This is a genomic window from Muribacter muris, from assembly GCF_004569585.1.
GTDB lineage: Bacteria > Pseudomonadota > Gammaproteobacteria > Enterobacterales > Pasteurellaceae > Muribacter > Muribacter muris.
In genome coordinates, this window is record NZ_SPPA01000005.1 from 54754 (window position 1) to 112424 (window position 57671).

The 57671-nt window shown below is 46.4% G+C and carries 49 protein-coding genes and 1 other RNA gene (2 of these 50 only partly in view); 30 read left to right on the forward strand and 20 right to left on the reverse strand.

Going from position 1 to position 57671, the window contains the following annotated elements:
- Positions 1–348, reverse strand: the 5' portion of a protein-coding gene (locus tag E4T80_RS03395) for a peptidylprolyl isomerase (protein WP_135054955.1). The gene continues 162 nt to the left of window position 1, outside the view; 348 of the gene's 510 nt are visible here — the first part of the coding sequence; it begins with the start codon at positions 346–348; its stop codon lies beyond the left edge, outside the window.
- Between the two features lie 179 nt (positions 349–527).
- Here E4T80_RS03395 and cysS point away from each other — a divergent pair, with 179 nt between their 5' ends.
- Positions 528–1907 carry a cysteine--tRNA ligase gene (gene cysS, locus E4T80_RS03400; RefSeq protein WP_135055068.1) on the forward strand — a complete coding sequence of 460 codons (1380 nt, stop codon included), beginning with the start codon at positions 528–530 and terminating at the stop codon, positions 1905–1907.
- A gap of 351 nt (positions 1908–2258) precedes the next feature.
- Positions 2259–2747 carry a hypothetical protein gene (locus tag E4T80_RS03405; protein ID WP_135054957.1) on the forward strand — a complete coding sequence of 163 codons (489 nt, stop codon included), beginning with the start codon at positions 2259–2261 and terminating at the stop codon, positions 2745–2747.
- A gap of 8 nt (positions 2748–2755) precedes the next feature.
- Here the strand turns inward: E4T80_RS03405 and E4T80_RS03410 are convergent, their stop codons facing one another.
- Complete coding sequence (locus E4T80_RS03410; RefSeq protein WP_135054959.1) at positions 2756–3370, reverse strand: YigZ family protein; 615 nt, start codon at positions 3368–3370, stop codon at positions 2756–2758.
- A 203-nt stretch (positions 3371–3573) separates the two neighbouring features.
- On the opposite strand from E4T80_RS03410, the gene E4T80_RS03415 reads away from it, so the two are divergent.
- The 3 genes from E4T80_RS03415 to E4T80_RS03425 all read left to right on the forward strand — a co-directional run bounded on the left by E4T80_RS03415 (position 3574) and on the right by E4T80_RS03425 (position 7801).
- A complete protein-coding gene (locus tag E4T80_RS03415) occupies positions 3574–4536 on the forward strand; it encodes a TAXI family TRAP transporter solute-binding subunit (RefSeq protein WP_135054961.1) in 963 nt (320 codons plus the stop codon).
- A 108-nt stretch (positions 4537–4644) separates the two neighbouring features.
- A complete protein-coding gene (locus tag E4T80_RS03420; protein WP_135054963.1) occupies positions 4645–7284 on the forward strand; it encodes a TRAP transporter permease in 2640 nt (879 codons plus the stop codon).
- 91 nt (positions 7285–7375) lie between these two features.
- Positions 7376–7801, forward strand: coding sequence for a universal stress protein (locus E4T80_RS03425; RefSeq protein ID WP_047976386.1), 426 nt, complete (start codon positions 7376–7378; stop codon positions 7799–7801).
- Here the strand turns inward: E4T80_RS03425 and E4T80_RS03430 are convergent, their stop codons facing one another.
- Positions 7802–8692 (reverse strand): LysR family transcriptional regulator, encoded by an 891-nt coding sequence (locus E4T80_RS03430; RefSeq protein ID WP_135054965.1) that lies wholly within the window; start codon positions 8690–8692, stop codon positions 7802–7804.
- A 117-nt stretch (positions 8693–8809) separates the two neighbouring features.
- Between E4T80_RS03430 and E4T80_RS03435 the strand changes: the two genes are divergently transcribed.
- On the forward strand, positions 8810–9235 hold the full coding sequence (locus E4T80_RS03435) for a DoxX family protein (RefSeq protein ID WP_135054967.1): 426 nt from the start codon (positions 8810–8812) through the stop codon (positions 9233–9235).
- A 33-nt stretch (positions 9236–9268) separates the two neighbouring features.
- Here E4T80_RS03435 and E4T80_RS03440 read toward each other — a convergent pair whose 3' ends face one another.
- Both E4T80_RS03440 and E4T80_RS03445 read right to left on the reverse strand, forming a co-directional pair.
- Positions 9269–10501, reverse strand: coding sequence for an aromatic amino acid transporter (locus tag E4T80_RS03440; RefSeq protein ID WP_135054969.1), 1233 nt, complete (start codon positions 10499–10501; stop codon positions 9269–9271).
- Between the two features lie 92 nt (positions 10502–10593).
- Positions 10594–12636 (reverse strand): OPT family oligopeptide transporter, encoded by a 2043-nt coding sequence (locus tag E4T80_RS03445; RefSeq protein WP_135054971.1) that lies wholly within the window; start codon positions 12634–12636, stop codon positions 10594–10596.
- Positions 12637–12989: 353 nt separating this feature from the next.
- On the opposite strand from E4T80_RS03445, the gene E4T80_RS12760 reads away from it, so the two are divergent.
- From E4T80_RS12760 to E4T80_RS03485, 10 genes are all read left to right on the forward strand, one after another.
- Complete coding sequence (locus E4T80_RS12760) at positions 12990–13148, forward strand: hypothetical protein (protein ID WP_167740687.1); 159 nt, start codon at positions 12990–12992, stop codon at positions 13146–13148.
- Positions 13149–13386: 238 nt separating this feature from the next.
- Complete coding sequence (rlmKL, locus tag E4T80_RS03450) at positions 13387–15528, forward strand: bifunctional 23S rRNA (guanine(2069)-N(7))-methyltransferase RlmK/23S rRNA (guanine(2445)-N(2))-methyltransferase RlmL (protein ID WP_135054973.1); 2142 nt, start codon at positions 13387–13389, stop codon at positions 15526–15528.
- Positions 15529–15874: 346 nt separating this feature from the next.
- The gene (locus tag E4T80_RS03455) at positions 15875–17509 is read left to right on the forward strand and encodes an ABC transporter substrate-binding protein (RefSeq protein ID WP_135054975.1); all 1635 of its coding nucleotides are present in this window, start codon (positions 15875–15877) and stop codon (positions 17507–17509) included.
- Positions 17510–17772: 263 nt separating this feature from the next.
- Positions 17773–18696: an oligopeptide ABC transporter permease OppB gene (gene oppB, locus E4T80_RS03460; RefSeq protein ID WP_135054977.1), complete on the forward strand. Its 924-nt coding sequence runs from the start codon at positions 17773–17775 to the stop codon at positions 18694–18696.
- Between the two features lie 10 nt (positions 18697–18706).
- Positions 18707–19618 carry an oligopeptide ABC transporter permease OppC gene (oppC, locus tag E4T80_RS03465; protein ID WP_047976408.1) on the forward strand — a complete coding sequence of 304 codons (912 nt, stop codon included), beginning with the start codon at positions 18707–18709 and terminating at the stop codon, positions 19616–19618.
- A 9-nt stretch (positions 19619–19627) separates the two neighbouring features.
- Positions 19628–21220, forward strand: coding sequence for an ABC transporter ATP-binding protein (locus E4T80_RS03470; RefSeq protein WP_135054979.1), 1593 nt, complete (start codon positions 19628–19630; stop codon positions 21218–21220).
- Positions 21221–21386: 166 nt separating this feature from the next.
- Positions 21387–22070, forward strand: coding sequence for a 2,3-diphosphoglycerate-dependent phosphoglycerate mutase (locus E4T80_RS03475; RefSeq protein ID WP_135054981.1), 684 nt, complete (start codon positions 21387–21389; stop codon positions 22068–22070).
- A 94-nt stretch (positions 22071–22164) separates the two neighbouring features.
- Positions 22165–22541: RNase P RNA component class A (rnpB, locus tag E4T80_RS03480), an RNA gene on the forward strand.
- 151 nt (positions 22542–22692) lie between these two features.
- Positions 22693–22824, forward strand: a complete 132-nt coding sequence (locus E4T80_RS13245) for a hypothetical protein (RefSeq protein WP_265588409.1) — start codon at positions 22693–22695, stop codon at positions 22822–22824.
- Positions 22825–23120: 296 nt separating this feature from the next.
- A complete protein-coding gene (locus tag E4T80_RS03485; protein ID WP_135054983.1) occupies positions 23121–24569 on the forward strand; it encodes an alanine/glycine:cation symporter family protein in 1449 nt (482 codons plus the stop codon).
- A 67-nt stretch (positions 24570–24636) separates the two neighbouring features.
- Here the strand turns inward: E4T80_RS03485 and ispA are convergent, their stop codons facing one another.
- From ispA to E4T80_RS03500, 3 genes are all read right to left on the reverse strand, one after another.
- Positions 24637–25530 carry a (2E,6E)-farnesyl diphosphate synthase gene (ispA, locus tag E4T80_RS03490; protein WP_135054985.1) on the reverse strand — a complete coding sequence of 298 codons (894 nt, stop codon included), beginning with the start codon at positions 25528–25530 and terminating at the stop codon, positions 24637–24639.
- On the reverse strand, positions 25530–25754 hold the full coding sequence (gene xseB / locus E4T80_RS03495) for an exodeoxyribonuclease VII small subunit (RefSeq protein WP_135054987.1): 225 nt from the start codon (positions 25752–25754) through the stop codon (positions 25530–25532). The genes ispA and xseB overlap by 1 nt, the downstream gene beginning before the upstream one ends.
- Before the next feature lie 138 nt (positions 25755–25892).
- The gene (locus tag E4T80_RS03500) at positions 25893–26732 is read right to left on the reverse strand and encodes a 23S rRNA (adenine(2030)-N(6))-methyltransferase RlmJ (protein WP_135054989.1); all 840 of its coding nucleotides are present in this window, start codon (positions 26730–26732) and stop codon (positions 25893–25895) included.
- Between the two features lie 72 nt (positions 26733–26804).
- On the opposite strand from E4T80_RS03500, the gene ampD reads away from it, so the two are divergent.
- Positions 26805–27359: a 1,6-anhydro-N-acetylmuramyl-L-alanine amidase AmpD gene (ampD, locus tag E4T80_RS03505; protein ID WP_135054991.1), complete on the forward strand. Its 555-nt coding sequence runs from the start codon at positions 26805–26807 to the stop codon at positions 27357–27359.
- Here the strand turns inward: ampD and E4T80_RS03510 are convergent.
- On the reverse strand, positions 27352–28224 hold the full coding sequence (locus E4T80_RS03510; protein WP_135054993.1) for a TIGR01777 family oxidoreductase: 873 nt from the start codon (positions 28222–28224) through the stop codon (positions 27352–27354). The two genes, ampD and E4T80_RS03510, sit on opposite strands and share 8 nt — an antisense overlap.
- Positions 28224–28685: a transcriptional regulator ArgR gene (argR, locus tag E4T80_RS03515; protein WP_135054995.1), complete on the reverse strand. Its 462-nt coding sequence runs from the start codon at positions 28683–28685 to the stop codon at positions 28224–28226. Before argR ends, E4T80_RS03510 begins: the two co-directional genes overlap by 1 nt.
- Before the next feature lie 183 nt (positions 28686–28868).
- Between argR and mdh the strand changes: the two genes are divergently transcribed.
- The 4 genes from mdh to trxB all read left to right on the forward strand — a co-directional run bounded on the left by mdh (position 28869) and on the right by trxB (position 32066).
- The gene (gene mdh, locus E4T80_RS03520; RefSeq protein ID WP_135054997.1) at positions 28869–29813 is read left to right on the forward strand and encodes a malate dehydrogenase; all 945 of its coding nucleotides are present in this window, start codon (positions 28869–28871) and stop codon (positions 29811–29813) included.
- Between the two features lie 98 nt (positions 29814–29911).
- Positions 29912–30187, forward strand: a complete 276-nt coding sequence (locus E4T80_RS03525; protein ID WP_135054999.1) for a DUF3761 domain-containing protein — start codon at positions 29912–29914, stop codon at positions 30185–30187.
- Between the two features lie 37 nt (positions 30188–30224).
- Positions 30225–31073 carry a co-chaperone YbbN gene (locus tag E4T80_RS03530; RefSeq protein ID WP_135055001.1) on the forward strand — a complete coding sequence of 283 codons (849 nt, stop codon included), beginning with the start codon at positions 30225–30227 and terminating at the stop codon, positions 31071–31073.
- A 48-nt stretch (positions 31074–31121) separates the two neighbouring features.
- Positions 31122–32066 (forward strand): thioredoxin-disulfide reductase, encoded by a 945-nt coding sequence (trxB, locus tag E4T80_RS03535; protein ID WP_135055003.1) that lies wholly within the window; start codon positions 31122–31124, stop codon positions 32064–32066.
- 109 nt (positions 32067–32175) lie between these two features.
- Here the strand turns inward: trxB and E4T80_RS03540 are convergent, their stop codons facing one another.
- Positions 32176–33561 (reverse strand): DegQ family serine endoprotease, encoded by a 1386-nt coding sequence (locus E4T80_RS03540; protein WP_135055005.1) that lies wholly within the window; start codon positions 33559–33561, stop codon positions 32176–32178.
- A 377-nt stretch (positions 33562–33938) separates the two neighbouring features.
- Here E4T80_RS03540 and E4T80_RS03545 point away from each other — a divergent pair, with 377 nt between their 5' ends.
- From E4T80_RS03545 to recB, 3 genes are all read left to right on the forward strand, one after another.
- On the forward strand, positions 33939–35543 hold the full coding sequence (locus E4T80_RS03545; protein ID WP_135055007.1) for a carbon starvation CstA family protein: 1605 nt from the start codon (positions 33939–33941) through the stop codon (positions 35541–35543).
- Between the two features lie 50 nt (positions 35544–35593).
- Positions 35594–36388 (forward strand): TatD family hydrolase, encoded by a 795-nt coding sequence (locus E4T80_RS03550; protein ID WP_135055009.1) that lies wholly within the window; start codon positions 35594–35596, stop codon positions 36386–36388.
- An 83-nt stretch (positions 36389–36471) separates the two neighbouring features.
- Positions 36472–40047, forward strand: a complete 3576-nt coding sequence (gene recB, locus E4T80_RS03555) for an exodeoxyribonuclease V subunit beta (protein WP_135055011.1) — start codon at positions 36472–36474, stop codon at positions 40045–40047.
- Between the two features lie 178 nt (positions 40048–40225).
- On the opposite strand, the gene treC is transcribed toward recB, so the two are convergent.
- The 3 genes from treC to E4T80_RS03570 all read right to left on the reverse strand — a co-directional run bounded on the left by treC (position 40226) and on the right by E4T80_RS03570 (position 43538).
- Positions 40226–41848: an alpha,alpha-phosphotrehalase gene (treC, locus tag E4T80_RS03560; RefSeq protein ID WP_135055013.1), complete on the reverse strand. Its 1623-nt coding sequence runs from the start codon at positions 41846–41848 to the stop codon at positions 40226–40228.
- Positions 41849–42122: 274 nt separating this feature from the next.
- Entirely contained in the window at positions 42123–42569 is a 447-nt protein-coding gene (locus E4T80_RS03565) for an NfeD family protein (RefSeq protein ID WP_135055015.1), read from the reverse strand.
- Between the two features lie 45 nt (positions 42570–42614).
- Positions 42615–43538 carry an SPFH domain-containing protein gene (locus E4T80_RS03570; protein WP_135055017.1) on the reverse strand — a complete coding sequence of 308 codons (924 nt, stop codon included), beginning with the start codon at positions 43536–43538 and terminating at the stop codon, positions 42615–42617.
- Between the two features lie 121 nt (positions 43539–43659).
- Here E4T80_RS03570 and alr point away from each other — a divergent pair, with 121 nt between their 5' ends.
- Positions 43660–44784, forward strand: coding sequence for an alanine racemase (gene alr, locus E4T80_RS03575; RefSeq protein ID WP_135055018.1), 1125 nt, complete (start codon positions 43660–43662; stop codon positions 44782–44784).
- Between the two features lie 298 nt (positions 44785–45082).
- Here alr and rmuC read toward each other — a convergent pair whose 3' ends face one another.
- Positions 45083–46687 carry a DNA recombination protein RmuC gene (gene rmuC / locus E4T80_RS03580; RefSeq protein WP_135055020.1) on the reverse strand — a complete coding sequence of 535 codons (1605 nt, stop codon included), beginning with the start codon at positions 46685–46687 and terminating at the stop codon, positions 45083–45085.
- Between the two features lie 155 nt (positions 46688–46842).
- On the opposite strand from rmuC, the gene E4T80_RS03585 reads away from it, so the two are divergent.
- From E4T80_RS03585 to E4T80_RS03595, 3 genes are read left to right on the forward strand one after another with little or no spacing between them, the layout of a single operon-like run.
- The gene (locus tag E4T80_RS03585; protein ID WP_047976447.1) at positions 46843–47364 is read left to right on the forward strand and encodes a porin family protein; all 522 of its coding nucleotides are present in this window, start codon (positions 46843–46845) and stop codon (positions 47362–47364) included.
- An 18-nt stretch (positions 47365–47382) separates the two neighbouring features.
- The gene (locus E4T80_RS03590; protein WP_233437159.1) at positions 47383–48261 is read left to right on the forward strand and encodes a hypothetical protein; all 879 of its coding nucleotides are present in this window, start codon (positions 47383–47385) and stop codon (positions 48259–48261) included.
- Between the two features lie 50 nt (positions 48262–48311).
- Positions 48312–49850, forward strand: a complete 1539-nt coding sequence (locus E4T80_RS03595) for a glycosyltransferase family protein (RefSeq protein WP_135055022.1) — start codon at positions 48312–48314, stop codon at positions 49848–49850.
- A 52-nt stretch (positions 49851–49902) separates the two neighbouring features.
- Here E4T80_RS03595 and E4T80_RS03600 read toward each other — a convergent pair whose 3' ends face one another.
- The 4 genes from E4T80_RS03600 to E4T80_RS03615 form a co-directional block, all read right to left on the reverse strand.
- Positions 49903–50910, reverse strand: a complete 1008-nt coding sequence (locus tag E4T80_RS03600) for a galactose-1-epimerase (protein ID WP_267899459.1) — start codon at positions 50908–50910, stop codon at positions 49903–49905.
- Positions 50911–50929: 19 nt separating this feature from the next.
- Positions 50930–52096, reverse strand: coding sequence for a galactokinase (galK, locus tag E4T80_RS03605; protein WP_135055026.1), 1167 nt, complete (start codon positions 52094–52096; stop codon positions 50930–50932).
- 10 nt (positions 52097–52106) lie between these two features.
- Positions 52107–53165 carry a galactose-1-phosphate uridylyltransferase gene (gene galT, locus E4T80_RS03610; RefSeq protein ID WP_135055028.1) on the reverse strand — a complete coding sequence of 353 codons (1059 nt, stop codon included), beginning with the start codon at positions 53163–53165 and terminating at the stop codon, positions 52107–52109.
- A gap of 328 nt (positions 53166–53493) precedes the next feature.
- Positions 53494–55437, reverse strand: coding sequence for an ABC transporter ATP-binding protein (locus tag E4T80_RS03615; protein WP_135055030.1), 1944 nt, complete (start codon positions 55435–55437; stop codon positions 53494–53496).
- A 154-nt stretch (positions 55438–55591) separates the two neighbouring features.
- Between E4T80_RS03615 and E4T80_RS03620 the strand changes: the two genes are divergently transcribed.
- Entirely contained in the window at positions 55592–56476 is an 885-nt protein-coding gene (locus tag E4T80_RS03620; protein WP_047976451.1) for an NAD(+) kinase, read from the forward strand.
- Here the strand turns inward: E4T80_RS03620 and E4T80_RS03625 are convergent.
- Positions 56468–57007, reverse strand: a complete 540-nt coding sequence (locus E4T80_RS03625; RefSeq protein WP_135055034.1) for a GNAT family N-acetyltransferase — start codon at positions 57005–57007, stop codon at positions 56468–56470. The genes E4T80_RS03620 and E4T80_RS03625 overlap by 9 nt on opposite strands.
- A 197-nt stretch (positions 57008–57204) precedes the next feature.
- Between E4T80_RS03625 and ilvG the strand changes: the two genes are divergently transcribed.
- A protein-coding gene (ilvG, locus tag E4T80_RS03630) for an acetolactate synthase 2 catalytic subunit (RefSeq protein WP_135055036.1) crosses the window boundary here: on the forward strand, positions 57205–57671 show its beginning. The gene runs 1183 nt beyond the window's last position; only the first 467 of its 1650 coding nucleotides appear in the window; the start codon lies at positions 57205–57207; its stop codon lies off the right edge, out of view.

Genomic DNA, 57671 nt, shown 5'->3' on the forward strand with positions numbered 1-57671 from the left:
GTGCATCTCTTTAGAGCGGTAATCTAAGAAGGTGTTATCGGCAACATTGATAAAAAATTGCGATGACGCAGAGTGCGGATCGGCGGTACGAGCCATTGCGATCGTACCACGTTTGTTGCTCAAACGGTTGTTGGCTTCATTTTGAATCGGTGCTTTGGTCGCTTTTTCAGTGAAGCTGACCGTCATTCCGCCGCCTTGAATCATAAAGCCGTCAATCACACGGTGGAAGATCGTGCCGTTGTAAAAGCCTTCTTTGCAGTAATCTTCAAAGTTTTTAGCAGTGATGGGCGCTTTGTCAAAATCTAATTGGATTTTAATCTCGCCAAAATTGGTATGTAATGTAATCATTTCGGGTTCCTTATAACAGGGAAAGGGAGTTTAGAGCGATATTATTAAAAAGTTTGGCAAAAATTGCAAAAAATTCTCAAAATTCGTTATACTCTTATCATTTTAAAGGCATTGCAAGCGGTCGGATTTAGCCGATTGTTTGCAAAATGGCGGATTTTTTAGACACAAATGAGGACGTTATGCTCAAAATTTACAATACGTTAAAGCGTGAAAAAGAAGAGTTTAAACCGATTAACCCGAACCAAGTGGGAATGTATGTATGTGGTGTAACGGTTTATGATCTTTGCCATTTTGGGCACGGGCGCACCTTTGTGTCCTTCGATGTTATTGCCCGTTATTTGCGTTATTCGGGCTACAATCTTCGTTATGTGCGAAATATCACCGATGTGGACGATAAAATCATCAAACGTGCCCTCAAAAACAATGAAAGTTGCGATCAGTTGGTGGACCGTATGATCGCCGAAATGCACAAGGATTTTGATTCGCTTAACATTTTACGCCCCGATGTCGAGCCGAGAGCGACACAACATATTTCGGAGATTATTGCGATGGTGCAAACCTTGCTTGATAAAGGACATGCCTATGTCGCAGAGGACGGCGATGTGATGTTTAATGTGGAATCTTTCAAGCAATACGGGGCATTGTCCCGCCAAAATTTAGAGCAACTGCAAGCAGGAGCGAGAGTCGAGATTAAATCGGTGAAACGTAATCCGATGGATTTCGTGCTGTGGAAGATGTCGAAAGAAAACGAACCGAGCTGGGATTCCCCTTGGGGTAAAGGTCGCCCCGGCTGGCATATTGAATGTTCGGCTATGAACAGTAAAGAGCTGGGGACGCATTTTGATATTCACGGCGGCGGCTCGGATTTGATGTTCCCACACCACGAAAACGAGATTGCGCAATCTTGCTGTGCCCACGGGGATCAATATGTCAATTATTGGCTACACACGGGAATGCTGACGATCAACGAAGAAAAAATGTCAAAATCCCTGAATAATTTCTTCACCATTCGGGATATTTTGGATAAATACGATTGTGAAAGTGTGCGTTATTTCTTCTTAACCGCACAATACCGTAGCTTGCTTGATTACAGCGAAGAGAATATCGGCTTGGCACGTAAAGCGTTAGAGCGTTTATATACGGCTTTACGTGGCTGTGATACAGCCATTGAACCGACAGGGAATGATGCCTATGTGGACGCCTTTAAAGCCGCAATGGACGATGATTTCAATACACCGGGGGCATTGGCGGTACTGTTTGAGCTGGCTCGTGAAATCAATAAAGTGAAGAATGACGATACAGCTCAAGCTAATATATTAGCGGCTCGTTTAAAACAACTTGGCGGAGTGCTAGGCTTATTGGAACAAGCACCGGAAACTTTCTTACAGGGCAGTGCGGATAATGATGATGTGGCGGAGATTGAAGCATTAATTCGGCAACGCAATGAAGCCAGAGCCGCTAAAAACTGGGCGGCAGCCGATGAAGCCCGCAACAAGCTCACCGCAATGGGCATTGTGTTAGAAGACGGTGCAAACGGCACAACTTGGCGCAAAGCCTAGCTTAGCAAGCGGTTGGTTTTGAAAGAGAAAATGTAAAGTTGAGCTTTGATAATCCTATCAGCTCAATTTTTTTATATATTCTTCATCTTGTGGCATACAATAGGGAAGAAATGTCAGTTATAAAGGAATATTTGTTAAGAAGGGTTATCCGTCTAAGGATAATTTTATACGTATATTATCGAAGCAGAAATATATAAGTTATCCAATGGATTTGGATAGAGATTGAATTAAAACCTCGGTTAAAAAATACTATATCCGGATTGATATTGCTAATCAGAATATAGACAAAGACGGTTGTATTGATTTTATCAAAAGTTCGCTATATCAAGTAAATTTAAGAGGAGCAACTCATTGAAAAATCAGTTTGTGGAATTGAATAGCGATGGCGATTTTTTTGTGATGTTGCCTTATCATCAAGCAGAGGTATGGCAAGGGTATGAATCTGAATTATATCCTATGGCTGACGCTAAAAATGCGTTCTTATCTGTTTTAAATGTAGAGCATACACCAATTATTCTACTTGGTGATGAACCTCTTCCTACTTACCCTGTGATTATAAATCAAACATTATTTATAATAAGATGTTATTGGGCTAATGATCATAATGCACTTAAAGATCTGATTAAAAAACTGCGTAATGAGGATATATCAGCAACTATTTTAGAAACAGTTTGCTTATATTCGGAGAATAGAGAGTGGATTATTTTTGATGGTGCTTATACCGCCCGACAATCCGCACACTGCCGATTGGCTGTTTCTTTGCTGAGATCTGTTTATAAAATTGAGACATTTATCTCTGAAAATCATCAAGCAGCTTTTCTCATACATCGTTTTATCTAACCTAATTTTTAATTATCCCCTATATGAGTTAATACTAACTTCCCTGAAAAACGCTCGGTGAGTTGTTGTTGAATGGTCGCCAGTTGGCTGGGGTTAATGCCGAGTATTAAATCAATTTTATCGCTAAATTGTTGCTCAACAAGGCTGATATCCCATTCGTTAAAGAGGTGTTGGAGGCTGTTAAATTGGTCGTACTCACACTGCAAGCGGTAGTTTTGGCGTAATACTTTGCGAACGGTTTCCAGCCGGCTGAGTGCCTGTTGTACCCCGTTTCCGTAGGCTTTCACCAAGCCGCCCGTGCCGAGTAAAATGCCGCCGTAATAACGCACCACTACCGCACTAATTTCCCCTAAACCGCTGCCGAGTAAATAGTTGAGCATTGGTTTGCCTGCCGTGCCGGCGGGCTCGCCATCGTCGGAAAAACCGTACTGCTGCGAGTTATGCGGACTGGCCGCTACCGTAGCCCAGCAGTGATGGCGGGCGTGAGGGTGTAAGGCTCTGATCTCCGCCCAAAACTGTTTGGCTTGCTCAAGCCCTTCTGTGTGGCGTAGATAAGTGATAAATCGGCTTTTTTTGATCTCTTCTTCAAAAATCACTTCTGCTTTTGGGATAAAAAATTCCATTTTTGTTCTGTATTGTCTGCAAACAACGGTATTTTAGCATAGCCGCCTTGTGCCTTTGCGGGCATTAGTGTTAAAAAAATGTGAAATGGTTCATATTTTTAAAAGAAAACGATTGCGTCATTGGAGATAGGCGTATATCTTATCTCCATTTTCAGGTGAAAATAACACAACATTCGCGTCCATTTTAATCAGAGGGCTTTTAAATGAAAAAATATCTAACCTTTTCCGTTGCGGCAACATTAGCGATGAGTGCGTTGTCGGTTCAAGCCGAAGAAAAATTCATTACGATCGGCACAGGTGGTCAAACCGGTGTATATTATGTGGTCGGGCAATCCGTATGCCAATTGGTAAACCGTGATACGGCAAAAACACAGATTAAATGTAATGCACCCTCAACGGGAGCATCGGTAGCAAATCTGAATGCGATTGCCGATAAACAAATGGATATGGGGATTGCACAATCCGACTGGCAATACCACGCTTATAACGGCTCAAGTTCATTTGAAGGCAAGAAAAACGAGAAATTGCGTGCAGTCTTCTCTATTCACCCCGAACCGTTCACTGTGATGGCACGAGATGATTCAGGCATTAAACATTTTGACGATTTGAAAGGCAAACGGGTGAATGTGGGCGATCCGGGTTCAGGCACACGGGCGACAATGAACGTGATTTTAGCGGCAAAAGGTTGGACGGATAAAGCGTTTAAAGTCGCTTCCGAATTGAAACCGTCTGAAATGGCATCGGTAATGTGCGACAATAATTTAGATGCGATTACCTATAATGTCGGTCATCCGAACGGGGCATTAAAAGAGGCGGCGGCTTCGTGCGATGCACATTTAGTACCGGTATCCGGCGAGGCAATTGATAAACTGGTTGCCGAACACTCTTACTACGCTAAAGCGGTCATTCCGGGCGGCTTGTATAAAGGCAGCGATAATCCGGTAGATACTTTCGGGGTTTATGCGACCTTAGTTACCTCCGCCGATGTGGAAGATGACAAAGTGTATGCGGTAGTAAAAGCGGTATTTGATAATTTTGATCGTTTCAAACGTTTACATCCGGCGTTTGCTAATTTGAAAGAAGAAGAGATGATTAAAAATGCACTATCTGCGCCATTGCACGACGGTGCCGTGCGTTATTATAAAGAACGTGGTTGGATCAAATAATCGTTTCTCATTTTATATTTGATAGGCAAGCGGTAAGATTGGCGGCAGAATTTGTAAAAAAATGCCCCAATCCGACCGCTTGCAATGTCGTTTTCTCTCGGAGGCACTATGTCTAATTCTCGCCCTAACACTTTAGATTATGACGATCTGCAAGATATGGTTGCATCAAATGATGCCGGTGGTCGTAATCCGACAGGGTTTGCCAAAAAACTCATTATTATCACGGCGATTTTATGGTCTGTTTTTCAACTCTATTACACCTCGCCTTTTCCGTTTTGGCTGCAAGAGTTGGTAAGGGAGTGGGGACTTCATCTTAATGTGGTGGTGGACGACACCAAAGCTCGTTCCATTCACTTGGCGTTTGCACTCTTCCTTGCCTATCTCTCTTTTCCGGCTTTTGCCAATTCCCCTAAACACCGAATACCCTATCAAGACTGGTTATTTGCCCTTCTCGGCGCATTTTTAGGGGCTTATTATATTTTCTTCTATGAAGGTTTGGTTACCAGATTCGGTGCACCGAATACACAAGATATTATTGCCGGCTGCTTAGGTATTCTGATTTTGCTGGAAGCCTGCCGCCGCAGCTTAGGTCTGCCGTTGGTAATTATTGCGGGTGTATTTTTAATCTACAACTATGTCGGACAATTTCTGCCGACAGACTGGATCATCAGCCACCGCTCCGGTTCTCTCTCACAAATTGTCAATCAACAATGGATCACAACCGAAGGGGTATTTGGTGTGGCATTGGGGGTATCGACCAAATATGTATTCCTCTTTGTCTTATTTGGGGCATTACTCGACAAAGCCGGGGCAGGCAACTACTTTATTAAAACCGCCTTTGCGTATTTGGGGCATTTGAGCGGCGGGCCGGCGAAAGCTGCGGTGGTCTCATCGGCACTCACGGGGCTAGTGTCCGGCTCATCAATTGCTAATGTGGTAACAACCGGCACATTTACCATTCCAATGATGAAGCGGGTCGGATTTAGCCCGGAAAAAGCGGGTGCGGTCGAAGTGGCGTCCTCGGTAAACGGGCAAATTATGCCGCCGGTAATGGGGGCTGCGGCGTTTTTGATGATTGAATACGTTAATATGCCTTATAGCCAGTTGATCACTCACGCTTTTTTGCCGGCATTGATTTCCTATATTGCCTTGGTCTATATTGTGCATCTTGAAGCACAAAAAATGGGGCTGAAAGGGCTGGAAAGAACTGATCCGCCAAGCCCAATGTTGGTCAGTCTAATTAGAGTATTAGCGAATTTCTTGGTGATTTGTGTCGCTTATTTCGCATTGGATTTCGGATTAGGCTGGCTAAAATCTGCAACCCCTGATTTTGCCTTTATCATTGTATTGGCACTGCTGGCGGTAGTATATTTGATCTTAATTCGCCGTGTTGCGACCTTTCCGGATCTCGAACCTGACGATCCGAACGCTAAAATCGTTAAACTGCCTTCCGCCAAGCCGACCGTCAATGCGGGATTGCACTACTTATTGCCGGTTGTGGTACTGATGTGGTGTTTGATGATCGAGCGAATGTCGCCAGGGCTATCTGCATTTTGGGGAACAATGACTCTCACGGTGATCCTGCTCACGCAACGTCCGTTATTAAGCCTGTTCCGCCGAGAATCGCATTGTAAGGTCAGACTGTTTAAACAAGGCGTGCAAGAATTGGTAGACGGCTTGGAGGCCGGTGCGAGAAATATGATCGGCATCGGCATTGCTACTGCAACAGCAGGGATTATTGTCGGCGTTGTATCATTGACCGGCTTTGGCGTGCAACTGTCCGGCATTATCGAAATGTTATCAATGGGCAATATTCTACTGATGCTGATTTTAGTGGCGATTTTCAGCTTAATCTTAGGAATGGGGCTGCCGACTACGGCGAATTATATCGTGGTCTCTTCGCTGATGGCGTTAGTGATTGTTGAAGTCGGCAAACAGAACGGCTTAATTGTGCCGCTCATTGCAGTACATTTATTCGTCTTCTATTTCGGCATAATGGCGGACGTAACCCCGCCGGTAGGGCTTGCCTCGTTTGCGGCAGCGGCGATTTCCGGCGGTAGCCCGATTAAAACGGGGCTTGTTGCGTTCTTTTACAGCCTTAGAACCGCTATTTTACCGTTCCTGTTTATCTTTAATACCGATTTGTTGCTGATTGATGTCGGTTGGGCAAAAGGCATATTGGTGTTTGTAACGGCAACCATCGGGATCTTACTGTTCACCGCGGCGACAATGGACTATTTCCTCACTAAAAACAAAGTGTGGGAAACCGCCGTGTTAGTTTTAGCCGCATTTATGCTATTCCGACCGGGCTTTTTTATGGAACGGATTTCTCCGAGTGAGCGGGATATTCTTCCTACTCAATTTGTACAAGCCCTTGAGCAATCGACTGTGGGCGAGACTTTCAAACTTAAAGTATCAGGTTTAAACCCTTATGGTAAAGCGATCGAGTTCTACTCTGAATTAAGCGTGCCGGAGGGCAATTCTGGGGAAGAACGGCTGAAAGCCCTCGGCTTAACGCTACTTGAGACAGGCGAAACCATTGAGATTGACGGACAACCGTCTGCAAAAATCATTATTGATAATGTAGAAATTGATTCTCCGGCAGCTAAAGTCGGTTTGAATTGGGAGCAAACCATTCTAGCGGTTTCCGTACCACAAAATGCGTTACCTAAAGAATTGATGATGATACCGGCACTGTTACTGGCAGCCTTAGTCGGCTGGAATCAACGCCGCCGCATTAAAAAATAGATGGTAAGCGGTCGGTTTTGAAGCAAATTTTGCAACTTGTTGTGCAAACAATCGGCTTAAACTGACCGCTTGAGTATAGGAAGGATACCCAATGTATAATGAATTATTGCTTGCGATTGATTTGAATAATCCGCAAGGGTCACAATTAGTGGTGGAGACGGCGTTGCATTTAACCGCCCAAAATCCGAATGCGCGTTTTCGGGCAGTTACGGTGATTGAGCCGCTTGATGACAGTTTTATTTCGGCATTTTTGCCGAAAAACTTTGATAAGTCTTTGATTACCGAGGTGAATAAAGCCTTACACCAGTTCACGCAAACCCATTTTCCACCGAGTGCCAAAGTGCAACATATTGTGGCACACGGAACAATTTATGAAGAAATCAATCGAATTGCCGCAGAGAAACAGGTGGATTTAGTCATAATGTTAGCCAGCAGTAAGCCGAAGGCTAAAGGGTTGAGCAATAATACCCGCCGTGTTGCGAAATATGGCACAACACCTGTGTTGATCGTCAAGTAGTTATTTTTTCAGTTGCTCAAAATAGTGCGTGATGAGCTCGCAGGCGATGCGGACTTTTTCCGATTGAATGCGTTGCAAAGTAACCAAATACAATGGCACAGGCGGTAGTTGCCAATCGCAAAAAATGCGGATTAACTCACCGCTTGCCAAGGCTTTTTCAACATCAACCGCCGGTTGAATTGACACGCCCAGCCCGCTCATCGTGAGTCGGCGGCTGGCATAAAGGCTGTTACAGTGAATGCGGTAGTCGGGAAAAATCTCTTGTTGCCGTTCGCCCTGTTTGAATGGGAGCGATGTAAACCGTGCATTAGAAAAACTGATCCAGTCTAATTTGGCAAGCTCATCTAAAGTAGCGGGTATCTCTTTTTCCGCAAAATAATCCCGGTGCCCGACCACAACCCACTCAAAATCATAAATATGGCGAGCGATCATATTATCGGTCAGCACCCCAATGCCGGAACGCAGCGAAATATCAATCCTCTGTTCGAGTAAATCCGTCATCTTATCTTCAAAATGCAAATTCAGGTGAAATTCGGGGTGGCTGTCTAGTACGGACTTAAACATATTGATCAGCAAACTGTCCATTAACCCCGTTACACAGGCGATATTTAGTTGCCCGAAAGGTTGGGAGCGGAGCAGTTCAACACTTTTGATCGCATTTTCGGCACTTTGTTGCATTTGATGAACGTGTTGATAAAAGACTTCGCCAGCCTCCGTTAAAGAGAGCTTGCGGGTGGTGCGATTAAGCAATTTAATCTGTAACTGATGTTCTAATTTTTGAATAGATTGCGTAACGGCGGAGGGGGTCATTGACAGTTTATCCGCAGCTCCTTGCATTGATCCCTGCGCAACCACACAGGCAAACACAGACATTGCTTTATAATCGTACATCGTAAGTTCCGTTCATTAAGTCAGGCTTAACAGTGTATTAAGTAAATCATAGATTATCAAGAGGAGGGTTATGCGTATAATGCACGCCTTTCGAACTATCTGATGAGGAAAGCACAAATGAACACATTTTCTGAAAAACTTACCCCAATGGTTTTCTTACTTGTCCGCCTTGTTGTCGGCTATATGTTTTTACTGCACGGTACGGCGAAATTTTTTGAATTTCCCGTGTCGATGACCGGCGGTAACGGCAGTGTCGAGCTGATGTCCCAATACGGTGTAGCGGGGACGTTGGAAATTATCGGCGGCAGCCTGTTTATTCTCGGCTTATTGACTCGTCCGGTCGCATTTTTACTCTCCGGTATGATGGCATTTGCCTATTTTGGTGTACACGCCAGTGCCGAAACCCTATTCCAGCCGATGTTGAACCACGGTGAATTAGCCGCTCTTTATTCTGTGGTCTTTTTACTGTTTGTGTTTATCGGCGCAGGGAAATGGTCTTTGGATCATAAACTGTTTGCGAAAAACGAGACATCAAAAGCATAAAGAAAATAGCCCCTGATCTTAGGGGCTATTTTTTTATTGACTAAATATTGGTAAGTAACCGTACATTGCCAACAAATGCGCGGCGGCGGTGAAAATACCAAAGATAATCACGAGAGCAATCAGCGGTGTGCCGCCCCAAACACGAAACGGATTTTGAGTATTTTGCCGGCGGACTTTATAAGCCAATAATGCCGGAATAATACAAGCCCACACCGTTGCAATCGCACCGGCATAGCCAATCGCTTTCAAAAAGCCGAGCGGGAAAAGCAAAGAAAGCAACAACGGCGGGAGAAACGTAACCGCCCACGATTTCGTTCTACCAGCTTTGCTGTTATCGAATTGGAAGAAATCTGCCAAGAAATCAAACATTCCTAACCCGACCCCAATGAACGAAGATAAAATCGCAGCCATTGAGAAGGCGTTCAGCGCATTTTTGACCGACTCCGATTGCACCACATTGCCGAGTGCGTTGAGAAGTACATCTAAATCGCCGTTACTGGCAATAATCGGTGCAAATTGATCACGCGCCAGATTGCCGAAAATGCTGAATACCCAAAGCAGATAGAGTGCAAGGGCAATCAACGTGCCACCCAAAATCGCATACTGGGCTTTGCGTTCTTCGCCGTAGTAGGCACGCATTGTTGAAACGGAGTGGTGATAGCCAAAAGAGGTCAGCGCCACGGGGAACATTGCGATTGCATAGGGGGCGTAGCTGCCGTCAAGGTTGGCACGATCAAATAAAATGTTGAGGTCGATATTGATTGCTAAGCCATAGGTGCTGAAGATGAATGAAAGTGCCATAAACATAATCAGCAAAACCGACAAGCGATCGACTAATCGGGTGGAGTGCCAAACACAAAAGGAAAAGACCAAAACAAACAGGATAGACCAAAATGCGCTATCCCACTCCCCAAGGGAAAGCCACGGTTTTGCCAGTTCGCTGAGAATGCCGCCGGAAGCGGTGGTATAGGCATAAAGCAGGATTCCACCGACAAAATAGACCGACAAATTGTTCAATACATTGATTTTCGTGCCGAGCAGATCTTTAGTAACGGTACTAAACGAGGCGGTAAGATCATAATTTTTATAGGCTTCAAGCAGAAACCAGCCGGAAGCCGTCATCATCAACATTGTGATCAACATCGCAAGGCTAGACCAGATTGTCCAAGCTCCAGCACCGGAACTCGGCAACCCTAGCATTCCTGCACCAACGCAGACCCCACCAATTATACAGGCTCCGCCAATCACGGAAGGTTGTTTTTGCATTTTTCATTCCTTTTTGTAAAAAATCTGCCGAAACCGACCGCTTGCAGTATTTCGGCAAATAGGGTGTATCATTGGCGGTTATTATCGCACAGTTAGTCGGATTTTTTCGCCCGCAACACGCGTAAACTCAAAATAATTACGCCGAAAATAAAGGCGAACAACCCGAGCCACTCGGAAGTGAGCGCCCAATCTTGCAGGTTTAATGCAAGCGGTGATTCCGAACCGCCGGTGGTAACGGAGGTTGCGATAATAAAGGCTAAAATCACCCCGATGAGGCTTTCTCCGACAATCAGCCCGGCGGCAAACAGTGTACCGTTGCGTTCCGCCGCTTTTTGTAACGTCTCGTTGTCTTTAGCGTGGCGTTTGGCATAACCTTTCAAATGACGTTGGATACACCAAGCGACAATCGCCCCGATCACAATCGGCATATTGATTGACGGCGGCAGATAGATGCCCATTCCAACCGCCAATGCCGGTAAGGCAAAGCGTTCGTTACTGGCTTTTTTTAGCACAAAATCGATCACAATTAAAGCGATACCGAGTGCAACGCCACTAAAAATATAGCGCCATTCCAAATCGGAGGAGAAAATCCCTTTAGCGATCGTTGTCATCAAGGTAGCTTGCGGTGCGGATAACGCTTGGCTCGGATCCATTGTCTCCCGCGGCAATGCACCGGTAAAGCCGTAGGCGTGGTAGAGAATTTCTAACACCGGCGCGATAACCAATGCCCCGACAACGCAGCCGATAATCAACGCAACCTGCTGTCGCCACGGGGTCGCTTTGACTAATAAACCGGTTTTGAGATCTTGCAGGTTATCGTTAGAGATTGCCGCAATCGCCACAATAAACGCACCAGAGAAAATGGTGAGAGCCGTTAAAAATTGCTGACCTTCCGGATTAGCCAAAATGCCGGTGCTGTTGCCAATCACCATTAATACAAGGGAAATCACCACCACCGAAATGATGCCGATGCCTGAAATCGGGCTGGAAGATGAGCCGACTAAACCTGCCATATAGCCGCAAGCCGCCGCAATAAAAAAGCCGATAAAGAAGACGAATAACGTACAAACCACGACTAATAAGAGCGCTATGCCGCTTGAAATCGGTAAATCTTGGACAAAACCGTACAGGGTTAAGCCGATGAGCAAAATGGTGATCAGTGAAATGCCGATCATTGATTTAAAAGATAAATCTTGCTCAGTGCGTTGCATTTTGTGAGCGCTCGGATCTTTTAACGCGCGGAAAGAGCGGTTCATTCCTTCCACCATTGGTTTGAGTAGGGTTAAAAGCGTCCAAAGTGCCGCCACCGCCATTGCGCCGACCCCGATAAAGCGTACTTTCGTTTTCCAGATCGTCATCGCATAGCCGATCATATCCGCATCGGCTGCCATTGGCGTATCTGCCGTAAAGTACGGTACGGCAACCCCCCAAGCAATGAAAATCCCGAGTAAGATAGCTAAACCGCCGATTAAGCCGATTAAATAGCCCGCACCAAGCAGAGCGAGGGAAAAGCCCATTGGCACTTGGAAAATGCCGTTACCGACTTTAAACCAATAACTTGCACCGTCGGCAACCACCCGCAAGCCGTTGGTGAGAAGCGCCAAACCGCCTGCCAATGCACCGCCGGTAATGATGTCTTTGATCCCGCTTTCCCCTTGTTTTCCGCTTTCCTCATCGGGATTGCCCGCTTTGAGAATTTCGGCGGCGGCAACCCCTTCAGGATAAGGCAAAGCACTTTTCACCACCATTACATAGCGTAACGGCACGGTGAAAATCACCCCTAAAATCCCGCCTGTACTACAAATCAGCATTGTTTGCCAGAACGGGAAACCTTGCCAGTAGCCGAGCATCAATAAGCCGGGCAGGACGAAGATCACAGAGGAGAGCGTGCCAGCTGCGGAGGCTTGCGTTTGCACCATATTGTTTTCAAGGATATTCGAGCCTTTAAACATTTTTAGCACCGCCATTGAAATGACGGCTGCCGGAATGGAGGAGGCAAAGGTCAAGCCGACTTTAAGCCCTAAATAAACATTTGATGCGGTAAACACCACCGTAATCAATGCACCCAGTAGCATTCCCCGTAGCGTCAGCTCACGGTAGGACGCATAGGGATCGGTATAATGAGTTGGATTCATAAAACACACCTATTGTTATATTTGTGAAAAATTTATTAAATTTAAGTAAATATTGAAAAGTTATTTCGTTTAAGGGGGCTATTGTACGCAAACTTCAATCATTTTTCATCGTTTAATCGCATTTTACAAAAAATTGCTGAAAAACGACCGCTTGTTGTGATGCTAAAGACTCAATTTGGCTATGGTTGCACCTTTTTTAGATCAAGTTATGATAAATTTGTTAGTTTTTGTCGCTTTTTTGAACTAACATAATATGGCTATAGTTCAAGTGCTATTCTAAGGTTGATGTTGGAACGGATAGCAGAATACCCAATCATTGTGGAAGTGGTTGAAACGGAAAATAGGAGAGACTAATGGGAAATGTAGACTGGGCATTTATCGGTATCGTGGGGGACATAATGATCCTGCTCTATCTCGTTCAATTTCTGCTCTCAAAAATAGGGATAAATATTAAATTGGGTGTTATTCTGAATTTTATCGCGAGCGCCTTAGTCTCCCCTTTCAAAGATTGAAATCCCGACTCAAAGCGGCTATCGTTTTAGCCGCTTTTCTCATCTCTCAACTGATTTGAATGGCTAGTCAATGATGAAAAATTAAGCCCTGCCGAGATAATCTAAGGGAAGTACAACGTTCGGCTATCTTTCCTCGTGTTATCGCCATTTGCAAAAAATTGTCCGAAAATGACCGCTTGTGCTTATGCCCAATCCACGATTACGCTATAATCGCCAAACTTTTTGAGAGAGAAATAAAATGACCACACAGACCTATTTTGCCACTACCGCCCGTGGCTTTGAAGAAATGCTGAAAACCGAGCTTGAGCAGATCACACAAGCGCAATGCAAAATCGCCCAAGGGGGAGTGCATTTTACCACCACATTGAAAGGGGCTTACCAAGCCTTGTTGCACAGCCGGTTAGCCTCTCGCATTTTGTTGCCGCTGGTAACGGCGAAAGTATTTAACGATATGGATCTTTATGCCACCGTGGTCAGCCAACCTTGGTGTGAGCTTTTTGACCCGCGTGCCTCTTTTTTTGTCGATTTCAACGGTACGAACCGAGAAATTCGCCACACGCAATTCGGTGCAATGCGGGTGAAAGACGGTATTGTCGATCACTTTGAACGCAAAGGTTTGCCGCGTCCGAGTGTGGATAAAATCCGCCCCGATGTGCGTATCCACGTTTATTTACAGCGAGACGAAGCCGTGATTTCCCTCGATCTGAGCGGTGAAGCCCTGCACCAACGGGGCTATCGGCAAGATACGGGCAAAGCGCCACTGCGTGAAACCCTAGCCGCTGCGATTATCTTACGCTCCGGCTGGCAGGTCGGCACACCATTGGTCGATCCAATGTGCGGCTCCGGCACACTGCTAATTGAAGCGGCACAAATGCAAGCGAAGATTGCCCCGCAACTTCACCGTCAGCATTGGGGCTTTGATTTTTGGACGGGACATCAGCCGGCGGTCTGGCAGGCGGTATTAAATGAAGCAAAACAAGCGGTCGATAATAACGGAAAAATGGCAAATTTCTATGGTTTTGATCTCGATCACCGTGTGCTTGCCAAAGCAAAACAGAATGCCGAAACGGCGGGTGTTGCGCACCTTATTCAATGGCGGCAGGGCGACGTGTCGGCATTGCAAAATCCGTTTCCGACCCAAATCGGTACGGTAGTTTCCAACCCGCCCTACGGCGAACGGCTTGGCACAACACCGGCATTGATTGCATTATATTCGGTGTTTGGGCAGCGTTTAAAACAGCAGTTTGCCGGTTGGAATGTGTCCGTGTTCAGCGGCGAACCGGAACTGCTTAACTGCCTGCGTTTACGTTCTCACCGCCAATTTAAAGCCAAAAACGGCCCGCTGGATTGTGTGCAGAAAAATTATCAAATCAGCGAACGGGCGGCGGAAAGTGAGGCACTGACGGCGGCATTAACCCAGCCGGTATCGCCACAAGTGGCACAGGACTTTGCCAATCGGCTCGCCAAAAACAGCAAAAAAATTGAAAAATGGGCAAAACAGCAGGGGCTTGATGCCTACCGCCTCTACGATGCCGACTTGCCGGAATATAATCTTGCGGTCGATCGCTACGGCGATCATATCGTGGTGCAAGAGTATGCCGCGCCAAAGAATATTGACGAACAAAAAGCCCGCCAACGCCTACTGGACGCCGTTTCCGCCACCCTTTCTGTTACAGGGGTAGAAACCAACAAATTGGTGTTGAAAGTTCGCCAAAAACAGAAAGGCACGAACCAATACGAAAAACTGGCGAACAAGGGCGACTATTTCTATGTGAATGAATATGGGGCGAAATTGTGGGTAAATTTGACCGATTATTTGGACACGGGATTATTCCTCGATCACCGCCTGACACGCAAAATGGTCGGTGAAATGGCGAAGGGCAAAACCTTTCTCAATTTGTTTGCCTACACCGGCTCGGCAACGGTTCACGCCGCATTAAACGGTGCGAAATCGACCACAACGGTGGATATGTCGAACACTTATTTGAATTGGGCGGAGCAGAATTTAACGCTTAACGATTTATCCTTAAAAACCAACCGCTTACATCAAGCCGATTGCCTACAATGGCTGGCGGCGTGCCGTGAGCGCTTTGAGTTGATTTTTGTTGATCCGCCGACCTTTTCCAATTCCAAAAGAATGGAAAGCAGTTGGGACGTACAACGTGATCATCTTGACCTGATGAAACAGTTAAAACGCATTTTAACTGCCAACGGCACTATTGTGTTCTCCAATAATAAACGGGGATTTAAAATGGATATTGACGGGCTGACCGAGCTAGGCTTAACCGCGGAAAATATTTCCTATAAAACCCTTCCCCTTGATTTTGAACGCAATCCGCATATCCACAACTGTTGGCTTATTCGTCATTACGAGGCTTAGCAAGCGGTCAGTTGCGGGCGTTTTTTGGCAATGATGTCGCCGTTACCCAAAACTCAATATTCCTCGCAGGTAGGGACGCCACACTGGCGTCCGTTTCAAACGTTGATTATTTGCAAATTTTTGTTTAAATCTCACCGCTTGAGTTGTATTCCTACAATGATATTGAAATTACTGTTTTGTGCGTTAGCGGCATAAATTGAGATTTCGTGAAGCAGTTCGCATTTTTGGCGATGACTTTTTGTCAATTTTCGGTTGAGTCTTTACAAAAGTGCTTTTTTCGGCTATCTATACACTATCGCATTTCTGCGTATCTACACAATTTGTTTATTCCATAGGGAGAATAACTATGCAACTCAATGTTTTACATTCATTATTGGCAGCGGCAATCGCATTAGGTTTATCAACTTCGGCATTTGCGGCAAAAGTACCTGCCGGCACGGTTTTAGCCGACAAACAAGAGATTACGATTAACAACGCTTCAGAGCCGCAAAGTTTTGACCCGCATAAAACTGAGGGCGTGCCGGAGTCCCAAATTGCGTATCAATTACTGGAAGGTTTGGTAACCGCTGATGCAGAGGGCAATTTAGAACCCGGCTCGGCGGTGTCGTGGGAAAGTACGCCGGACTTTAAGCAGTGGACATTCAAAATTCGTCCTGAAGCGAAATGGTCAGACGGCGAACCGGTTACCGCCCACGATTTCGTCTTCGCTTGGAAACGCCTTGCCACGCCAGCAACCGCCTCGCCTTATGCCAGTTACCTCACCTATCTGCAAGTTGAAAATGCCCAAGAGATTATTGACGGTAAAAAACAGCCGGACAGCCTTGGCGTTAAAGCCCTTGATGATCACACTTTCCAAATCACATTAAGCAGCCCTGTGCCTTATTTAGTCGGAATGACAAAACATACCTCGCTTTTACCCGTTCCTAAACACGTCGTTGAAAAATTAGGCGATTCGTGGGTAAAAAAAGGCAATCATATCGGTAACGGCGCTTATAAATTAGCCGATCACGTCATCAATGAAAAAATTGTGTTTGAACGCAACCCGCTCTATTGGAACGATAAAGAAACGGTCATTAACAAAGCGACTTTCCTCGCAATCGAACAGCCGGTTACCGATGTGCAACGCTACCGTGCCGGCGACTTAGACATCACTAGCTACGCCTTACCACCGGAACAGTTCCAGAAACTGAAAAAAGAAATACCTAATGAATTATTCACCCCAAGAACCCTTTCCACTTATATGTATGAAATCAATCATACCAAAGCGCCGTTTAATGATATTCGGGTGCGTAAAGCGTTGAATTTGGCGTTAGACCGTAATGTGATTACCGATAAAGTATTAGCACAAGGGCAAACGCCGACCTATGTATTTACGCCGACTTATATCAGCGAAGGGGATCAAATTCAGCAACCGGCTTACTCCACGCAACCAATGGCGGAACGCATTGCCGAGGCGGTGAAATTACTTGAAGAAGCCGGCTTTAGTAAAGCCAATCCGCTCAAATTCACGATTTTGTATAACACCAATGAAAACCACAAAAAAATCGCAATCGCAGCCGCATCAATCTGGAAAAACAATACCAAAGGCTTAGTTGAGGTTAAACTTGAGAACCAAGAGTGGAAAACCTACATCGACAGCCGCCGCCAAGGTAACTATGATATTGCCCGTGCCGGCTGGGCTGCGGACTATAACCAAGCCACCACCTACGGCAATTACTTCCTGTCCAAATCCAGTAACAATACCGCTTTCTATAAGAGCAAAGCCTATGATGACGCTATTGCCTCCTCGTATACTGCCAGCGACAGTGCGGGCAGAGCCGCAGCTTACGCCAAAGCGGAAGCCATTCTTGCGGAAGATGCGGCGTTAATTCCGGTGTATAACTATGTTAATACCCGCTTGGTGAAAACCTATGTAGGCGGTTATGCCGGCAAAGATCCGCAAGATGATATTTTATTGAGAAACCTTTACATCAAGAAATAACCACCTCACAGAATAGGGGCAACCCTATTCTTGCGCAAGCGGTCGGATTTCGGTTAAACATTGCAAAAATATTTTCTGATATAACCGTTGTACCAACACCAACTTCTGCCATTCGGTAGAAATGCCGTCAAATGCTTTTATTCGGCGATTAAACAGATACTCGGTGTATGTATAAATATGACGTTTGAGGCGTTATTGCATAAATCTGCCGTGATCTCACCGCTTGCATTCGTGATTTTTTAGCTTAATTGTGGAGTTTTCCAATGTTGAAATTTATTTTGAGACGGATTTTAGAGGCGATTCCTACGCTGTTTATCCTGATCACCCTATCCTTCTTTTTAATGCGCCTTGCCCCCGGCAGCCCGTTTACCTCCGAACGTGCCTACCCGCCGGAAGTAATGGCAAATATTGAAGCCAAATATCATCTTAATGAACCCTTGCATAGCCAATATTTTCTCTACTTAAAAAATTTATCGAAAGGCGATTTTGGCCCCTCTTTCAAATATAAAGATCAAACTGTGAATGATTTGATCGCCTCGGCGTTTCCGGTTTCGTTTAAATTGGGCATTGTGTCTTTTCTGTTTGCTGTGTTGATCGGTATTTCTGCCGGCACAATCGCCGCCCTCAAGCAAAATAGCTGGTGGGATTATCTGATAATGTCTTGGGCGATGACGGGGATTATTATGCCGAGTTTCGTGTTCGCCCCGCTATTAGTGTTAATTTTTGCCATTTACTTAAACTGGCTGCCGGCAGGCGGGTGGCACGGCGGGCAGCTCTACTATATGGTACTGCCGGTTACGGCACTGACGATTGCCTATGTTGCCGGTATTGCTCGGATCACCCGTGGCTCAATGATTGAAGTATTACATTCTAATTTTATCCGCACGGCGAAAGCGAAAGGCGTGCCAATGGGCAGAATTTTAGTCAAACACGCCCTACGCCCTGCTTTGATGCCGGTGGTCAGCTATCTCGGTTCGGCATTTGTCGGCATTATTACCGGCTCAATGGTAATTGAGAGCGTGTTCGGTATTCCCGGTATTGGGCAGCTCTTCGTCAATGGTGCATTAAACCGTGATTATTCGTTAGTGTTAAGCCTCACCGTGTTGGTCGGCTCGCTCACCATTTTATTTAACACTGTGGTGGATATACTCTATGCAGTGATTGATCCGAAAATCCGTTATACCTAAGGTGGAAGACATGTTAAGTCAAAATCAATCCCGGACGGAAAACGCCAATTTGCTTTCACCTGCTGATCTAGTGCAAGGACGCAGCCTGTGGCAAGATGCCCGCCGCCGTTTTTTCCGAAATAAAGCCGCTGTCGGCAGTTTAATCACCTTATTGTTGATTATTTTATTCATCACCTTTGCCCCAATGCTAATGCCGTTTAGCTACGAAGATACCGATTACGGCCTGATGAACGCCGCACCGGATTTTGCCTCGGCACACTACTTCGGCACGGATTCTGCCGGGCGGGATTTATTGGTACGGGTGGCTATCGGCGGGCGTATTTCGCTGATGGTCGGCATTGCCGGCGCTATTATTGCCGTGATAATCGGCACACTGTACGGGGCAATTTCCGGCTATGTCGGCGGCAAAACCGATATGGTGATGATGCGTTTTTTAGAGATCCTCGCCTCCTTCCCGTTTATGTTTTTTGTGATTTTGCTCATCACCCTTTTCGGCAAAAATATTCTGCTGATTTTTGTGGCAATCGGAATGATCGCGTGGCTCAACCTTGCCCGTATTGTGCGGGGGCAAACCCTTAGCCTCAAAAATAAAGAGTTTATTGAAGCTGCCGTTGTTTGCGGTGTGCCTCGCCGCCAAATTATTTGGAAGCACATTATCCCGAATGTGTTAGGCATTGTGGTGGTGTACGCTTCCCTTGAAGTGCCTTCGCTTATCCTGTTTGAATCTTTCCTGAGCTTTCTCGGTTTAGGCACGCAAGAACCGATGAGTAGCTGGGGTGCATTACTTAGTGATGGTGCGGCACAAATGGAAACTTCTCCTTGGTTATTGATCTTTCCGGCATTTTTCCTGTGCTTAACCTTATTTTGTTTTAATTTCATCGGCGACGGGCTGCGTGATGCGCTCGATCCAAAAGATAAATAGAGGTATGGAATGAAATTATTAAACGTTAATCAACTCAACGTCTATTTAAAAACCGATGAACAGCGGGTTCACGCCGTGCGAAATGTCTCTTTTGATGTGGAAAAAGGGCAAACATTGGCGATTGTCGGCGAATCGGGTTCGGGTAAATCCGTTACCGCAATGTCGATTATGCAATTACTGCCGAATAATATTGTCGAGTACGGCAAAGATGCTACGATTTCATTTGAAGGGCAAGATATTCTCACCCTCAACGAAGATCAACTTCGCAGCCTGCGGGGCGACCGTATCGGAATGATTTTCCAAGAGCCGATGACTTCCCTCAACCCGTTTATGACCATTGGCGAGCAAGTCAGTGAGGCGGTAATGACCCACAACCGCCAAATCAGCCGCCTTGATGCTGAAAAACTCACCCTTGCCACTCTGCAAAAAGTCAAAATTCCGAACGCCGAGAAAAAACTGGGCTGCTACCCGCACGAATTTTCCGGCGGGCAACTGCAACGGATTATGATTGCAATGGCAATCATCAACAAACCCGATCTGTTGATTGCCGATGAGCCGACTACCGCCCTTGATGTTACCACTCAAGCGGAAATTTTAGATCTGATGCACGATTTACAACGTGAAATGGGAATGGCGATTATCCTGATTTCCCACGATCTCCGCTTGGTTAAAAAATACAGTGAACAAGTGTGCGTAATGCAAAACGGCGAAATCATCGAGCGGGGCGATACCCTGCAAGTGTTCAATCACCCTCAACACCCTTACACCGTTGAACTACTTACGCCAATTCCGGCAAACTTAAAACAGCCGAGCGACAACCAAGCCATATTGATCAAAGGCGATAATATTGACGTGGATTATGTCCTCAAACGTAGCTTGTTCGGCAAACCGAAAAAAGTATTCAACGCCGTAAAAAATATCTCATTCACCCTCGGCGTAGGCGAAACCCTTGGTATTGTGGGGGAATCCGGTTCGGGCAAATCTACACTCGGGCGGGCGATAATGCAAATTCTGGATTACCGTGGCAATATTGAATTTGACGGCAAAACCATTGCACATTTGCCGAAACCCGCCGCCCGAGCCTTAAAAAAAGAGATGCAGATGGTCTTCCAAGATCCGTTTAACTCTCTCTCGCCTCGCTTAACGGTGGGTGAAATTATCGGTGAAGGGCTATCGGTGCATTACCCGCAAATGAGCGCTCAACAACGGCGGGAAAAAGTGATGAAAATGCTCGAAGAGGTTAATCTGTCGCCTACGATGATCAACCGCTACCCGCACGAGTTTTCCGGCGGGCAACGCCAGCGGATTGCGATTGCACGGGCGATTATCCTTGAGCCGAAATTTGTGTTGTTGGACGAACCGACTTCCGCATTGGATCGTTCCACACAAATCACTGTGGTGGAATTACTTAATCGGTTACAACAAAAATACGGCTTGAGCTATATCTTCATCAGCCACGATCTTGCGGTTATTCGGGCATTAAGCGACCGTGTCATTGTAATGAGCCAAGGGCAAGTGGTGGAAAGCGGCGATGTACATCAGATTTTTGAAATGCCGACCGATGACTACACCAAACGGCTGATTTACGCTTCAAATTTGTAAGCAAGCGGTCGGTTAGCGCCGATATTTTGCAAAATAATTTAATAAATGAAAAAATTCCCTTTGTTTGAGAAAGATCAGCTTTTATCGGCGCATTCGCTTTCAAAATCAGGGAATTTTTGTTATAAATGGCGGCATTTCAAATCAACTCAAATTATTAGGAGAACTTATGGAATTAGTATTTATCCGCCACGGTTTCAGTGAGTGGAATGCGAAAAACTTATTCACCGGTTGGCGTGATGTGAATTTAACCGAGCGTGGCGTAGAAGAAGCGAAAGTCGCTGGTAAAAAGTTACTAGATGCCGGCTATGAATTTGATATTGCGTTCACTTCTGTCCTCACCCGTGCGATCAAAACCTGTAATATCGTGTTAGAAGAGTCTAACCAATTATGGATTCCACAAGTCAAAAACTGGCGTTTGAACGAGCGTCATTACGGTGCATTACAAGGCCTAGACAAAAAAGCGACCGCAGAGCAATACGGCGATGAGCAAGTGCATATTTGGCGCCGTTCTTACGACATTTCGCCACCGGATTTAGATCCAAAAGATCCAAATTCTGCCCATAACGACCGCCGTTACGCACATTTACCGGCAGACGTTGTGCCAAATGCGGAAAACCTCAAAATCACCCTTGAGCGTGTATTACCGTTCTGGGAAGATCAAATCGCGCCGGCGTTATTGTCCGGCAAACGTGTTTTAGTTACCGCTCACGGCAACTCCCTGCGTGCATTGGCAAAACACATTATCGGTATTTCAGACGAAGACATTATGGATTTTGAAATCCCGACCGGTCAACCGTTGGTGTTAAAATTAGACGATAAACTTAACTTTATCGAGAAATTCTACCTCTAATCACTTTTTAAGGCATATCGCAGGATATGCCTTTTTTATCGCGCAAGCGGTCGCTTATTGGCAAATCGTTGCAAATCCGCTATACTCTCCCGCCTGAGTTGGTTAGACAATCGCTGGTTTATTGAAGCCCTCAAATTCGCATTGCGTAAACTAGGGGACAAGTAAACGAGAGGAAAGTCCGAGCTACACAGGGCAGAGTGCCGGATAACGTCCGGGGGGCGTGAGCCTACGACCAGTGCAACAGAGAGCAGACCGCCGGTTTTCCGGTAAGGGTGAAAGGGTGCGGTAAGAGCGCACCGTGCGGCTGGTAACAGTTCGCAGCAGGGTAAACTCCACTCGTAGCAAGACCAAATAGGAATCCAATGGGTGGCCCGCTCAGGATTCGGGTAGGTTGCTTGAGCTTGTGTGTAAATGCAAGCCTAGAGGAATGATTGTCCGCGACAGAACTCGGCTTATCGACCAACTCACCTTATTTGCGCGAACGGATTTTCCGTTCGCCTTTTTCTTGCATTTTCCGACATTATCATCACTGGAACAAACTCTGCTTTTCATCAAAAGGCAGGATACACAAAGTCTATCCTATCCGATAACCCATTGATAATCTTAAGTTTAGGTGCATCCAGTGTATCTAGCCTATGTGCAACCGTTTAGCCTTGTGCAACTGCTAATGTCGCACATTTTGCCACAAAACCGACCGCTTGTTCAGTTGCAAATGATCGGCTCGCAGTTCACATCTGCACTACAAGCGGTTTGATTATCCCGATTTTTTGCAATCTTATTGTTTAGCCCCGTTGTTCAATGAATGTCGGGGCTATCTCCAAACTGACCGCTTAACATCATCTGACATCACAAACGCCAAGTATTGAAGCCCGACAGCCGTTGAAATAAATCCAGCTTATATAACCGCAAGACGGACTGATTTTCTTAACTATTAGGCTAAGACCCCATCGCTAGTATTATTTTTTTTAATAAATAAAATTAAAAAAACTTCTCAAACGTTAAAAAATGGTTACAATGCACACTTCTTTTTTTCTCTACGAGGTTTTCCTAATGGATAGTATTGTGTCTATGCTTGAAGGTATTCTGACGTGGATCGTGAATACCATTGACGGTCCGCTTTGGGATATTACCGTGATTACCCTGTTGGGTGTCGGTCTCTTTTTTACGATTACAACCGGCTTAGTCCAATTACGCTTGCTGCCCCGCAGTCTGCGTGAAATGTGGTCTGGGCGGGCTGCGGAAGGTGAATCGCTCACTCCGTTCCAAGCCTTTGCAACCGGTTTAGCCAGCCGTGTCGGCGTGGGTAATATCGGCGGTGTGGCAACCGCTATCGCCTTAGGCGGTCCGGGAGCAGTATTTTGGATGTGGATCACCGCTCTAATCGGTATGAGCAGTGCCTTTGCGGAATCGTCTTTAGCACAGGTATATAAAGTGCGTGATCCGAACGGTATGTTCCGTGGCGGCCCGGCTTACTACATTACACGGGGGCTAAAAGCACCGTGGCTGGCGGTTGCCTTTGCGATTACTTTAATTTTCACGTTCGGTTTTGCGTTCAATGCGGTGCAGGCCAACTCCATTGTAGAAGCAACCCGCAATGCGTGGGAATGGGACGCTAACTATGTCGGCATCGGTCTGGTTATTCTCACCGCCGCGATCATCTTCGGCGGGGTAAAACGGATCGGGCAAGTGTCGGCGAAAGTCGTGCCGATGATGGCGTTGTTCTATCTGATTATGGCAGTCATCATTTTGGGAATGAATATCGAAAAAGTACCGGCGGTGTTAAACAATATCGTCGTAAGTGCCTTTGATTTCTCTGCAATGGCAGGCGGTATGTTCGGCGCATTATTTTCCAAAGCAATGCTGATGGGGATTAAACGGGGCTTATTCTCAAACGAAGCAGGTATGGGTTCTGCGCCAAACTCGGCGGCAACCTCTGATGCCAAACACCCTGCCAGCCAAGGCTTAATCCAAATGCTCGGTGTATTTGTCGATACCATTATCGTCTGTACCTGTACCGCCGTCATTATTCTAATGTCAAACGACTACGGCAGCGAAACCTTGCGTGGTGTTTCCTTAACTCAAAAAGCCTTAGAATTTCACATCGGCGAGTTCGGATTACACTTCTTAGCCTTTATTCTGTTGCTGTTTTGCTACACCTCAATTATCGGTAACTATGCCTATGCGGAAACCAATATTCGCTATATCCGCAACAAACCGGGCTTTGTGTTAGCATTCCGTTTAATCGTCTTGTTCTTCGTCTATTTCGGCGCAGTGCGGGACGGCGGTATTGTCTGGGCGTTTGCCGATACGGTAATGGCATCAATGGCGATGATTAACCTCATCACCATCGTTATCCTTGCGCCAATTGTTTGGTTAGTGCTGAAAGATTATCAGAAGCAGATCAAAGCCGGCGTAACACAACCGATTTTCCGTATTGAAGATCACCCTGAATTACTCAAACGCGGGGTCGATGCGGACGTTTGGAAATCCAAAGACTAAACGAAAAGAGCCTGTTTGCACAGGCTCTTTTTTACTTGTAAATTTTGCTGAGTATCTCACCGCTTGTTTAGCTCTCTCGGCTGATAATAAAATGAGCGAGTGCTGCTAATACCGACGTATCAAAAGGTAACTCATTCAAGGCTGCCAACGCCGATTGATACAACCCGTCCGCTTTTGCTTTTGCCCCCGATAATCCCAGTAATTTAGGGTAAGTGCTTTTATTCAAGGCTTCATCAGCACCGACCGTTTTGCCGATTTTCTCACTCTCGCCCACAATATCTAAAATATCGTCCTGTACTTGAAAGGCTAAGCCGATACTTTGGGCATAGTGCAACAAAGACTGCTTAATACGGCTGTTTTGTGCATAATCGGAAAGGTTAAAGCCTAACATTACCGCTGCTTCAATCAATGCACCGGTTTTATGGCGGTGAATCTGCTCAAGTGCCGCCAGTGAAATCGCTTTGTTTTCCGACTGTAAATCCAAACTTTGCCCCAAACACATTCCCTTTGCCCCCGCTGAAGCTGCTAACCATTGAATTTGAGCAATTTTTTGCTCTGCGGTTAGCTGCGAATCGTTTGCCACCAGTTCAAAAGCAAAGGTTTGAAGCGCATCGCCCGCCAAAATCGCCGTGGCTTCGTCAAAGGCGATATGGCAAGTCGGCTGCCCTCGGCGCAACATATCGTTGTCCATTGCCGGTAAATCATCGTGTACTAAGGAATAGGCGTGTATCGCTTCCATTGCGGCGGCACTGCGATCGAGTTTGGTTAGCGGCACACCCAACATTTGCCCGACCGTATAAATCAAAAAAGGGCGAATCCGCTTGCCGCCCAGTAAGACCGCATAGGACATCGCCTCAATCAACGGAGTATCGCAAGCGGCGTAATCGGCTAACTGTTGTGCCAAAAACGTATTGATCCGCTCTTGGCTCTGTTGCAATCGGGCTGAAAAATCGTGTTGCATTATGGATAGTCCGCCAGTGGAGAGTTGTCATCTTTATTCAGCAAGATTTGAATACGCTGCTCGGCTTTTTGTAACCGCTCTTGCCCTTGCTGAACCAGTTTGATCGCCATTTCAAATTCATTTAAGGCATCTTCAAGGGGCAGATCGCCCGCTTCTAAACGCCCGACAATCTCTTCCAATTCTTTTAAGGTTGTTTCAAAATCCGGAGTCGGTTTTTTTGCCATTCTGTTTTTCCTGTTCAATCTGTTGATCTATATTGCACGCTTTATTTTACTTGAGAACCGCCTAAAAGTAGATCTTTTTCTAAACGGTAAGCGGTCGGATAATGGAAAAATCTTGCAAATCCGTAGTCGATATTGCCATTATTCCGGCGTAATCCAGCTCACTTGCCAACTGCCTGTGCCTTCCGGTACAAGCACTCGGGTTAAATAGGGCAGACAATTTTTCATTTGGGTTTCCAGTTGCCACGGCGGATTAATCACGATCATACCGCTTGCGGTCATTCCTCGTTGATCAGAATCGGGACGGACGGCAAGTTCAATTTGCAAGATTTTGCGGATTCCTGTTTCCTGTAATCCCCGTACAATCCGTTTCGTGTGTTGGCGTAGCACAACCGGATACCAAATCGCATACACGCCTGTCGCAAAACGTTTGTAGCCTTCCACAATCGCTTTTACCACCAGTTCATAGTCTTCTTTGAGTTCGTAAGGCGGGTCGATCAGTACTAATCCCCGCTTCTCTTTCGGCGGTAGGGCGGATTTGAGCTGTTGAAAACCGTTTTCCCGTTTGGTAACGACATTGGGTGTCTTCGCAAACTCATTGCGTAGCAACGGGAAATCATTGGGGTGTAATTCGGTTAGCAATGCCCGATCTTGCGGGCGAAGCTGCTGCACTGCCAATAATGGCGATCCCGTATAGAAACGTAACTGCCCTTTATTGATTTTCTTCACTTCGTCCAAATAAGGCTGAATTTCTGCGGGCAAATCGTTGCGATCCCACAAACGTGCGATCCCCTCAATATATTCGCCGGTCTTTTCCGCTTCGGCACTGAGCAGGCTATAACGGCCGACACCGGCGTGCGTATCAAGGTAGAAAAAGCCCTTCTCTTTTTGTTTGAGGGCTTGCAAAATAAGGGTTAGAACGGTATGTTTCAGCACATCAGCGTGATTGCCGGCGTGAAAACTGTGGCGGTAACTGAGCATTTTGGTTCTCTTTCGGGTAAAATAGACGTATTTTAGCGTAATTTCCCGCTTTAGACTATTTTACGATTGCAAATGAACACAGATTTAACCATTCAACAAGGCTGGCTGACCGCACAAAAGCGGGTGATTTCCCCTCATTTCAGCCCTCGCCCCTGCCGACAGGATATTTCCTTGTTGGTTATTCACTATATCAGCTTGCCGCCGGAGGAATTTGGCGGCGATTTTATCGACCATTTTTTCAGCGGCACTCTTGACCCCAGCCTGCACCCTTATTTTGAAGAAATCAAGGCGCTGAAAGTGTCTGCCCACGCCTTGATTAACCGCCAAGGGCAGATGACGCAATATGTGAATTTCGAGGATATGGCGTGGCACGCCGGTGTGTCCTGCTTTGACGGGCGGGAAAAATGCAACGATTTTTCCATCGGGATTGAGTTGGAAGGCAGCAATAATCAGCCGTTTACCGATGCGCAATATCAGCGTCTAGCTCAACTCACCTTAGCGATTATGCAGCACTATCCCGCAATCACGCCGGAGCGGATTGTCGGGCATAATCAGATTGCGCCCGAACGCAAAATCGATCCCGGTCAATATTTTGACTGGGAGTATTACCGTAGCTTGCTTACTTAATCAGCCTAAAGTGCCGATCCTCAAATTCAAACCCTGCCGCCAATAAATGTTGCGGCACAAGCGGTTGGTTATCGAGCAGTAATTGCGAACGCTCGCCGAGTAGCATTTTCAGCCCCCACGCCGGCACGTTAAACAATGCCGGACGCTTGAGCTGACGGGCAAGCCGGCGGTTAAATTGCGCATTGGTCATCAAACTCGGCGCAACCAAATTATATGCCCCTTGGCAATCGGCGTGGTTAAGTAAAAACAGGATCGCCCGTACCTGATCGTTGAGCGAGATCCACGCCCAGTGCTGTTTACCACTGCCTAATTTGCCGCCTAGCCCAAGCCGATAGAGTGGAAGGATTTTCTGTAACGCACCGCCTGATTGATCCATCACCAAGCCCGTGCGTAGCAAGCACACTCTAGTATGTGGAGAGGCTGCCGCCAACGCCGCATTTTCCCACTCTTGGCATAATCTGCCGATAAATGTCGCACTACAAGCGGTCTGTTCGTCATATGTTTTTGCAACAGGCAAATCGCCGTAAAAGCCGGTGGCGGAGGCGGAAAGAAAGGTATGCGGCGGCTGGTTGCTGCGTAAAATCAGCTCGCTTAGTCTGTGCGTCAAACCTAACCGGCTTTCCCGTAAACAGTGCTTGCGTGCCGCCGTCCAACGCCGTGCAAAAATCGGTTCGCCGGCGAGGTTAATCACTGCGTCAAAATCATTGAAATGCGCAAAGGTTGCAAGATTTCGACAGAAATGCACCGCTTGCGTATCGGCTAACGGCTGACGGCTCAAGACGGTTAGCCGATGCCCCTGTGCGACTAAGGCTGCGCAGAGCCTTTTACCGATAAAGCCTGTGCCGCCGGTGATAAAAATGTGCATTACCAGGCAGTCTCAAACAGTTCGGTGATCTGCTCAATCAAGGTTTGAATGGCGGTTTGTCTGGTCGGGGTGATGAAAATGGTATCATCGCCTGCGATAGTGCCTAAAATGCCCTCGCCTTTACCCATTGAATCTAACAAACGGGCGATAAGCTGAGCCGCACCGGGACTGGTGCGTACCACAATCAGCACATCATTATGGTCAATATCAATCACCAAATTTTTGAGAGGGCTGGAGGTGGTTGGCACACTAAGCTCCGCCGGTAGTTGATAGACCATTTCCATTTTGGTATTGCGTGTCCGCACCGCCCCAAATTTGGATAACATACGAGACACTTTCGACTGGTTGATATTCTCAAACCCCAGTTCTTGCAAAGCGGTAACAATTTCGCTTTGTGAACTGAATTTTTCTTCCTTTAGTAATGATTTAAACGCATCGGCGAGTGAGTCGATTTTTTCCACTCCGTCTTCCTTTTAGTTAAAAATATGCAGAATTTTTGCGTATTTATTCAAATAAAGCAATCATAACGCCCTTTTTTTCACGAAAATTTGCGTTAGTTCTCAAATTTGCACTTTGCTATTTGAAAATTCACGGCGTTTTACCTAAACTTGCCGCACACCATAGATACATCAATAGGAGACTTTATGAAAGTAGCAGTTTTAGGTGCAGCCGGCGGTATTGGTCAAGCATTGGCATTATTATTAAAATTACAACTTCCGGCAGGTACGCATTTGGCATTATACGATATAGCCCCTGTTACACCGGGTGTGGCGGTAGATGTAAGTCATATTCCGACAGCGGTGAAAGCGGTCGGTTTTAGCGGTGAAGATCCGACACCTGCGCTCGAAGGGGCAAATTTGGTGTTGATTTCCGCAGGTGTGGCACGCAAACCGGGAATGGATCGCTCCGATTTATTCAACATTAACGCCGGTATCGTGCGTAATTTAATCGAAAAAGTCGCAGCGGTTTGCCCGAACGCTTGTGTGGGCATCATCACCAATCCGGTCAATACTACCGTTGCAATTGCCGCCGAAGTGTTGAAAAAAGCGGGCGTTTACGACAAACGTAAATTATTTGGTGTAACGACCTTAGACGTTATCCGCTCCGAAACCTTTGTTGCCGAATTAAAAGGTAAAGATGTCGCTAAAACCAAAGTGCCGGTAATTGGCGGTCATTCCGGCGTAACCATTTTGCCGTTGCTTTCCCAAGCACACGAGGAAGACAAAATTGAGTTCAGTGCCGACGACATTGATGCCTTAACCAAACGTATCCAAAATGCCGGTACGGAAGTGGTTGAAGCCAAAGCGGGCGGCGGATCGGCAACACTTTCTATGGCGCAAGCGGCAGCGCGTTTCGGTGTGTCGGTATTAAAAGGCTTAACCGGCGAGAAAACCGTTGAGTACGCCTATGTAGAAGGCAACGGCGAGTATGCCCGTTTCTTCGCACAGCCTGTCGTGTTAGGCTTAAACGGTGTGGAAGAATTGCTGCCAATCGGTGAGCTAAGTGCTTATGAAACAGCGGCGATTGATGCAATGATCCCAACTTTAAAAGCCGATATTGAATTAGGCGAAAAATTCGTAAACGGCTAAGGGTTGAATTTAGCGAAAAAAATCGTCATTATGTGGGCTGGAGGCGTCAATGCTTCCAGCCTTTATTATTTTAACCCCTTTCTATTTTGGAGTCGGTGATGAAAAAACAGCTTATCTTTACAATGGCGGTTGCCGCGTTAGGATTAACCGCGTGTAGTTCGGGACAAAAAGTCGAAATTGCTAAAGCCTCACAGGATAAAACGATTGTGCCGCAAAAAGTCGCACAACCTACTCTGCCGAACAATATCCCGCCAAATGCCACCGCAATGTGTCGGGACGGCAGTTTTTCCACTGCCAGTTTTGAAGATCGTGAAACAGCGTGTATCGGTAACGGCGGCGTGCTGCATTTTATCAACCGTTACCACTCTGAATAATTTAACCGGGTGAGACAACTCACCCTTTAAGGCTACTATGGATTATTTAATTCAGGTTAATGAAACCAATTTTAATGAGGTGATTAACGCCGCCGCAGACGTGCCGGTGGTGTTTCATTTTCTCTCACCGAGAGAGCCGAGTTCGCTTGAAATGGACGCTTTGTTGCGCCGTTTAGCAGACGAGTACCCCAAACAATTTTTATTGGCGCTGGTTAATTGCGATGAGCAACCGATGATTGCGGCACAATTTCGTGTGCAAGCGGTGCCGACCACTTACTTTTTTGCAAACGGTCAGCCGGTCGATGCCGTACAAGGCAGCATCAGCGAGCAAGATTTACGCATTCGGCTCAAAACCATTTTACCGAAAGAAGAAGAGTTACAATTTGCCCAAGCCCTTGAGTTGCTAGAAGAGGAGCAGTACGAGCAGGCGTTGCCTTTGCTCAAATCGGCGTGGGAATTAACCGATAAAAAACAGAGCGATTTCGGGCTGCTTTATGCCGAGACCCATATTGCATTAAAGCACATTGAACCCGCCAAAGCTATTCTTTCCCAAATCCCGCTACAAGACAGGGACAGCCGTTGGCAAGGCTTGCAAGACCAAATCACGTTGTTGGAGCAGGCGGCAGATTCTCCGGAAATTCAACAGTTACAGCAAGACTACGCCCGCAATAAATCACCGGAAATTGCGGTTAAACTCGCCAATCAATTACACCAAGTCGCCCGTCATCAAGAGGCATTAACGCTTTTATTTGAGTGGCTAGAACAGGATTTAACCGCCGGAAACGGCGAAGTGAAAACGCAATTTTTAGCGATTTTATCGGCAATGGGCAATGCCGATCCGCTCGTGGCGACTTTCCGCCGCCGCCTCTACTCACTTTTATATTAACAAGCGGTCAGATGACCGCCCAATTTTACAAAAATATTGGAGAATATTATGGCAACCAAACACGCCAAATTGCTGATTTTAGGTTCAGGCCCCGCCGGCTATACGGCGGCGGTCTATGCCGCCCGTGCCAACCTTAACCCTGTGCTTGTTACCGGAATGCAACAGGGCGGGCAATTAACCACTACATCGGAAATTGAGAATTGGCCCGGTGAATTTGAAGAGATCACCGGTTCGGAACTGATGACCAAAATGCAAAAGCACGCAGAAAAATTTAATACGGAAATCATTTTCGACCACATTCAACGTGTCGATCTCTCAAAATGCCCTTTTACCCTTTACGGCGATTTCAACACCTTTACCTGCGATGCGCTCATCATTGCCACAGGGGCATCGGCGAAATATTTAGGCTTACCGTCTGAGGAGCTGTACAAAGGACGGGGCGTATCCGCCTGCGCAACCTGCGACGGTTTTTTCTACCGTAACAAGCCGGTGGCGGTTATCGGCGGGGGAAATACGGCGGTAGAAGAGGCGCTCTATCTCGCAAATGTGGCGTCCCAAGTGCATTTAATTCATCGCCGTGATAGTTTCCGCAGTGAGAAAATTCTGATCGAGCGGTTAATGCAAAAAGTCGAAGAAGGCAAAATCATTTTGCATACCAACCGTGTGTTAGAGGAAGTGCTGGGTAACGATGCGGGCGTAACCGGTGTAAAAATTAAATCGACCCTTGATGATAGCAGTGAATACTTAACCCTAGACGGCGTGTTTGTTGCCATTGGTCATTCACCGAATACCGCTATTTTCAATGATCAGTTAGCCTTAAATAATGGCTATATTGTGGTGAAATCGGGTTTAGAGGGGAATGCGACCGCTACCAGCGTAGAAGGCGTTTTTGCCGCCGGCGACGTAATGGATCACAATTACCGCCAAGCGATTACCTCCGCCGGTACGGGCTGTATGGCAGCACTGGATGCGGAGCGCTTCTTAGACAGCTAACATTAAACTCAAAAAGCGGTATGTACAGATACAAAAACCGCTTTAATTCAAATTTATTCGTATAAAAAAGGGCGTTTAACACGCCCTTTTTAGTGAGTTGTTGGAAAGATTATTGGATAATCACATAGAAATTTGAACCGTCACGCAGAATATTTAACGCAACCGCAGACGGTTTAGTATCTAGAATTTTGCGTAATTCACCAATATTTTCAACAGCTTTACGGTTTACCCCAACGATAATATCCCCTTTTCTAAAGCCACGGCTTTCCGCAATCGAGCCTTTTTCCACTTTGGTGATCTCTACCCCTTTAATGGATTTTTCCGCATAATTGGCTAATTCCGCACCGTTTAGGCTCGGTAATAACCCTTTCGCACTGGTTTTGGTTTGCTCATCGGATTGCAATGTTACTTTCACCGTGCCTTCTTTGCCGTCTCGCAAATAGGTTAATTCAATTTCTTTGCCTGCACCGGTGGTCGCCACTTTCGCACGTAATTCGGCAAAGCTGCGGATTTTCTGCCCGTTAAGTGCCGTAATCACATCGCCTGCTTTTAAGCCGCCTTTTGCCGCCGCAGAGTCGGCAATCACTTCGCTGACAAACGCCCCCTGCTGCGCACTCACATCAAAGGCTTGAGCCAGATCAGCGTTTAATTCCCCGCCCTTAATACCGAGTAATCCCCGCTTAACTTCCCCAAATTCAATAATTTGCTGAACGAGATTATTCGCCATATTACTTGGAATCGCAAACGCAATGCCCGCATTACCGCCGCTTGGTGAGATAATCGCCGTGTTAATACCGATCAATTCCCCTTGCAAATTGATCAGCGGCCCGCCTGAATTGCCTCGATTGACTGCGGCATCGGTTTGAATATAGCTTTCGTAGCCTTCATCAGTATTGCCTGTTGAACGTCCTAACGCCGACACAATCCCTGAGGTTACCGTTTGCCCTAAACCAAACGGATTACCGATCGCTACGGTAAAATCCCCGACCCGCAATTTATCGGAATCGGCGATTTTAATTTCCGTCAGATTTTTCGGGTTCTCAATTTGGATTAACGCCACATCGGACATCGGATCAGCGCCCACCAGTTTTGCCTTAAATTCCCGCCCGTCATCTAATTTCACCGTAATTTTATCCGCTTTGTCGATAACGTGGTTATTCGTAACCACATAACCTTTGGCGGCATTGATAATTACCCCTGATCCTTCGCCTCGGAATTGGCGGGGCGCTGCGCTACGATCGCCAAACATATCCGGCCCGAAGAAAAATTCAAACTCCTCCGGCACGGCACGGCTGCGGCGGTTGTCTTGGGTTTTACCTTCAACGGCAATGCTCACCACCGCCGGACGCACTTTTTCAATCATCGGCGCAAGGCTTGGCAAGGTTTGTCCGTCCACCGCCAAAGGCAATGCCGCCTGTGTCATCGTTGGCATTGACGCCATACCTAAACCTAACACTAATGCTGTGAATAATGATTTATTAAAAACGTTTTTCATTACAATTCCTTCCTAATTTGAGTTTAAATCAGCGTTTGAATCTATTATACACGCTCGTGTGTTGTAAAAAGCCGGCAAAATTGACCGCTTGCGAGCGTTGTATTCAAGGATTCCTCACTATTTACCGCCTTTAAGACAGACAAACATTTCAAGGGTTCGCTTTACGCCGTTGATAGAATAAAAATTCATCAAATCAGCGGTTTATTTTAGCTGAAAACCGCAAATGCTCGAAAAAATTGTGAAGTTGCTCACAGTTTTTTATCATTCACAACATTTTCTCAACCGCTCAATTTACTTTATTAACATTACTCACTAAAATAATCAGCCCCCAGTCTTTCTGGGATTATCTTCACTTACTCTAAAAGGATTGTTTTCCTATGTTGTGGTTTTTCTTCTGTGTTGCCGTATTGGTACTCGGTTACTTTGTGTACGGTAAAATCATTGAAAAGATCTTTGTGATCAACCCGAAAAAAACAACGCCTGCCTATGCAATGCAAGACGGCGTTGATTATATGCCAATGTCAAAATGCCGTATTTGGCTGATTCAACTCCTTAATATCGCCGGTACCGGCCCGATTTTTGGGCCAATTCTCGGCGCATTATACGGGCCGGTCGCTATGTTGTGGATTGTCCTCGGTTGTATTTTCGCCGGTGCGGTACACGACTATTTCTGCGGTATGTTGAGCGTGCGTAACGGCGGCGCTTCAATGCCGACGCTTGCCGGTAAATATTTAGGTTCGCCGGTTAAAATGTTTATTAACTTACTTGCGGTCGTCTTACTGTTCCTTGTCGGACTCGTGTTCGTGACTAGCCCAGCCCAACTGCTTAGCACCATTACAATGGACGCTTTCGGCGGCAACGGTACGCTCTCCCTCAATAATGCCGAAGAAATCGTCAGTACGGCAACTGTGGCGGCAAGCGATATTACCGTATGGGGAATGGATAAGCCGATGATTATTGCCGTTTGGACAGCGATTATTTTCGGCTACTATATTCTCGCCACGTTACTACCGGTAGACAAAATCATCGGTAAAATCTATCCGCTATTTGGCGCATTACTGATGTTTATGTCTATTGGTATGGTGTACGGCTTAATCAGTAGCCACTTAAGTGCGACTGATCCGATTGAGTTTTTCCGTACCGTTGACGGTATGAGCTGGGAAAAATTCACCCAAAACTTCCAAGTAAAAGGGGATGTACCGATTTGGCCTTTATTGTTCCTCACCATTTCTTGTGGGGCATTATCCGGCTTCCACGCCACCCAAACACCTTTAATGGCACGCTGTGCGGAAAATGAGAAAGAAGGTCGCTTTATTTTCTACGGTGCAATGATCGCTGAAGGGGTGATTGCGTTAATCTGGTGTATGGTCGGTCTCTCTTTCTATGAAAACCCGCAAGCGCTACAAGCGGCAATTGATGCCGGCTCACCGTCTAAAGTGGTCTATGATTCCTCATTACACTTCTTAGGTTTTGTCGGTGGGATCTTTGCGGTTTTAGGCGTGGTAGTTTTACCAATTACCTCCGGCGATACCGCTTTCCGTGCCGCTCGCTTAATTATCGCTGAATTTTTCAAAGTCGAACAACGTACCCTGGCGAAGCGTTTACTGATCGCAATACCAATCTTTGCACTCGGTTTCTATATCATCGCCTCTAAAGTAGACTTCAATTTATTATGGCGCTACTTCACTTGGGCGAACCAAACCACTGCGATGATTATGTTATGGACGGCAGCGGCTTACCTCTACCGCTATAACAAATTCCACTGGGTATGTACGCTGCCGGCAATGTTTATCAGCACGGTCTGCTTTACCTACTTGGCAAACAATAAAGTCGGTTTCAGCTTGGATTACCAATTATCCGTTTATATCGGCTTCGCCCTCACCGCACTCTGCACCGTGTTATTCTTTACCTTGCTCAAACCAATGGGCGATAAAGATCCCGATGCCTTTGTCGATGATAATAACGCGCAGAAAAAAGCCTAATTCACTCATTTTAAAGCGAGGTTCTTCCTCGCTTTCTTCTTTCAACTAGAATGCGATTTTTTGACACTCACACCCATTTAGACTACCTCGCAAGCACCCTTGGACTAAGCGTGCCGACGTTATGTGCCGATGCCCAAGCTGCTCAAGTGGAACGGATTTTGGTGGTGGCGGTTTTTGCAAAAAACTTTGCCGATGTTACCGCTTGTAGCCGTGCCGAACCCCAACATATCGCCTACGCACTCGGCTTACACCCGCTCTACATTGAGCAACACAGCGCTGCGGATTTAGATTTACTCGAACGCCGTTTAGCCGAGCGAGATCCCGCTTGTACAGCAGTCGGCGAAATCGGTTTGGAAAACGCAGTGGCAACCGTTTGTTCGCCGACGTTATGGGCAAAGCAACAGGATTTTTTAGCCGCACAGCTTGCTTTGGCACAACGCTACGATTTACCGGTGAATTTGCATTCCCGCAAAAGCCACGACACCCTCGCGGTGCATCTTAAAACCGCCCGATTAAACCGCACGGGCGTAGTTCACGGCTTTGCCGGCAGCTATGAACAGGCAAAACGTTTTGTCGATTTAGGATATAAAATCGGTGTAGGCGGTACGATTACCTATGCTCGAGCCAACAAAACCCGCGAGGCAATCCGCAAATTGCCGCTGGATAGTTTACTGCTGGAAACCGATTCCCCCGATATGCCCGTCTTTGGTTATCAAGGGCAGCCCAACCGCCCGCAGCGGCTATTAGTCAGCTTTAATGCCCTGTGCGAACTGCGTGCGGAATCCCCCGATACCGTTGCCGAGACTATTTGGCAGACAAGCGAACAGCTATTTTGGCGAAAATAACCGCATAATTTTGCAAAAATCCCCCCAAATCGCCCCGCTTGTAATGCTAAAATAGGGCGATATTTACGTTGCGAAAGACCGCTATGCACATTCTCGATCCGCTTACTTTACCGCTTAACCAATCCAACTTGATTGAGGCATCCGCCGGCACAGGCAAAACCTACACAATGGCAAATTTATACCTCCGCTTACTATTAGGTGTGGGGTGCGAACCGCTTTCCGTTGAGCAAATTTTAGTGGTAACCTTCACTAAAGCCGCTACCCAAGAGCTCAGGGATCGGATTCGGGATAAAATCAAAACCGTTGCCCAACTGTTTGAACAACATCAGCAAGCCCCTTCGACAATGCTTAGTCAAGATCCTTTTCTGCTCGCACTCTATCAGCAGGTTGAACCGAACTTACAGGAAGCTCTGCTACGGCTGAGTATTGCCGAACAGGAGATGGATCTCGCCAGTATTTTCACGATTGACAGTTTTTGCCAAAAAATGTTATTTCAATTTGCTTTCAATTCCGGTATTCGTTTTGATATTGAATTACAAGCGGACGAGCAAAAATTGCTGCAACAACTCTGTGAGGACACTTGGCGGGAGCTGTTTTACCCAATGGCGCAAAATGAAGCAGCGGTCGTGCGGCAGGAATTACACCACCCGCAATATGTTTTAGACGAAATCAAAGCCTATCTCTACGGCGATTTACCCGATCTATCCCCAACACAACAGCAACTGATGCGACAAGATCTCGCGACACATTTGGGAGAATATCGTCAGTTTATCGCTACAGCAAAAGCCTTTTGGCGGGAAAACGGGCAGCAGATTGTGGAACTCGTGGCACAAGAGCAGAAAAAGAAATACCCCAGCGGCGTAGCGAAAGCGTTGAATCGGCGTAAGTTAAACGCCTCACATCTCAATAGTTATCAGCAAAAACTGACGGCGTGGGCGACATCGGACGAGGATATTTTGCCTGCTCAATGGGAAAAATTCAGCCAAGCCAATTTCAACCTGATTGCAGAAGAGGGGGCTGAACCGCTTCACTCACCGCTTTTTGTTGAGATCGAGCAACAAGCGGTCGTTTATCGGGGAAATTTTGCCAATAAGCAAAAGCCGTTATTACTGTTCCAATTTTTAATGCGTGTCCGCCAAAAATTAGCCGATTATAAGCAACAGCATCGGGAAAAAAGTTTCGGCGATATTCTGCACTTTTTGCATCGGGCATTGTTTGATGAGGCACAAGGTCAAACCCTTGCCGCCCAAATCCGCCGCTTGTTCCCCTTTGCAATGATCGATGAATTTCAGGATACCAACCAAGCCCAATACGAGATTTTTAGCCGGATTTTTATGCCGCCGAAAGTAGAAAATCAGGGCTTTATTATGATTGGCGACCCGAAGCAGTCGATTTACAAATTCCGTGGTGCAGATATTTTTACCTATCTCACCGCTGCTGATCAGGTTGCTGGCAAATATACCCTCAACCGCAACTGGCGTTCCGTACCGGCGGTGGTGCAAAGCACCAACCAACTGTTTACTTTCCCGCCGGACAGTGAGCGTAGCCCCTTTTTATACCACGGGATCGCCTTTTATCCGGTGGAATCCAATCTCCGTGCCGACAGCTTGCAGGGAGAGGCAAACACCCAGTACTATTTATTAGCCGACTATAATGAAAAGCAGTGTGCCGAGTGGTGTGCTTATCAAATTCAGCAACAGTTAAAACGTGCCGAGCAACAGCAATTTTATCGGCAAGATGCTGACGGGCAACACGCCGTTCAAGCCAGTGATATAGCGATTTTAGTCCGAAGCCATACGCAAGCCACGCTAGTACGGCAAGCCTTGCTAAAACGCCACATTCGTTCGGTTTTTTATTCGGAACGCAACAGCGTTTATGAAAGCCCCGAAGCGCAAGATCTGCTCTTTATCTTAAAAGCGGCATTAACCCCTTACCAACCGCAAGCGTTATTGGCAGCGCTCGGCACGGCATTGTGGGGGCTGGATGCACAGACACTGTATCAGCTCAAAAATGACGAAACCGAGTGGGATAGTTGGGTAGAACAATTTGTTCAATACCAGCAGATTTGGCAGCAGCACGGTATTTTGCCGATGTTACACCGCCTGTTTGTACAGCACGAGCTGCTCGCTCGCCTCAACAGTCAGCCGAACGCAGAACGGCGTATGACCGATCTGCTCCATCTTGCCGAATTACTGCAAGAAGCGATGGCAGACGTGGAAAATGAAGCCGCTCTCGTGCGTTGGTATCAGCAGCAGTTAGAAAACCCGAACGGGCTGGCGGACGATCAAAAACAGCGATTGGAAAGTGAAGAAGCCTTGGTAAAAGTGATCACCATTCACGGCTCAAAAGGCTTAGAATACCCGATTGTCTGGCTACCCTTTGCAGCCAAAGCAAGCCAAGGTGTGAAAAGCAAAGCCCTGACGGTTTACCGCAACCACCAACACAGATTGGCGTGGGATTTCGGCTCGCAATCCAATGAGGTAAAAGAGCTCATCAATCAAGCAGATTATGCGGAAGATCTGCGTCTGCTCTATGTGGCGATCACACGGGCGAAATATCAGCTCAACCTCATTTTGCCCGAGGAGTTTGGTAAACAATGGAGTGCGATGCACTATCTATTGAGCAACGGTGAAACGCAACTGCCACAGCCCACAGCAGATTATCTTCAGCAAAAAGGGATTGAATGTCAGTTACACACACTGACGGGCAACATTCCTCAAGACGACTGGCAGCCACATAGCCTGCCGCAGCCGAACGGCTCGGCACGCCTCTTCCACGGGAAAATTATCCCTAAAGGGTTGATTACCAGCTTCAGTGCCTTGCAAGCACAAAATGAATTTTTACAAAATAACCGCAGCAATTCACCGCCTGCGATCTTCGGCGATGATGCGCAGGATTACGATCGCCAGTTTACCTCTGCCGCACCGTTAGACGATCCGGATACGCCTATGCCTTACAGCCCTTATCAATTCCCGCATAGCACCAAAGTAGGTAATCTATTGCATAAACTGTTTGAACAGTGGGATTTCTCGCAACCAATTTCCGCTGAGCAACTGATCTCCCTTTGTGAAGCCCTTGATTTGGGCGAACAGTGGCTTGCGCCATTGCAAGAGTGGTTTGAAAAAATCAGCCATACCCCTTTAATCCCCGAAGGTTTGTGCCTTAACAGCATTCACCCCGACAAACGTTTGAACGAGTGGCAATTTTATTTAAGGCTGAAAAATGAAAATGCGCTCCCGCAGCTCAATCAATTATTGAAACAGCATAGCCGTTTGGCAAAATCGCTGCCGGATCTGCAATTAAAGCAGTTAGAAGGGTTTATCCGAGGCTTTGTCGATTGCATTATTCAATGGCAAGATAAATTCTATCTCATTGATTACAAATCGAATTTTCTCGGTTATTTTGTGCAAGATTATCAACTGGAGCGGCTAGAAAAAATAATGACGCAGTACCGCTACGATTTGCAATACCTGCTTTACACCCTCGCCCTGCACCGCTATTTACGCACCCGTTTAGGTAGCCAATATCAATACGAACGAGACTTTGGCGGCGTGGCGTATCTGTTTTTAAGAGGAATGAACGGCAGCCCGCAAAGCGGCGTATTTTTTGATAAACCGAGTGTCGAACTGATCGAGGCATTAGATCAACTGTTTGGCTAACGCACCCTCAAGATTGCAGGACGTAAAGTATCGCCCATTATCAAATCGCCCTATTTCAAGATACGATTGAACGGACGCCAGCGTGGCGTCCCATCTGCGAGGAATATTAACTTTGGGCAATGATGCAATACTATCTTACCTCTATAAAAACGCACTTTTCGGTGCGTTTTGCAAAAATTTAGAGGAAATAGACTGCTTGATAAGGGGCTAACTGAATACCGTTCTCAGCGTATGTGAGCTCGGCATAATTATTCATTATCACCTTGCCCGGCGGCTGAAGGGCGACAAATTGTGTCTGATCGCTAAGGTTTGCCAGTACCGTGAACGTGTCATTCGCCGTTTGGCGTTGGTAAGCCCAAACGGACGGCGAGTGCGGTAATAGATCGCAGTAATTGCCTTCGGTTAAAATCGGTAATGTTTTACGCAGTTTAATGAGGGCTTGATAGGTGTAAAACACGGAATTTGGATCAGCGAGGGCTTGCTCTACGTTGATTTCCTTATAATTCTTCGCAACAGCAATCCAAGGTGTGCCGTGGGTAAATCCGGCATTGTCGGAAGCGTCCCATTGCACTGGAGTGCGGCTGTTATCACGGGATTTTTGTGCTAAAATCTGCATTACAAGCGGGGCGTTCAGCCCTTTTTCTTGCAATTCGGCATAGGCATTCAGGCTTTCTACGTCCCGATAGTCGTCAATGGTTTGGAAGTTCGGGTTAGTCATTCCGATTTCTTCCCCTTGATAAATGTAAGGTGTGCCTTGCATACCGTGCAGCAGCATTGCTAACATTTTAGCCGACACTGTGCGGAGTTCGCCGCTTTCCGCACCGAAACGGGATACGATGCGCGGTTGGTCGTGGTTGCACCAAAATAACGCATTCCAGGCTTTGCCGTGCATTCCCTGTTGCCAGTAGTTGAAAATGGATTTTAAGGCGACATAATCAGGGCGGGCGTATGTCCATTTTTCGCCGTTAGGATAGTCCACTTTGAGATGGTGGAAATTGAAGGTCATCGACAATTCTGTACCGTCCAAGTTGGCATATTGCTGGCAATGTTCAAGGCGGGTCGAGGACATTTCGCCCACTGTCATCAATCCGAACGGTTTGAGGGCATTTTGGTTCAGCTCTTGTAGATAGCGATGGATTTTATGCCCGTCCGTGTAAAAGCGGCGACCGTCTCCCTCTAAGTCATCTTCAAACACTTCGGGCTTAGAAATTAAATTCACTACGTCTAAACGCAAACCGTCCACTCCTTTTGCCGCCCAGAAATGACAAATCTCGTACAGTTCCGCCCGTAGTTTCGGGTTTTCCCAGTTTAAGTCCGCTTGCTCCGGTGCAAAGAGATGCAGATAGTATTTTTGTGCTTTGTCCGACCATTTCCACGCCGAGCCGCCGAACTTGGATTTCCAGTTGGTCGGTTGTTCGCGCCAAATGTAAAAATCGTGATAGTCGCTGTTCGGATCTTCGCCTTGTTTAAACCATTGGTGGAAGGTAGAACTGTGGTTGAACACCATATCCATTATGATGCGAATATTACGTTGGTGGGCTTCACGAATAAGTTGTTCAAAATCTGCCATTGCGCCGTAACTCGGATCGATTTCACGGTAATTGGCTATGTCGTAGCCGTTGTCGATCTGCGGTGAGACGTACATTGGCGTAATCCAAATGCCGTCCACTCCCAATGTTTGCAGATAATCTAACCGCTTGATGATACCTTGAATATCCCCCGTGCCGCTGCCGGTGGTGTCCTGAAATGATTTGGGGTAGATCTGATAAATGACCCCGTTTTGCCACCAAGGTTGTTGCATTTTGTTCTCCGAATACGCTGAAAATTTCGGCTATTATAACCCATTAAAATTAGATTGGGAACGTTCCCAGTTCGGCTTCAATAAGCAAAAATAGATAAGATTGTCATCACAGCTCACAATTTTGGTATTGCGACACAAAATGGAGAATAAGGTTTCGCATTGTCTCTTTTGATGTTTTTTGCTTTAGGCGAAAATTATGACGAACGTAATGCCCGTGTTTTCCCATTCCACTACATATTAAATTTGTGTCGCTGCTCGTATAATGGGCGAACTATCAATGTGGTGCTACCTTGACAAATAAGGTGATCCCTTCCACTTTATAGACGGTAACCTTATCGCCGAGTTTGAGGTGCTCGCCAACCACACGCCAAGTGGTATCGCCAAATTTACCCCGTGCGATACCGTTATCCAGTATTTCAATAATTGCGCCTTGTGTGCCGATCATTGTGTGATCACGGGCATTGAGTTCGGTCGATTGATCGGCTTGTACATCTTTACGGTGCTGATATTGCCACCATAACAGGCTGAAAACGATTGCCAGTACAGCGAAAGCGGTAACTTGCCAAGCCATAGGCAGAACGGGGATTAACGCAACAAGCCCTGCGACCAAAATAGCGGCAAATCCCCACCAAACTATAAAAACACCGGGGATTGCGATTTCTAAGATCAGTAAGGCAAAGCCGAGAATTAGCCAAGCCGACCAGCCGGAAAGCCATTCCATATTAAGCTCCTTATTAAAGAGGGCGAGGTTCGCCCTTGATTTTTACTACTGACTTTTCTCACCTTTGAGCAACTCGGCAATGCCAGCCACCGAGCCGATGAGATTACCTGCCTCAAGGGGCATTAACACGATTTTGCTGTTGTCGGCAGACCCGATTTCTTTGATTGCTTCGGTATATTTCTGCGCAATAAAGTAATTGATCGCTTTCGTATCGCCGTTTGCGATCGCATCGGATACCATTTGAGTCGCTTTTGCCTCTGCTTCGGCAGCACGTTCACGGGCTTCTGCTTGTAAAAAGGCTTCTTGGCGTTCCCCTTCCGCTTTGAGAATACGGGATTGCTTTTCCCCTTCTGCGCGTAAAATTTCGGCTTGACGAATCCCTTCGGCTTCTAAAATATCCGCCCGTTTGTTTCGTTCCGCTTTCATTTGTGCATTCATTGCCGCCACCAATTCTGCCGGTGGGCTGACATCACGGATTTCAATGCGGGTAACTTTCACTCCCCAAATGTTAGTCGCTTCATCGACAATGGCTAACAAGCGTCCGTTGATGAGATCCCGTTGGGAAAGCATATCGTCCAAATCCATTGAACCTAGCACGGTACGCATATTCGTCATTGTTAAATTGACGATAGCCTGTTCCAAATTATTGACTTCATAGGCTGCACGTCTGGCATCAATAACCTGTACAAAGCAGACGGCATCAATCGACACACTGGCGTTATCTTTTGAAATCACTTCTTGGGACGGAATATCCAACACCTGCTCCATCATATTGATTTTACGTCCGATGCGATCGATGAACGGAACAACAATATTAAGTCCCGGTGTCAGTGTTTTGGTATAACGTCCGAAGCGTTCAACCGTCCAGTGATAGCCTTGCGGCACGGTTTTGATCGTTGAAAATAGCACCACGATTGCGAATAGCACAAAAACGAGTGAAACAATCGGGAAACCAATAAAATCAGCCATAGTTAGCTCCTTAGTTCAGTATGATAGACGAGGATATAATAACCAATTTTGCTGGAATAACTAGGGCTTTTTCATATTTTAAGCGTATAATTCCGCCTATTATTCATTTCCTTTCGTTATAATGAAACCGGCAACCGCAATAATTAACGGCAGTGCATTACGCCATAATATGCAACTCATCAAATCCCTTGCGCCACACAGCAAAATTTGTGCGGTGGTAAAGGCAAATGCCTATGGACAGGGGATTAGTCAGATCATCTCTCAGTTAGCGCCGATGGTAGATGCGTTCGGCGTGGCGCGCATTAAAGAAGCCTTGACGATTCAAGAAACCGGCTATGCCGGAAAAATTGTGCTACTGGAAGGTTTTTTCGATAAAGAAGAGTTATTGAAAACCCTCTCCCGCCGATTTGATACCGTGATTCATTGCCTTGAACAGTTGGAATTACTGGAGCAGGCGGCAAATGAATGGCTGGCGGAACAGCAGAAAGGCTTTTGGCAACGTAAAACTAAACTGTATTTTCCAGTAACCGTTTGGTTGAAAATTGACACGGGAATGCACCGGCTTGGCATACACCCTGCGCAAGTTGCAGCGTTTTATCAACGCTTAAAAGCCTGTGCATTAGTTGAATCGGTTCAATTTATCAGCCATTTTAGCCGAGCGGATGAATTGGATGCAGGCTATACGGAAAAGCAGATCGCCACCTTTGAGGACGTATGCCGCCCTTATGATGTGCAGCGTAGTATTGCTGCCTCAAGCGGTATTCTGTATTGGCAAAATGCCCATTATGATTGGGTACGTCCCGGCATTATTATGCACGGCATTTCCCCTCACGAACAACCGATTACCGAATTGGGATTCAAACCAGTGATGACGTTATGTTCTTCTTTAATTGCAGTGCGTACGCACCAAGCGGGTGAGCCGGTCGGCTATGGGGCGGGGTGGATTAGCCCGAAGGACACAAAAATCGGTGTAGTAGCGATCGGCTATGGTGATGGTTATCCGAGAAATACGCCGGAAGGCACGCCGGTGCTGATTAACGGGCGTAAAGTACCGATTGTCGGACGAGTTTCAATGGATATGATGACGGTCGATTTAGGCGCAGAGAGCCAAGATAAAGTCGGTGATGAAGTGATTTTATGGGGAGAAGAATTGCTGATTGAAGAAGTTGCCGCCGCGATCGGCGTGATTAACTATGAATTGATCACGAAACTCACCCCAAGGGTACTGACGGAATATCGGGATTAACTGCAAGCGGTGAGTTTTACTCGAATATTTGCAATATTGTGTTGCGATGATACAAATTTGAATTTGTAGGGACGCCACGCTAGCGTCCGTTTAATAATATCCCAATATTATTTAGCAATTGCACAAAGTTGTTTTTTTATTCGCTTGTAGGGACACACTGCGTGTGTCCGGATTTTAACCTATTGAAATAATTTGATTTTTATAAAGGACGCACGCAGTGCGTCCCTACATTCTGTTAAAATGTCTATTTTTGTGTATTTGCTACATAATGCCGTAATATCCCGAAATGTGTAAACGGCTAGGCGTGATTTTCCGCAATCACCGTGAGTTTTGCCGTATCCCAGTCGGTTTCCAACAATTCAACTTGCGGGACGTTTTGGCTGGCTTTATTGGAAAGTTGTTGAAAACGTTCGACTTTGCCGAGCAAGCCTTGTTTGCCGACCAAAGCGGTTACGGTTTGGTTATATTGATTGCTGGCACTGTTAAGGCTATTGCCCAGTTTGGCTAGACGTTCGGCAATCACGCAGACCTGATTGTAAATCTCGCCCGCTTTTTCGCTGATTTCTCGAGCCTCACTATTGCCCCGTTCAATCCGCCAAAGATTTGCCACCGTACGCAAAATAGGCATTAGGGTGGTGTGAGAAACTAAAATGACGTTGCGTTCATAGCCGTAATGGAACAAGTGCGGATCGTGTTTTAACGCCTCAATGTATGCCGGCTCAATCGGGACGAACATTAGCACGAAGTCGGGGCTTTTAATGCCGATGAGATGGCTATAATTTTTCTTAGCCAGCCCGTCGATATGTTGGCGGAGCGAGCGGCAATGCTCGTCTAATGCTTGTGAAATAGCAAAATGTTCTTCGGATCTGACCGCTTGATCGTAGGCAAGCAGCGAGACTTTGCTGTCTAACACCAAATGTTTATTGTCCGGCAATTTCACCACAAAATCGGGCGCAAAGCGTTTGCCTTCTTCATCTTTGTAGCTCTCTTGGGCAAGGTAGTGGGCGTGTTTGAGCAATCCGGCTGTTTGTAAAGCGGTTTCCAACTGAACTTCGCCCCAGTTTCCGGCAATTTTGTTATTCCCTTTTAGTGCAGAGGTGAGATTTTGTGCCTCTTGGGACATTGAAAGCCCAATGTCTAATACCCGTTTGATTTCCGCTTCTAAGTTAGCATTGCCTTTGATCGCTTCGGAATGCACTTCATTCACCCGTTTTTGAAAGCCTTCGATCTGCTCTTTAAAAGGCTTCAATAATAGGTTGAGTGCCGATTGATTACTTTCGGCAAAGGATTTGCTCTTTTCGTCTAAAATTTGTTGAGCGAGATGCTGAAACTCGACATTGAGCTGATGACGAACCTCTAAAAACTGCTGTTGTTGATGTTCAAAATGGGTCTGCTTTTCCGCCAATGTGGTGCGGATTTCAGTGAGAGCTTGCTGACTTTGCAATAGTTGTGAATGTAAATGCTGATTTTCCTGCGCTTTGTCGGCAACGACAGAGAGTTGGTGATGTAGTTGTTCCTCTAAACTGTCCGATTTTGCTTGTGCCGAGCCGATACGTTCTTTTAACTCATTGATATAGTGTTCAAGCTGATTTTCTTGTGCTGCCGCTTGTTCGATTTTTTGCTGTAACTGCGCAATAGCGAGATCCCGCTCGTTTAAGCGTTCAAGGGTGGTTTCCGCTTTGGTCTGTTGCTGAACCGCCCACTGCTCAATGTGCTGTTTTTGTGCTGACAGCAATTCGTGCTTTTCGGAGAGGGTGGCAAGCTGCCCGTTGGCAAGTTCTAAATCTCGGCTTAACTCTAACGCATCTCGTTGGTAGCGGGATTGGCGAAAAAATAGAACGAGTGCCGTTGCGCCGAGTAGGGCAATGATCAAATAAAGCCAAAGATCAATAGTATTATTCATTATGTTGCTACTGTAAAAAAATATAGTGGTATTGTAGTGTGTTTTATGAAATGAAATCAAGGGGGGAACTTTTGGTGGAAATGGCGTTCTCTCTTGTATTAGCGGTTGTGAACCGTTACACTTTGTTTTATCTCGTTAATCTTCGGAGAAAACCTATGAAAAAATTAACTTTAGCAGTATTTACGCTCTTAGCTTCAAATGCCGTATTGGCTGCGCCCGTTGGCGAAACCTTTAGTGGCTTAGGAGTCGGGGTAGATTTGACTACCGTTAAATATAAGAGTGCCGGTTTGGAAGGCAAGCAGGCAACAGGAGCAAATTTAGTGGTCGATTACGGTATGGATTACGGCGATCAGTTGGTTGGTGTGGTGGAAGCGAAAGCTAAATTGGGCAGCACGAAAATTTTTAATGACGTGAAGCAGAAAAGCCAATTCAGTGTTGCGTATGAGCAAGGCTACCGAGTGTTACCGGATTTAATGCCTTATGCGAAAGTGAATTACAGCCTCAGTAAAGTTGGCGATATTGGCAGTTTTAAAGGTATTGGCTATGGCGCAGGGGCAAAATATGCGGTATCAAACGATATTGAGCTAGGGGTTGAATACCTGAGAAGTCATTTAAAACACAGCGGCACAAAATTAAAGGGTAATGCGTTTAGCACCAATGTGTCATACCGTTTCTAAGTCTGACAAGCGGTGAGATTGCAACAAAAATGTGTAAACGGCGGGTTGCTGATCAATATTGGCAGCTCGCTCATTTCAAGATGGGCAGAAAAAATGAAAAAACAGATGATAAAAATCCTTGCCAGCCTGATTTCCGGCGCATTATTTGCTAGTGTGGCGTTTGCACAAGATCCGGCGATCAGCCGTTATGAGCAAGCCAAGCTCCCGTTGGCGTATGAAGGGGAAGCGGGGCATTTACTCCAACAATTAGCCCAGCGTCTTAAAGTGGGCTTTATCAGTTATGAATTAGACGGCAGCCAAAAGGTATCGGTACAAAATCAGCAAGATCCGACTATTAAAGCGTTAATCGCTGAATTGGAGAGCAAACTGTCAGGCAGCCATATTCGATTTGAGAAAATCGGTTCTCGCTTATTTTTGGTGGCTTCCGCTAAGAATGGCGCTCCGCTGTTGCTTCAAGCCGCTGCCGAACCGACACAATTTATCGGCGAAGCCGTTTTTTCGGATACGGTTACTGCACCGGAAAATGTGGTATCAGCCGAGCCGCAGAATGTGGAAAATGCAGGGATGCAGGCGTTAAAACAACTGGTTGCGCAACTGACCGATCAAGCTAAAATTGCTCAACATAAAGGAAAGAAAGCCCCGCAATATAAAGTATCCAGTAAGGAACGTTTAGGGCTGCAAACAATTCGGGTTACGCCGTTAGGCACATTTTTAATTTTCAATAACGGGGTGGCGACGGCTAATTTGAATGTGAAAGGGAAGTTTGAGCAACTACTTCAACAGGATAATGTGATCGTGATTTCGCACCAAACACAAAATGCACCGGCTCAAATTGAGATTAAAGATAAGCAGGGGAAAACACTGACCCTTAAGAATACCTTAGCGAAATCAAAATAATCTTTTATAATAGACGTACTTATTGCGTCTATTATAATGATACGAAAACTATGACCACCGCACTAAAGCCCGCCGTGCAGATTAGCTCTGATGATTTTGTCAGCCATTTTCAGACTTCCTTTCTCGAAACATTGAATGTGCTGCCGTGGCAACGCAAATTAGGGACGAAAGATCGCCTACATTCAACAAAGCCAGCCAGTTTATATGCCATTTTTGTCGGCAATGATCTTGCTTATACGAAAGAGAGTATTTTGTGTTGGGCAAGAGTATTGGAAAATTACGGATTACTGTTATTGGAGGCAAGTTCGGAAACTTTACCTGAATTGATCCAAGCTTTCTGCCCGACTATATTGACGTATGTTGAAAATCAAAATCCGAATGTTTGGGTTTTTCAAAAGCGCGCCCAGAAAAATCTCAGCCAAATTGCCGATGAGTTCTATCAAAAAATGCGGGATAATGCCCCGTTAGACACGATTTTTGCACTGCTGGACGAGTATGAGCAGATTGCGCCTACCTCATCTTTTCCGTTTTTCACTCGCCAAAAATTATTGAGTGATCGCCAGCTACCCACATTAGCCGAAATGGATTGGCAACGTTGTGTGGATAGAATGGGGTCATCGTCCCAAATGTTTGCCATACTTTCAACCATTATTAGCGGTAATTACCAAAAAGGTTTTCGTAAACGGGAAATGCTATTGAAGGACAATCATCTACGCAGAACGCCGACACCGCCGGATGAAAGCCTTTATGCAAAGCGTTGGAAAGGTGAAAATCTTGCCGGCAAATCCATTGTTGTGTGGACGGAATTTGGGCTAGGCGATGAAATAATGTTTGCACAACTTGCCCATTACTTAAAACGTCAAGGGGCGAGCAAAACGGTTTGGATTGCCCAAACCCCGATTGTTGAATTATTAAAAACGCATCCGGATATCGATCAAGTGATTGATGCAAAACAGATCGCTCAAGAATTGGACGAGTTTGACTATTGGGTCTATCCGCACGAAATATTAGTGTATGTGAATACGCCCTTTGATTATCTGCCGAAACGACAGCCTTATTTGTCGGCAGATCCGACAAAGAGTGCGGCAATGGCAGTGCAATTTGCCGATACGGGAAATTTAAAAGTCGGTATTGTTTGGCGGGGCGATCCGAGCCACGAAAATGATAAGTTCCGTTCAATCCATAATTTAGACTATATTGAAACGCTGTTTAAACTAGCGGATATTGATTGGTATTGCCTGCAAAAAGCCTGTAATGACGACGAAATTGCCTTGCTGGAAAAATACCAAATTCTGCACTTAGCAAAAGATTATCAAGATTTTACCGACACGGCAGCCGCTCTGACCCACCTTGATTATTTGGTGGCAGTGGATACTTCCGTGGTGCATCTTGCCGGCGCAATGGGTGTTCCCTCACTGGTAATGCTCCCTTATATTGTAGATTGGCGATGGGGGCTTGAAGGGAAAACGAATAAATGGTATCCAAGCATTGAGTCTTTCCGGAATAGTTATATTTCAGAACATTGGGAGAATGTCATAGAGGATATTCAACACGCCTTAACACTGCGACTGGCGTGGAAAACAGCTTAAAGAGCCAACAAAGAGATATTGAGTACAATATCTCTTTTTTTGTGCAGGAAAATTAGCCAGACGTGATAAAACGATACTGAATATGGTGGCGATAAATCTCGCCGGCTTTGCTGATGCCGCCTAACATCTGCCATTCAGGGTGGTTTGGCGTATCGGGCAGTACGCCGGGTTCAAGGGCAACGCCCGCATAATCGGGGTAAGTACCTTGAGTATAATTTGGCTGCCCGTCTAAGAAATTGCCGGTGTAAACTTGTAATGCCGGTTGTGTGGTACGGATTTCAAGGCGGATATTATCGGCACTGAGTACGGCATCGGGCGGACAAGCGGTGAGATCTGCCGATTTTTTTGCAAGTAAAAAAGCGTGATCGTAGCCTTTAACACATTGTTGATCGGCATCACGCAATAGATCTTGCCCAATCGGTTTTGGACTGCGAAAATCAAAGCCGGTCTGTGCCACGCTTTTTAATGTGCCGTTTGGAATGCCTTCTTGGCAGACGGGCAGGTAGGTATCCGCATTGATCTGCAATAAATGCTGATGAATGGTCGGAGCATTTGAGAGGTTAAAATAAGCGTGATTGGTCAGACAAAGTGGCGTGTCTTGATCGCTGACGGCATAAAAGCAAATATCAAGCTGATTATCCGTCAGCCAATATTCTACGGTCGCGGTAACTTCGCCGCCAAAGCCTTCCTCACCGTTTGCAAAGATGCGGCTGAATTTGACCGCTTGTGGTGTTGCGTATTCCACGTGCCAGCGCTGTTTATCCGCTCCCATTGTGCCGCCGTGCAGATGATGTTTGCCGTTATTTTGTGTCAGTTGATAAGTTTGACCGTTAAGACAGTAACGCCCGTGGGCAATCCGGTTAGCGTAACGCCCGATGGTTGCACCGAAATAAGCCGTTTGGCGATGCCAATTTTGCGGCGTTGTGCCGACTAACAGTTCCCGTATCTCATTTTCTAAAGTGAGCTGACAAGAGAGCCAACTTGCACCGATGTCCGCCAGTGTAATTTTTAGCCTGTCATTTTCCAGTACATAGAGATTCATTTTTCCCCCTTTGAATATCGCACAGGCTACGCTGTGCTTAGATCAGTTTTACCCCATCGCTTGCGGTACAGAGGTAAAACGTTTCTTGAATACCGGTCTGTTTTTGATAGTTTTCCGCAATTAAGCGGCGTAGCGGTTCGACCTTGTGATCCGGTACTAAACAGACGATACAGCCCCCGAAACCGCCGCCGGTCATTCTCGCTCCCCCGTCTTTACCGATTGCGACTTGGGCTAGTTCGACCAAATAATCAATTTCCGGAATCGTGATTTCAAAATCATCACGCATTGAATCGTGTGATGCTGCCATTAGTGTGCCGAGTGTTTGCATATCTCCTGATTTGAGTGCATCAGCGGCAGCTAAGACCCGATGATTTTCGCTGATAACGTGTTTGGCTCGTTTGTAAGCCAGTTCATTAAATTGTTGTAGTGCCGATGCCCGTTCGCTAAATTGTTCGGGGCTGACATCTCGTAAGGCGTTCGCCCCAAAGAATTGGGCAGCGATTTCACACTCTTGACGGCGGCTATTGTATTCGCCCGTTACCAAATCGTGTTTGACATTGGAATTGATGATCGCAATCGCATAGCCTTGCGGCACAGGCGTTGGCGTAATCTCAAGGGAACGGCAGTCAATCATTATTAAATGATCTTTCTGACCCAGTGCCGAAGTGAGCTGATCCATATTGCCACAGTTTGCGCCGACAAACTGATTTTCAGCTTGCTGACCGATGAGGGCAATCTCGGTCAAAGAGAGCGACAGATCGCCTAGCACTTGGCAGGTCTTGCCGATCGCAATTTCAAGTGCCGCCGATGAACTTAACCCCGATGACATCGGCACGTTACTCGTCATAGCAATATCCGCTCCCTGTACAAATTCAGGGCAACGGGCTTGAATATAGTGGATCACCCCCCGCACATAGTTTTTCCATTTATCTTCGCTGTGGGGAAGCGGTTTTTTAATATCAAAAGCGTCCGTTTCGTGAATATCAATAGCATAGACCCGCCAAATACTGTCGTCCCGTGGGCTAAAACTGACCGCCATTCCGTAGTTAATCGCGCAGGGCATCACAAAGCCATCATTATAATCGGTATGTTCCCCGATAATATTTACCCGCCCCGGTGCAAAAACCGTTCTCTGTGCAGGGTAGCCGAAATGTTGCTCGAAAGCTGTATTTGAAGCGATGATTGGAGAAGAGCTTGAAGTCATAATAATCCCTTTATAACGCAGTAGTGTGTTTATAGTGAATGTCTTGGCTGACGGCAAGTAGGCGTTCGGCGGCTTGCTCGGGAGTAAGATCCCGTTGCGATTCCGCCATCATTTCATAGCCAACCATAAACTTACGCACGGTTGCCGAGCGTAACAGCGGCGGATAAAAATGCGCGTGCAGTTGCCAGTGAGATTGTTCGGATTGACGGAAAGGGGCGAAATGAAGCCCCATTGAATATGGGAAGCTGATGTTAAATAGGTTATCGTAGCGGGTGGTTAGTTTTTTTAATGCTAAGGCAAAATCGGCTCGTTCCGCTTGATTTAATTGTGTGATAGAGGTGAACTGCTTTGCTTTCGGCAGTAATAGCGTTTCAAACGGCCAGCTTGCCCAATAAGGTACAACAGCGATCCAATCCGCCGTTTCTACGACAATCCGCTCTTTTAATTGTAATTCCCGCTGGGCATAGTCGAGTAATAGCGGCGATTGATATTGGGCGAAATAGTCCGCTTGGCATTGGTCTTCAATGGCTAATTCATTCGGGAGAAAATTGCTTGCCCAAATTTGCCCGTGAGGGTGAGGATTGGAACACCCCATCATTTCCCCTTTATTTTCAAAAATTTGTACCCAGCGGTAACGTTCGCCCAACTCATTAGCTTGCATTTGCCACGTTTGAATGACTTGCTCAATTTCGGTATTGCTTAATAACGGCAAGGTTTTGCTGTGATCGGGGGAAAAACAGATTACTCTACTTTCGCCTTGAGCGTGCGCACATTTGAACAGCGGATCATCGTGGCTACTCGGGGCAGGGGTATCCGGTAATAAGGCAGAGAAATCGTTGTGGAAAACAAAAGGCTTTTGATACGCCGGATTTTGCTCGCCGGTGATGCGTTTATTACCGGGGCAGAGGTAACAGCTCGGATCGTAACTGGGCTTTTCGTCTTGCACCGGTGTTTCTTGCTGTCCTTGCCACGGACGTTTTGCCCGATGAGGCGAAACGAGAATCCATTGATTTTTCAATGGGTTAAAACGGCGGTGAGGGTGATCGTTGAGGATAAAGGCTTCGCTCATAATACGCTCTTTAAGTTTTAATTGAAATGGAGAGAGTATAACCAAAGGCAGATAAAGATTATGTGAGCGAGATCACAAAACCGCAAGAAATTCCACCATAACAAGCGGTCGGCTTGGAAAGAGATTAGGCGATGTTATGGATTAAACGCACAAAATAGACCTTTCAATATCATTGTAGGAACGCTGGTGATCAGGCAAGGTCAAAAGATGATAACGGGCACAAGCCTTGTGCCCCCAGCTACTGCGCAATCTTTAGCCCGATGCAACTGCCCATAATATCGGCATTTTATACGATATTATGGGCAGTAGAGCAATCATATTGGTTGGGTTAGAGATTGCCGTTTTTGATATTTTCAAGCATTTCCCAGCGTTCAAATGCCTGTTCCAGTGCCATTTCCGCTTCCGCCAGTTTTTGCAGTTGCGCTTGGGTGTAAGCGGGCGTTTGGCTGAAGAAATCGGCACGATTAACCTCTTGTTGCAGGCTTTCAATCTCGGCTTCTAGCTGTTCCATTTGTGTCGGTAACGCCTCTAATTCCCGCTGTTCTTTATAGGATAGTTTCACCTTTTTAGGCGTTTCTTTGGCTTTTGCGGCAGCAACAAGCGGTGGGTTTTCCGCAGTTTTTTGCAAGATTTTCTCGCTATCTGCCCGCTTGTTTTGAGCTTGAGCGGCGAAGTAATTTTCCTGCTGCTGTTTAGCATCAAAATAGCCGCCGACATATTTATTGACTATGCCGTTGCCTTCAAACATAAAACATTCGGTAACGGTGTTATCCACAAATTGTCGGTCGTGGCTGACGACAAGCAGAGTGCCTTGATAATCGCTCAACATCTCTTCAAGCAATTCCAAGGTTTCCACATCAAGATCGTTGGTCGGTTCGTCCAAAATCAATAAATTATTCGGTTTGAGCAGTAATTTTGCCAGCAATAAACGGTTACGTTCGCCGCCGGATAGGGCTTTAACCGGCGTCATTGCCCGTTTCGGCGGGAATAAAAAGTCCTGTAAATAGCCGAGAACGTGGCGTTTTACGCCGTTGATCTCGACATCTTGCTTGCCGTCTGCCACGTTGTCCATTACGCTTTTTTCGGGATCAAGCTCGGCACGGTATTGGTCAAAGTAAGCTACTTCTAATTTTGTGCCGCAGCGTACTGTGCCGGCGGTCGGTTGGATTTCGCCGAGCAAAAGTTTAATCAGGGTGGTTTTGCCGATGCCGTTTGCGCCGATGAAAGCGATTTTATCGCCTCGCAAAATCGTGGTAGTGAAATTTTTGAGCAGCGTTTTGCCGCCGATTTCGTAGCTTGCATTGTCTAATTCAAACACAATTTTGCCGGAGCGGGCGGTGTGATCGAGTTGAATTTTTGCCGTACCTTGCACTTCTCGGCGGTTGCGTCTTTCTTCCCGCAGGGCTTTTAAGGCGCGAACCCGCCCTTCGTTACGGGTGCGGCGGGCTTTGATGCCTTGTCGAATCCACACTTCTTCTTGGGCGAGCTTTTTATCAAACAGTTCGTTTTGTAACGCTTCAACCCGTAAATCTTCCGCTTTGGCAACGAGATATTCATCGTAGTGGCTTGGATAAGAGACTAATTTCCCGCGATCGAGATCGACAATACGGGTTGCCATTTTGCGAATAAAAGCACGGTCGTGGGAAATAAAAATGATCGCCCCTTTGAAATCCAACAATAAATCTTCCAGCCACGCAATCGCGTCAATATCCAAGTGGTTGGTCGGCTCGTCTAGCAAGAGTACATCGGGATCGGCAACCAACGCTCGAGCGAGTGCGGCACGGCGTACCCAACCGCCAGAGAGTTCGCACAAACGTTTTTCGGGATCAAGTTCTAGCCGTTTGAGCGTATCTTGAATGCGGTTTTCAAATTGCCAGCCGTTGGCGTGTTCGAGCTGTGCTTGAATATCGGCGAGGCGGGTCATCAGTATTTCGCTGTAATCGGTCTGCATTTGCTGCGAAATATGGTGATATTGCTTTAGCAGATCGGCTAAATGGGCGATGCCTTCGGCGACGTAATCAAACACGCTGTCTTCGATATGGCGGGGCGGATCTTGCTCAAGACGGGTAACGACAATATCTTTTTCAAATACCAATTTGCCGTCGTCCAGTTGCACTTCGCCTGCCAGCACTTTCATTAAGGTGGATTTGCCCGCACCGTTGCGTCCGACCAAGCACACACGTTCACCCGATTCAATATGTAGCTCGGTGTGATCGAGTAGTGGGTGGTTGCCAAAGCCAAGATAGGCGTGAGAAAGGTTAATCAGAGCCATAATATTTATGAAATAATGAATAATTTGCAAATTTTAGCAGGTTTCCCGCCGCTTGTAAGCGGTCGGTTAAGCGGAAAACTTTACAATAATTTTCTTAGACAAACCGAAGATTGCATACTACCATATAGCCGACTTTTTCTTTGAGCAGCTTGTGATGACCGAAAATCGTAAATTCCAAACCATTGCCATTGTCGGCAAGCCCCGCCACGACATTGCGTTGCAAACCCATTTGGCTGTGTATAACTGGTTGAAAGATAGGCAATATAATGTGTTAGTGGAAGCGAAAATCGCCCAACAGCTTGAGCTGCCGAATGCGACCAGTATCAATGAAATCGGGGAATGGGCGGATTTGGTGATCGTGATCGGCGGCGACGGCAATATGTTGGGCATTGCCCGCCAGTTGGCAAAATACCGTGTGCCGCTCATTGGTATCAATCGGGGCAATTTGGGATTTTTGACGGATATTGCCCCCCAAACCGCTTTTGAGCAACTGCATAGTTGCTTAGAACGCGGCGAGTTTATGATTGAAGATCGCTTTTTGCTTGATGCCCGCATTGAACGTAATGGCAAGGTGATTGAATCGAATAATGCCCTTAACGAAGTGGTGCTGCACTCTAGCCAAATTGCCCGCACCATTGATTTTGAGGTGTATATTGACGGGCGTTTTGCGTTTTCGCAACGCTCGGACGGGTTAATTATCGCCACGCCGACCGGCTCAACCGCCTACTCACTGTCAGCGGGCGGGCCGATTTTAACACCGAATATGAATGCGATTGCTCTCGTACCAATGAACCCGCACAGCCTTTCTTCCCGCCCTCTCGTAGTGGACGGCGACAGTGTGATTTCGCTGCGTTTCGCTCAATATAATCAGCCGAATTTGGTAATGAGCTGCGATAGTCAGCATCTGCTGCCGTTTGAAACCCAAGATCGCATTATTGTGCAGAAAAGCCCCGACAAGCTGAAGTTGCTACATCTCAAAGATTATAACTATTTCAATGTGTTAGGCTCGAAATTAGGTTGGTTGAGCAAATTATTCTAGCCGTTGATAAATATTCTGCGCATAAAGCACCTCGCCGATTTGCTCGGCGTTTTTCTGTTGCCCAATCCACTCAAACCCGCAACGTGTTGCCACTTGATTGCTGCGGAGATTATGCACTGCACATTTGAGTATATAGCGGCTGAAATGGGTTTTGGTTGCTTCAATCAGCCTTATCACGCCTTGGCTGACAATCCCCCGCCCTTGATAAGTCGGTGAAAGCCAATAGCCGATATGTGCCGTTCGGTTTTGCCAATCAATTGCCGGATTAAAACTGAGCGTGCCGACCGCCTGCCCTTCAACACAAATCGCCCAAACATAACCGATACCCTGTTCGGCTTCCTGCTCGCATTTTTTGACGAACAGCGCTGTGTCGCTTAATTGCGTATTGAACGGCGTCCAGTTCACAAATTGACAAAGATAATCACGATGGCGATCAATCTGTTGGAAAAGTGAAGCTGCGTGCCGACTATGCAGTTTTTCTAAGCGAGTATCGGCAGTTACCACAAGTGTGTCGGGGGGTGTTTGGCTCATCTTTTTGCCCTGAATAGATTGAAAAAGGGTTTCACCTTATCACCAAACTGCTGAAAATAAAATCAATTTTCGTGGGTTTTATCGCTTATCTCGGCAAAAGTGTGAGAAATACGAGGGAAAGAGTTCAAAAGCCTGTGAATTTATGTTATCAATAACTTTCACGCTCATTATAAATAGAATGAATAGGACACAACATTATGAACGGTGCAAAATTAACGGTTGAGTGCCTTAAAGCCCACGGTGTAACCACGGTGTTTGGTTATCCGGGCGGGGCGATTATGCCGACTTATGATGCCATTTATGATTCCGGCTTGGAGCATCTTTTATGCCGCCACGAGCAAGGGGCGGGAATGGCGGCTATCGGCTATGCCAGAGCCAATAAAACAGTGGGAGTGTGCATTGCGACTTCCGGTCCGGGGGCGGCAAATCTAATTACCGCCTTGGGCGATGCACTGATGGATTCGATTCCGGTAGTGGCGATTACCGGACAGGTCGCCAGTCATTTGATTGGCACGGACGGTTTTCAGGAAGCGGATGTATTGGGGCTGTCTTTAGCCTGTACCAAGCACAGCTTTATTGTGCAAACGATTGACGAACTGCCGGAGATTATCGCCAAAGCGTTCCAAATTGCCCAAAGCGGTCGCCCCGGCCCTGTACTGATTGA

Bases quoted from the DNA above. Each gene is read 5' to 3' on its own strand.
- cysS (WP_135055068.1), top strand. From the start codon at position 528: ATGCTCAAAATTTACAATACGTTAAAGCGTGAAAAAGAAGAGTTTAAA.
- E4T80_RS03410 (WP_135054959.1), bottom strand. From the start codon at position 3,370: ATGGAATTTTTTATCCCAAAAGCAGAAGTGATTTTTGAAGAAGAGATC.
- E4T80_RS03415 (WP_135054961.1), top strand. From the start codon at position 3,574: ATGAAAAAATATCTAACCTTTTCCGTTGCGGCAACATTAGCGATGAGT.
- E4T80_RS03420 (WP_135054963.1), top strand. From the start codon at position 4,645: ATGTCTAATTCTCGCCCTAACACTTTAGATTATGACGATCTGCAAGAT.
- E4T80_RS03425 (WP_047976386.1), top strand. From the start codon at position 7,376: ATGTATAATGAATTATTGCTTGCGATTGATTTGAATAATCCGCAAGGG.
- E4T80_RS03430 (WP_135054965.1), bottom strand. From the start codon at position 8,692: ATGTACGATTATAAAGCAATGTCTGTGTTTGCCTGTGTGGTTGCGCAG.
- E4T80_RS03435 (WP_135054967.1), top strand. From the start codon at position 8,810: ATGAACACATTTTCTGAAAAACTTACCCCAATGGTTTTCTTACTTGTC.
- E4T80_RS03440 (WP_135054969.1), bottom strand. From the start codon at position 10,501: ATGCAAAAACAACCTTCCGTGATTGGCGGAGCCTGTATAATTGGTGGG.
- E4T80_RS03445 (WP_135054971.1), bottom strand. From the start codon at position 12,636: ATGAATCCAACTCATTATACCGATCCCTATGCGTCCTACCGTGAGCTG.
- E4T80_RS12760 (WP_167740687.1), top strand. From the start codon at position 12,990: ATGGGAAATGTAGACTGGGCATTTATCGGTATCGTGGGGGACATAATG.
- rlmKL (WP_135054973.1), top strand. From the start codon at position 13,387: ATGACCACACAGACCTATTTTGCCACTACCGCCCGTGGCTTTGAAGAA.
- E4T80_RS03455 (WP_135054975.1), top strand. From the start codon at position 15,875: ATGCAACTCAATGTTTTACATTCATTATTGGCAGCGGCAATCGCATTA.
- oppB (WP_135054977.1), top strand. From the start codon at position 17,773: ATGTTGAAATTTATTTTGAGACGGATTTTAGAGGCGATTCCTACGCTG.
- oppC (WP_047976408.1), top strand. From the start codon at position 18,707: ATGTTAAGTCAAAATCAATCCCGGACGGAAAACGCCAATTTGCTTTCA.
- E4T80_RS03470 (WP_135054979.1), top strand. From the start codon at position 19,628: ATGAAATTATTAAACGTTAATCAACTCAACGTCTATTTAAAAACCGAT.
- E4T80_RS03475 (WP_135054981.1), top strand. From the start codon at position 21,387: ATGGAATTAGTATTTATCCGCCACGGTTTCAGTGAGTGGAATGCGAAA.
- E4T80_RS03485 (WP_135054983.1), top strand. From the start codon at position 23,121: ATGGATAGTATTGTGTCTATGCTTGAAGGTATTCTGACGTGGATCGTG.
- ispA (WP_135054985.1), bottom strand. From the start codon at position 25,530: ATGCAACACGATTTTTCAGCCCGATTGCAACAGAGCCAAGAGCGGATC.
- xseB (WP_135054987.1), bottom strand. From the start codon at position 25,754: ATGGCAAAAAAACCGACTCCGGATTTTGAAACAACCTTAAAAGAATTG.
- E4T80_RS03500 (WP_135054989.1), bottom strand. From the start codon at position 26,732: ATGCTCAGTTACCGCCACAGTTTTCACGCCGGCAATCACGCTGATGTG.
- ampD (WP_135054991.1), top strand. From the start codon at position 26,805: ATGAACACAGATTTAACCATTCAACAAGGCTGGCTGACCGCACAAAAG.
- E4T80_RS03510 (WP_135054993.1), bottom strand. From the start codon at position 28,224: ATGCACATTTTTATCACCGGCGGCACAGGCTTTATCGGTAAAAGGCTC.
- mdh (WP_135054997.1), top strand. From the start codon at position 28,869: ATGAAAGTAGCAGTTTTAGGTGCAGCCGGCGGTATTGGTCAAGCATTG.
- E4T80_RS03525 (WP_135054999.1), top strand. From the start codon at position 29,912: ATGAAAAAACAGCTTATCTTTACAATGGCGGTTGCCGCGTTAGGATTA.
- E4T80_RS03530 (WP_135055001.1), top strand. From the start codon at position 30,225: ATGGATTATTTAATTCAGGTTAATGAAACCAATTTTAATGAGGTGATT.
- trxB (WP_135055003.1), top strand. From the start codon at position 31,122: ATGGCAACCAAACACGCCAAATTGCTGATTTTAGGTTCAGGCCCCGCC.
- E4T80_RS03540 (WP_135055005.1), bottom strand. From the start codon at position 33,561: ATGAAAAACGTTTTTAATAAATCATTATTCACAGCATTAGTGTTAGGT.
- E4T80_RS03545 (WP_135055007.1), top strand. From the start codon at position 33,939: ATGTTGTGGTTTTTCTTCTGTGTTGCCGTATTGGTACTCGGTTACTTT.
- E4T80_RS03550 (WP_135055009.1), top strand. From the start codon at position 35,594: ATGCGATTTTTTGACACTCACACCCATTTAGACTACCTCGCAAGCACC.
- recB (WP_135055011.1), top strand. From the start codon at position 36,472: ATGCACATTCTCGATCCGCTTACTTTACCGCTTAACCAATCCAACTTG.
- treC (WP_135055013.1), bottom strand. From the start codon at position 41,848: ATGCAACAACCTTGGTGGCAAAACGGGGTCATTTATCAGATCTACCCC.
- E4T80_RS03565 (WP_135055015.1), bottom strand. From the start codon at position 42,569: ATGGAATGGCTTTCCGGCTGGTCGGCTTGGCTAATTCTCGGCTTTGCC.
- E4T80_RS03570 (WP_135055017.1), bottom strand. From the start codon at position 43,538: ATGGCTGATTTTATTGGTTTCCCGATTGTTTCACTCGTTTTTGTGCTA.
- alr (WP_135055018.1), top strand. From the start codon at position 43,660: ATGAAACCGGCAACCGCAATAATTAACGGCAGTGCATTACGCCATAAT.
- rmuC (WP_135055020.1), bottom strand. From the start codon at position 46,687: ATGAATAATACTATTGATCTTTGGCTTTATTTGATCATTGCCCTACTC.
- E4T80_RS03585 (WP_047976447.1), top strand. From the start codon at position 46,843: ATGAAAAAATTAACTTTAGCAGTATTTACGCTCTTAGCTTCAAATGCC.
- E4T80_RS03595 (WP_135055022.1), top strand. From the start codon at position 48,312: ATGACCACCGCACTAAAGCCCGCCGTGCAGATTAGCTCTGATGATTTT.
- galK (WP_135055026.1), bottom strand. From the start codon at position 52,096: ATGACTTCAAGCTCTTCTCCAATCATCGCTTCAAATACAGCTTTCGAG.
- galT (WP_135055028.1), bottom strand. From the start codon at position 53,165: ATGAGCGAAGCCTTTATCCTCAACGATCACCCTCACCGCCGTTTTAAC.
- E4T80_RS03615 (WP_135055030.1), bottom strand. From the start codon at position 55,437: ATGGCTCTGATTAACCTTTCTCACGCCTATCTTGGCTTTGGCAACCAC.
- E4T80_RS03620 (WP_047976451.1), top strand. From the start codon at position 55,592: ATGACCGAAAATCGTAAATTCCAAACCATTGCCATTGTCGGCAAGCCC.
- E4T80_RS03625 (WP_135055034.1), bottom strand. From the start codon at position 57,007: ATGAGCCAAACACCCCCCGACACACTTGTGGTAACTGCCGATACTCGC.